This window comes from Oscillospiraceae bacterium (assembly GCA_015065085.1).
Lineage (GTDB): Bacteria > Bacillota > Clostridia > Oscillospirales > SIG627 > SIG627.
The window spans coordinates 57,672-115,342 of record SVQW01000001.1 but is presented as its reverse complement, the minus strand read 5'-3'; the positions used below and the strand labels follow the sequence as shown (position 1 = coordinate 115,342).

Annotated in this window: 56 protein-coding genes and 4 tRNA genes (2 of these 60 cut by a window edge); 19 read left to right on the top strand and 41 right to left on the bottom strand. The window is 43.0% G+C overall.

Features of this window, described 5'->3' with window-relative positions; translation table 11 throughout:
- Positions 1-249: the 3' portion of a hypothetical protein gene (locus E7588_00565; protein MBE6687750.1), read on the top strand. The gene continues 1,356 nt to the left of window position 1, outside the view; the window shows 249 of its 1,605 coding nt (coding positions 1,357-1,605); its start codon lies beyond the left edge, outside the window; the stop codon is at positions 247-249.
- A gap of 50 nt (positions 250-299) precedes the next feature.
- On the opposite strand, the gene E7588_00560 is transcribed toward E7588_00565, so the two are convergent.
- The 5 genes from E7588_00560 to E7588_00540 form a co-directional block, all read right to left on the bottom strand.
- Complete coding sequence (locus E7588_00560; protein MBE6687749.1) at positions 300-1,511, bottom strand: hypothetical protein; 1,212 nt, start codon at positions 1,509-1,511, stop codon at positions 300-302.
- Positions 1,512-1,706: 195 nt separating this feature from the next.
- Complete coding sequence (locus E7588_00555; GenBank protein ID MBE6687748.1) at positions 1,707-2,927, bottom strand: hypothetical protein; 1,221 nt, start codon at positions 2,925-2,927, stop codon at positions 1,707-1,709.
- A 203-nt stretch (positions 2,928-3,130) separates the two neighbouring features.
- On the bottom strand, positions 3,131-3,727 hold the full coding sequence (locus E7588_00550) for a hypothetical protein (protein MBE6687747.1): 597 nt from the start codon (positions 3,725-3,727) through the stop codon (positions 3,131-3,133).
- A 36-nt stretch (positions 3,728-3,763) separates the two neighbouring features.
- Positions 3,764-4,474, bottom strand: a complete 711-nt coding sequence (sigE, locus tag E7588_00545; protein ID MBE6687746.1) for an RNA polymerase sporulation sigma factor SigE — start codon at positions 4,472-4,474, stop codon at positions 3,764-3,766.
- Positions 4,475-4,487: 13 nt separating this feature from the next.
- Positions 4,488-5,276, bottom strand: a complete 789-nt coding sequence (locus tag E7588_00540) for a hypothetical protein (GenBank protein MBE6687745.1) — start codon at positions 5,274-5,276, stop codon at positions 4,488-4,490.
- Between the two features lie 225 nt (positions 5,277-5,501).
- On the opposite strand from E7588_00540, the gene rpe reads away from it, so the two are divergent.
- Entirely contained in the window at positions 5,502-6,149 is a 648-nt protein-coding gene (gene rpe / locus E7588_00535; protein ID MBE6687744.1) for a ribulose-phosphate 3-epimerase, read from the top strand.
- Between the two features lie 31 nt (positions 6,150-6,180).
- On the opposite strand, the gene E7588_00530 is transcribed toward rpe, so the two are convergent.
- Positions 6,181-6,828, bottom strand: a complete 648-nt coding sequence (locus E7588_00530; GenBank protein ID MBE6687743.1) for a hypothetical protein — start codon at positions 6,826-6,828, stop codon at positions 6,181-6,183.
- Positions 6,829-7,029: 201 nt separating this feature from the next.
- Here E7588_00530 and E7588_00525 point away from each other — a divergent pair, with 201 nt between their 5' ends.
- The 5 genes from E7588_00525 to E7588_00505 all read left to right on the top strand — a co-directional run bounded on the left by E7588_00525 (position 7,030) and on the right by E7588_00505 (position 12,442).
- Positions 7,030-7,827, top strand: coding sequence for a sugar phosphate isomerase/epimerase (locus E7588_00525; protein MBE6687742.1), 798 nt, complete (start codon positions 7,030-7,032; stop codon positions 7,825-7,827).
- Between the two features lie 25 nt (positions 7,828-7,852).
- Positions 7,853-9,277 (top strand): sulfatase, encoded by a 1,425-nt coding sequence (locus tag E7588_00520; protein MBE6687741.1) that lies wholly within the window; start codon positions 7,853-7,855, stop codon positions 9,275-9,277.
- Positions 9,278-9,349: 72 nt separating this feature from the next.
- A complete protein-coding gene (locus E7588_00515; protein ID MBE6687740.1) occupies positions 9,350-10,372 on the top strand; it encodes a Gfo/Idh/MocA family oxidoreductase in 1,023 nt (340 codons plus the stop codon).
- Positions 10,373-10,399: 27 nt separating this feature from the next.
- Positions 10,400-11,290, top strand: coding sequence for a helix-turn-helix domain-containing protein (locus E7588_00510; protein MBE6687739.1), 891 nt, complete (start codon positions 10,400-10,402; stop codon positions 11,288-11,290).
- Between the two features lie 33 nt (positions 11,291-11,323).
- Positions 11,324-12,442, top strand: a complete 1,119-nt coding sequence (locus E7588_00505) for a Gfo/Idh/MocA family oxidoreductase (GenBank protein MBE6687738.1) — start codon at positions 11,324-11,326, stop codon at positions 12,440-12,442.
- 54 nt (positions 12,443-12,496) lie between these two features.
- Here E7588_00505 and E7588_00500 read toward each other — a convergent pair whose 3' ends face one another.
- The gene (locus E7588_00500) at positions 12,497-13,675 is read right to left on the bottom strand and encodes a cation transporter (protein ID MBE6687737.1); all 1,179 of its coding nucleotides are present in this window, start codon (positions 13,673-13,675) and stop codon (positions 12,497-12,499) included.
- 175 nt (positions 13,676-13,850) lie between these two features.
- Between E7588_00500 and E7588_00495 the strand changes: the two genes are divergently transcribed.
- The gene (locus E7588_00495) at positions 13,851-14,564 is read left to right on the top strand and encodes a hypothetical protein (GenBank protein MBE6687736.1); all 714 of its coding nucleotides are present in this window, start codon (positions 13,851-13,853) and stop codon (positions 14,562-14,564) included.
- A 330-nt stretch (positions 14,565-14,894) separates the two neighbouring features.
- Here E7588_00495 and E7588_00490 read toward each other — a convergent pair.
- The 4 genes from E7588_00490 to E7588_00475 form a co-directional block, all read right to left on the bottom strand.
- Positions 14,895-14,965, bottom strand: a tRNA-Cys gene (locus tag E7588_00490).
- A gap of 3 nt (positions 14,966-14,968) precedes the next feature.
- Positions 14,969-15,044: transfer RNA gene (locus E7588_00485), tRNA-Gly, on the bottom strand.
- Positions 15,045-15,051: 7 nt separating this feature from the next.
- Positions 15,052-15,124: transfer RNA gene (locus E7588_00480), tRNA-Phe, on the bottom strand.
- A gap of 5 nt (positions 15,125-15,129) precedes the next feature.
- A tRNA-Asp gene (locus tag E7588_00475) sits at positions 15,130-15,206 on the bottom strand.
- 175 nt (positions 15,207-15,381) lie between these two features.
- On the opposite strand from E7588_00475, the gene E7588_00470 reads away from it, so the two are divergent.
- Complete coding sequence (locus E7588_00470; protein ID MBE6687735.1) at positions 15,382-17,079, top strand: beta-galactosidase; 1,698 nt, start codon at positions 15,382-15,384, stop codon at positions 17,077-17,079.
- Between the two features lie 52 nt (positions 17,080-17,131).
- On the opposite strand, the gene E7588_00465 is transcribed toward E7588_00470, so the two are convergent.
- The 7 genes from E7588_00465 to E7588_00435 form a co-directional block, all read right to left on the bottom strand.
- Complete coding sequence (locus E7588_00465; GenBank protein MBE6687734.1) at positions 17,132-18,595, bottom strand: hypothetical protein; 1,464 nt, start codon at positions 18,593-18,595, stop codon at positions 17,132-17,134.
- Between the two features lie 193 nt (positions 18,596-18,788).
- On the bottom strand, positions 18,789-20,222 hold the full coding sequence (locus E7588_00460) for a hypothetical protein (GenBank protein ID MBE6687733.1): 1,434 nt from the start codon (positions 20,220-20,222) through the stop codon (positions 18,789-18,791).
- A gap of 39 nt (positions 20,223-20,261) precedes the next feature.
- On the bottom strand, positions 20,262-21,554 hold the full coding sequence (locus E7588_00455; GenBank protein MBE6687732.1) for a hypothetical protein: 1,293 nt from the start codon (positions 21,552-21,554) through the stop codon (positions 20,262-20,264).
- Positions 21,555-21,568: 14 nt separating this feature from the next.
- A complete protein-coding gene (locus E7588_00450; protein ID MBE6687731.1) occupies positions 21,569-22,117 on the bottom strand; it encodes a hypothetical protein in 549 nt (182 codons plus the stop codon).
- A 32-nt stretch (positions 22,118-22,149) separates the two neighbouring features.
- Entirely contained in the window at positions 22,150-23,322 is a 1,173-nt protein-coding gene (locus E7588_00445) for a Gfo/Idh/MocA family oxidoreductase (GenBank protein ID MBE6687730.1), read from the bottom strand.
- A 143-nt stretch (positions 23,323-23,465) separates the two neighbouring features.
- Positions 23,466-24,455, bottom strand: a complete 990-nt coding sequence (locus tag E7588_00440) for a helix-turn-helix domain-containing protein (protein MBE6687729.1) — start codon at positions 24,453-24,455, stop codon at positions 23,466-23,468.
- Positions 24,346-25,287: a carbon-nitrogen hydrolase family protein gene (locus E7588_00435; protein ID MBE6687728.1), complete on the bottom strand. Its 942-nt coding sequence runs from the start codon at positions 25,285-25,287 to the stop codon at positions 24,346-24,348. Before E7588_00435 ends, E7588_00440 begins: the two co-directional genes overlap by 110 nt.
- 147 nt (positions 25,288-25,434) lie before the next feature.
- Between E7588_00435 and E7588_00430 the strand changes: the two genes are divergently transcribed.
- A complete protein-coding gene (locus tag E7588_00430; GenBank protein ID MBE6687727.1) occupies positions 25,435-26,745 on the top strand; it encodes a hypothetical protein in 1,311 nt (436 codons plus the stop codon).
- Between the two features lie 29 nt (positions 26,746-26,774).
- Complete coding sequence (locus E7588_00425; GenBank protein ID MBE6687726.1) at positions 26,775-27,593, top strand: hypothetical protein; 819 nt, start codon at positions 26,775-26,777, stop codon at positions 27,591-27,593.
- Positions 27,594-27,643: 50 nt separating this feature from the next.
- On the opposite strand, the gene E7588_00420 is transcribed toward E7588_00425, so the two are convergent.
- Genes E7588_00420 through E7588_00405 form a run of 4 tightly spaced genes read right to left on the bottom strand, consistent with a single transcriptional unit; the run spans position 27,644 to position 31,260 of the window.
- Positions 27,644-28,348 carry a hypothetical protein gene (locus E7588_00420; protein ID MBE6687725.1) on the bottom strand — a complete coding sequence of 235 codons (705 nt, stop codon included), beginning with the start codon at positions 28,346-28,348 and terminating at the stop codon, positions 27,644-27,646.
- Positions 28,341-29,180 (bottom strand): hypothetical protein, encoded by an 840-nt coding sequence (locus tag E7588_00415; protein ID MBE6687724.1) that lies wholly within the window; start codon positions 29,178-29,180, stop codon positions 28,341-28,343. Before E7588_00415 ends, E7588_00420 begins: the two co-directional genes overlap by 8 nt.
- Positions 29,119-30,411, bottom strand: coding sequence for an L-alanine-DL-glutamate epimerase (locus E7588_00410; GenBank protein ID MBE6687723.1), 1,293 nt, complete (start codon positions 30,409-30,411; stop codon positions 29,119-29,121). The genes E7588_00415 and E7588_00410 overlap by 62 nt, the downstream gene beginning before the upstream one ends.
- 3 nt (positions 30,412-30,414) lie before the next feature.
- Positions 30,415-31,260, bottom strand: coding sequence for a helix-turn-helix transcriptional regulator (locus E7588_00405; protein MBE6687722.1), 846 nt, complete (start codon positions 31,258-31,260; stop codon positions 30,415-30,417).
- A 173-nt stretch (positions 31,261-31,433) separates the two neighbouring features.
- On the opposite strand from E7588_00405, the gene E7588_00400 reads away from it, so the two are divergent.
- From E7588_00400 to E7588_00375, 6 genes are all read left to right on the top strand, one after another.
- Positions 31,434-32,381 carry a hypothetical protein gene (locus tag E7588_00400; GenBank protein ID MBE6687721.1) on the top strand — a complete coding sequence of 316 codons (948 nt, stop codon included), beginning with the start codon at positions 31,434-31,436 and terminating at the stop codon, positions 32,379-32,381.
- A 10-nt stretch (positions 32,382-32,391) separates the two neighbouring features.
- Positions 32,392-33,384: a hydroxyacid dehydrogenase gene (locus E7588_00395; protein MBE6687720.1), complete on the top strand. Its 993-nt coding sequence runs from the start codon at positions 32,392-32,394 to the stop codon at positions 33,382-33,384.
- Complete coding sequence (locus tag E7588_00390; protein ID MBE6687719.1) at positions 33,384-34,424, top strand: Gfo/Idh/MocA family oxidoreductase; 1,041 nt, start codon at positions 33,384-33,386, stop codon at positions 34,422-34,424. Before E7588_00395 ends, E7588_00390 begins: the two co-directional genes overlap by 1 nt.
- A gap of 115 nt (positions 34,425-34,539) precedes the next feature.
- Entirely contained in the window at positions 34,540-35,337 is a 798-nt protein-coding gene (locus E7588_00385; GenBank protein ID MBE6687718.1) for an AAC(3) family N-acetyltransferase, read from the top strand.
- Positions 35,338-35,475: 138 nt separating this feature from the next.
- Entirely contained in the window at positions 35,476-38,127 is a 2,652-nt protein-coding gene (locus E7588_00380) for a M28 family peptidase (protein MBE6687717.1), read from the top strand.
- An 86-nt stretch (positions 38,128-38,213) separates the two neighbouring features.
- Positions 38,214-38,453 carry a hypothetical protein gene (locus E7588_00375; protein MBE6687716.1) on the top strand — a complete coding sequence of 80 codons (240 nt, stop codon included), beginning with the start codon at positions 38,214-38,216 and terminating at the stop codon, positions 38,451-38,453.
- Between the two features lie 63 nt (positions 38,454-38,516).
- Here the strand turns inward: E7588_00375 and E7588_00370 are convergent, their stop codons facing one another.
- The 4 genes from E7588_00370 to E7588_00355 form a co-directional block, all read right to left on the bottom strand.
- Positions 38,517-39,269: a ZIP family metal transporter gene (locus E7588_00370; GenBank protein ID MBE6687715.1), complete on the bottom strand. Its 753-nt coding sequence runs from the start codon at positions 39,267-39,269 to the stop codon at positions 38,517-38,519.
- Positions 39,270-39,290: 21 nt separating this feature from the next.
- Positions 39,291-41,081, bottom strand: coding sequence for an MBL fold metallo-hydrolase (locus E7588_00365; protein ID MBE6687714.1), 1,791 nt, complete (start codon positions 41,079-41,081; stop codon positions 39,291-39,293).
- A 127-nt stretch (positions 41,082-41,208) separates the two neighbouring features.
- Positions 41,209-41,418, bottom strand: a complete 210-nt coding sequence (locus E7588_00360; GenBank protein ID MBE6687713.1) for a (2Fe-2S)-binding protein — start codon at positions 41,416-41,418, stop codon at positions 41,209-41,211.
- Positions 41,419-41,428: 10 nt separating this feature from the next.
- Complete coding sequence (locus E7588_00355; GenBank protein MBE6687712.1) at positions 41,429-41,587, bottom strand: rubredoxin; 159 nt, start codon at positions 41,585-41,587, stop codon at positions 41,429-41,431.
- A 161-nt stretch (positions 41,588-41,748) separates the two neighbouring features.
- Here E7588_00355 and E7588_00350 point away from each other — a divergent pair, with 161 nt between their 5' ends.
- On the top strand, positions 41,749-42,426 hold the full coding sequence (locus E7588_00350; protein ID MBE6687711.1) for a Crp/Fnr family transcriptional regulator: 678 nt from the start codon (positions 41,749-41,751) through the stop codon (positions 42,424-42,426).
- Here E7588_00350 and trxA read toward each other — a convergent pair whose 3' ends face one another.
- The 7 genes from trxA to E7588_00315 form a co-directional block, all read right to left on the bottom strand.
- Positions 42,427-42,735, bottom strand: a complete 309-nt coding sequence (gene trxA / locus E7588_00345; protein MBE6687710.1) for a thioredoxin — start codon at positions 42,733-42,735, stop codon at positions 42,427-42,429.
- Between the two features lie 141 nt (positions 42,736-42,876).
- Positions 42,877-43,680: a hypothetical protein gene (locus tag E7588_00340; protein MBE6687709.1), complete on the bottom strand. Its 804-nt coding sequence runs from the start codon at positions 43,678-43,680 to the stop codon at positions 42,877-42,879.
- Between the two features lie 82 nt (positions 43,681-43,762).
- Positions 43,763-45,352, bottom strand: a complete 1,590-nt coding sequence (locus tag E7588_00335; protein MBE6687708.1) for an extracellular solute-binding protein — start codon at positions 45,350-45,352, stop codon at positions 43,763-43,765.
- A complete protein-coding gene (locus E7588_00330) occupies positions 45,349-46,224 on the bottom strand; it encodes a carbohydrate ABC transporter permease (protein MBE6687707.1) in 876 nt (291 codons plus the stop codon). Before E7588_00330 ends, E7588_00335 begins: the two co-directional genes overlap by 4 nt.
- A gap of 12 nt (positions 46,225-46,236) precedes the next feature.
- Complete coding sequence (locus tag E7588_00325) at positions 46,237-47,127, bottom strand: sugar ABC transporter permease (GenBank protein MBE6687706.1); 891 nt, start codon at positions 47,125-47,127, stop codon at positions 46,237-46,239.
- Positions 47,128-47,139: 12 nt separating this feature from the next.
- Positions 47,140-48,243: an ABC transporter ATP-binding protein gene (locus E7588_00320; protein ID MBE6687705.1), complete on the bottom strand. Its 1,104-nt coding sequence runs from the start codon at positions 48,241-48,243 to the stop codon at positions 47,140-47,142.
- Between the two features lie 14 nt (positions 48,244-48,257).
- Complete coding sequence (locus E7588_00315) at positions 48,258-49,079, bottom strand: Cof-type HAD-IIB family hydrolase (GenBank protein ID MBE6687704.1); 822 nt, start codon at positions 49,077-49,079, stop codon at positions 48,258-48,260.
- 180 nt (positions 49,080-49,259) lie between these two features.
- On the opposite strand from E7588_00315, the gene E7588_00310 reads away from it, so the two are divergent.
- Positions 49,260-49,625, top strand: a complete 366-nt coding sequence (locus E7588_00310) for a DUF1508 domain-containing protein (GenBank protein MBE6687703.1) — start codon at positions 49,260-49,262, stop codon at positions 49,623-49,625.
- Positions 49,626-49,681: 56 nt separating this feature from the next.
- On the opposite strand, the gene E7588_00305 is transcribed toward E7588_00310, so the two are convergent.
- The 8 genes from E7588_00305 to E7588_00270 all read right to left on the bottom strand — a co-directional run.
- Entirely contained in the window at positions 49,682-50,062 is a 381-nt protein-coding gene (locus E7588_00305) for a desulfoferrodoxin (GenBank protein MBE6687702.1), read from the bottom strand.
- An 86-nt stretch (positions 50,063-50,148) separates the two neighbouring features.
- Positions 50,149-52,338, bottom strand: coding sequence for a hypothetical protein (locus E7588_00300; protein MBE6687701.1), 2,190 nt, complete (start codon positions 52,336-52,338; stop codon positions 50,149-50,151).
- 117 nt (positions 52,339-52,455) lie between these two features.
- Positions 52,456-53,100 carry a hypothetical protein gene (locus tag E7588_00295; GenBank protein ID MBE6687700.1) on the bottom strand — a complete coding sequence of 215 codons (645 nt, stop codon included), beginning with the start codon at positions 53,098-53,100 and terminating at the stop codon, positions 52,456-52,458.
- 104 nt (positions 53,101-53,204) lie between these two features.
- Positions 53,205-53,837 carry a YigZ family protein gene (locus E7588_00290; protein ID MBE6687699.1) on the bottom strand — a complete coding sequence of 211 codons (633 nt, stop codon included), beginning with the start codon at positions 53,835-53,837 and terminating at the stop codon, positions 53,205-53,207.
- Positions 53,827-55,119: a GTPase HflX gene (gene hflX, locus E7588_00285; protein MBE6687698.1), complete on the bottom strand. Its 1,293-nt coding sequence runs from the start codon at positions 55,117-55,119 to the stop codon at positions 53,827-53,829. Before hflX ends, E7588_00290 begins: the two co-directional genes overlap by 11 nt.
- Positions 55,120-55,226: 107 nt before the next feature.
- Complete coding sequence (gene rsfS / locus E7588_00280) at positions 55,227-55,664, bottom strand: ribosome silencing factor (protein MBE6687697.1); 438 nt, start codon at positions 55,662-55,664, stop codon at positions 55,227-55,229.
- 17 nt (positions 55,665-55,681) lie between these two features.
- Positions 55,682-57,577 (bottom strand): hypothetical protein, encoded by a 1,896-nt coding sequence (locus E7588_00275; GenBank protein ID MBE6687696.1) that lies wholly within the window; start codon positions 57,575-57,577, stop codon positions 55,682-55,684.
- A gap of 5 nt (positions 57,578-57,582) precedes the next feature.
- Positions 57,583-57,671: the end of an HD domain-containing protein gene (locus E7588_00270; protein MBE6687695.1), read on the bottom strand. Its footprint extends 553 nt past the window's final position; 89 of the gene's 642 nt are visible here — the last part of the coding sequence; the start codon falls outside the window, past its right edge; the stop codon is at positions 57,583-57,585.

Here is a 57,671-nt window from a genome sequence, read left to right as displayed (position 1 = left end):
AGATGCGGTATAATAGGAAAACGAAGTGTAAACCACAATGTCATAAACATTTTCCCTCAAATCCCCTGCCCTAACGAAAAAGACGGATATTACCACAAAAACATTATCGTCACAAACAATACATTCATAACCGCACATCCTCACGTGCTGAAAGCCGTTTCAACAGAAAATCTGGTTTTCAAGGACAACGAATTTGACATTGCCGATACGGTTTACATGTTGGATGTTGTCAAAGGCGACGTGGAATAACAAAAAGCAAAAACTCGAAAGAGTTTTTGCTTTTTTATGCTTATATTTGATTATTCAACCGTTACAAACAAACCTTCACCAAAAGGTATGTCAAATTCATAATAGCCGTCAACCGGTGCAACAGTGTAAGACATAGTGTCTGCGTACACGGTAACCTTTTTACCGTCAAGCTTAAGCTTTACATGTGCTGTTACACAGTCATCAACAGCCTCCATGTTAACAAGGGTAAATGCATACTTATCCTGTTTTTCAAAGCAACCCACCAACAAACGCTGACCGGATACAATTTCCTCTATCGGCTTGAAGTTCTTCACCTGGTCGGTGAACTGCATATATGCATGTTCATCGTCGCCATTGAGACAAAACGCACCAATATTATCATACTGCAGATAAACATCCTCGATAGCCTTGATAAAGCGGTGCATACGCTGAGAAGGATAATAAAGATCTGACTTGGTGCCCTGTTTGGTGATAAGGCCGGGAGTATGACCCGTAGGGGTAGCAAGGCAGAAGTGGAAAATCGCTTTTGCTCCGAAAGAAAGCATTGTAAAGAACTGCCATCTTAACTCAGCCTCATCAGGCGTATTATCGCAAGCGTACCACATCATGTTCTGTACCATTATCCACAGCTCGCGGTCATATTTGCGGCAACACTTAGCAATTACATTTATGTTTTCCAGATATCCGGGATACATGATACGTTTGTTGTTTTCGTCCACACGACAGGGATATACATCAACGCAGATATATGGTGTATCAAATATCTGACAATATGTGTCAAGATGCTTTTCGTAAAGCTTCGGGTCATTGTCATAATACTCGATAGCCGCCGCGCCTGCGCCGTATTTAAGCTGAGCTGCATTGGCATACATCGGAAGGAGATTTATATATGCTTTTCTTCCGGGAAGAGCGGCGTTGCATTTATCGTAAAGACGGCGTATCTTGGGCATTTCGTCCGTGCCGGGTTCGTCTTTTATCATATGACCCACGAAGCTCGGATGATGAGCATAGCCTTTTGTTATTCCGGCAATATCGGCATCCTCGTTATCATAAATGCGTGAATCCTGAAGAACACATTCAACGCCGTATTTATCGCAATATGTAAGAAGTTCGTCAATTTGTTTTTCATCACCGTGCTCAGAGGACATAATAAAATCAGCGCCCACATCGGCTATCATTTTTATATAGTCGTCGGATATAAGATTCGGGTCGGTAGACCACCAACCACCTATGCGTATTCTTTTTTCTTTGAGAGTTAACATAAAGCACATCCTTTACATTTTTTGTAGCCACATTGTAGCATATTAATTATAAAAAGTAAATACATCCAAAACAATTTGAATGAAAATACGGCAAAAATAAGGAAAACGTTTCCTCAAATGCTCAAAAAGATGTGAATTGCATCTGCAATTCACAAAACGAGCCGAACGCCGAGGCTCGGCTCGTTATAATTCAAACTATTCTACTGTTACAAACGCGCCCTCTCCGCAAGGCAAATCAAATTCATAGTATCCATCAACAGGAGCAATGGTATATGACATAGTATCCGCGTAAACGGTCACCTTCTTGCCCTCTATTTTAAGCTTTGCGCGAGCTGTCTTACGTTCGCTTATCTGTGTCATATTTACTATCGTGAAGGCATAACCTTTGTTGTCCTGCTTTTCAAAGCATCCCACAAGAAGCTGATCGTCGGAAACAACTTCTTTGATAGGGGCAAAATTCTTATACTGCGCACTGAACTTAAGGTACTCATACTCGTCTGTGCAGTTAACGTTAAACGCACCGACAGGATTGTACTGATAGTATACATCCTCGATAGCATGCAGAAAACGATGGCAACGCTGAGCGGGATAATAAAGATCGGACTTGGTTCCCTCGGAGGTAAGAAGACCGGGAGTGTGTCCGGGAGGAGTTGCCAGACAATAGTGGAATATAGCCTTTGCACCAAATGCAAGAACTGTGTAGAACTGCCATCTGAGGTCGATTTCGTCCGGCGGTGTAGCATTTGCATACCAAACAAGCGACTGAACCATTATCCACATTTCACGGTTATACTTACGGCAGGTTTCCGCCATGAGACTTACATTCTCAAGATAACCGTTATAAATAGTACGTGTAACGCCATCCGGAGCATTACGGCAGGGATACACATCAACGCAGAGGTAGGGAGTATCAAAAGCTTCGCAGTAATCCTCAAGGTGTTTTTTGTAAAGATCCGGGTCCTTATCATAGTACTTTATTGCCGCGGCACCTGCGCCGTATTTAAGCTGAGCTGCATTGGCATACATCGGAAGGAGATTTATGTAAGCATCCTTACCGGGAGTCTCTGCTCTGAACTTATCGTAAACTCTGCGCAAATGGGGAAATTCATCCGTACCGGGTTCGTCCTTGACCATATTACCCACGTAGCTCTTATAGCCGCTGTATTCCTTGGTGATGGAAGCAACATCCACGTCTTCGCGGTCATAAAGCCTTTGGTCGTAAACTATACACTCAACTCCGTATTTATCGCAATAGGAAAGCAATTCTTTGATTTTTGCGGTATCGCTCAATTGAGATGTCATTATAAAATCACATCCATTTTCAGCGATAGCTTTCACATACTCATCGGAAATAAGCTTTGGGTCGGTAGACCACCAACCGCCGATACGTATTCTTTTGTCTTTCAAGGGGAACATATTGGTGCACCTCTTTTTCTTTTTCCGCTTTTGCGGTTATTCTCGTGTTGCAAAACACTGCTTACTACCGCATTATAACACACAAAACAAAAAATGTAAAGACTTTTATATAAAAAAACAAAACGTTTTTCTATATTTAATCATTCATTTATATACGTACTTCGCAAATTGATTGTCAACGGAAAAAACTATAAAATTCCGTATTAATTACGGAGCGGAAAAAGCAAAATGCTGACGGCTCCCCTGTCGTGAGGCGCCAGTATGCCGCTGTTATATGTCAGATATATGCCATCCCGTGAAATAACCGCGTTATTTTTCCTTAAATACCTCAGTGCACGCTTATGACAATCAGAGTAATATGCTTTGTCATAAACCATAGTGGAAAGCGCAACTCGGAGATTACCCGTAAGCTCCCGTCTTTTTCTTTTTTCCAACGGAAAAATAAGTGAGGATACCGTGCGGTCGAAATTAAGCGGTATTCTCTTTACGACACTTCGTCCACTGCCCTGCCATACAAAAGCATCCAGATAAAAGCAAAAAAGCTTTTCGTTGTCGAGTGTAACCCTGAACGTGGCAACCAATGAAAACGGCTGTGCAGACTGTAAATTCCCATAAAACTTTTTTGCCCGCTTAACCAGTTTTTTACGCGCAAATTTTTCAAGACCGGATACAATATTTACAATGTATTTATCTATCTTTTCGTCTCCCGAGAGCGGGTATTTTATATTTACATGTACAAGAGGATTCTGTCCGTCGGGCAACAGCAATAACTTATTACCGCTGTTTTTTTGTATATTCATTTCCATCGCTTCTCCCCTTTTGGTACTAATATGTATTTATTGGCTCAGTACCTTTTTCAATGTGTTTATTATTTTCTTTTCAATTCGGGATATATAGCTTTGCGAAATTCCTAAAAGATCAGCTACTTCCTTTTGGGTTTTTTCCTTTTCTCCGCACAGTCCAAAACGCATATATACAATACGTTTGTCTCTTTCACACAGTGTTTCAACCGCTTTCATTATTATGCCGTGCTCCTCCTTGCGCTCAATATCTCTGTAAACCATATCTTCCTCGCTGCTCAGAATATCTCCCAAAAGCAATTCGTTGCCGTCCCAGTCTACATTAAGCGGTTCGTCTATTGATATTTCGTTTTTCTGCGGATTTATTTTTCTCAGATACATAAGTATTTCGTTTTCAACGCAACGTGAGGCATAGGTTGCAAGCTTTATATTTTTATCATTCCGAAAAGTATTTATAGCTTTTACCAGCCCTATTGTACCTATGGAAACAAGGTCCTCGATGCCAATACCCGTATTTTCGAATTTTTTAGCTATATACACCACCAGACGCAAATTATGTTCAATCAGTATGTTACGGCTTTTGATGTCGTCTCCCTGCACTTTTATTTTTTCCAGCAATTCAGATTCACGCTCGGCTTCAAGCGGCGGCGGAAGAGTCTGAGCACCGTTTATGTAATACACTCCGTGCATCGGACGTAAAAACATCCTGTACAGTTTCAATCTTAATTTATCGATTATATCATTCATTTCTTTTCCCCCATTATATCAGTTTGACAGGAACAATACAGTCATATTCCTCGAAATTATTTGCAGAAACCGCGGCTACGGCACAAACCTCCCTTTTACCGACAGTGACGCTGCAAGGTTTAAAGCACATGAGAATATCATTTCCCGCTGCGGTCGATACCTCTGTTTCAAAGCATTCTTTATCTGCAAATGAAAAACCGGCGGTCGGTGAAATTACAATGACGGGTAAACCGCTTCGAGGGTCGATCAACAGATTTCCGCTGTCCGCAAGACCTTTCAGCCGTACTCCGTCGATTTCCACACTTACAGATTTTTTGTGTACATCCGTCATGGTTTTTTCAAAAACAAGCAGCCATATACCGTATATAACGGGGGTAAGGAGCAAAGCTATAATCATTTTTCCGCCTGCAAGACCATACAGCCATCCCGCAACACCTCCGATAAAAACACAGCTTACAAAAAACACAATAATTGTCTTGAAAAGCTGTACAGCACTCGGTAATCCGTATACCGCAATACATCCCGCACACAGAGCAGCCATATGAAAAAAAACTGCCGTCACAGCATTAACACGTAAGAATATGCTTATAAAACCATACATACTGAGTATCACAACACCAATAATCAGCCTGACAGGTCTGATTTTCAGTGAAAGCATTTTACCGCAAGTAAAAAACGCAAGCCAGTTGCAAAAAACATTGATTAATATGTAAACATCGGCATACAATATCATATACAAACCTTCAACGTATAAAATATATAATTTCCAGCAACAGTATAGCCCAAATGCCATAAAAAACATGTCGTTTAAGGTCGGCAAAAATAACAAAAAATGGCAAAGCACTGTCAAACTCTTGACAATGCTTTGCGTTTGGTATATAATATAGCGGTTTGGCGGGAATAATTTTTTGTATTCCTTTGTTTTTTCGTTCCGATTCCCGTCCAAAGCCGCGGGCTTTAGTATATTTTATGGCAACGTAAAATTAATGCTACTGAGCTCAAATTCTAAAAAAGGCAGGTTTTTTGTATGATTAAACTTTCTCCGTCAATTCTGGCGTGCGATTTTTCAAAACTTGGCGAAGAAATAAAAAAAGTTGAAGACGCAGGCTCTCAGTACATCCATCTTGACGTTATGGACGGATTGCTTGTACCCAATATTTCTTTCGGTGTTCCGGTTATCCAGTCCTTACGTCCTATTTCCAAAATGGTTTTTGATACCCATCTTATGATAACCGACCCCGTTCGCTATATTGAAACATTTGCAAAAATAGGTTCCGACATCATAACCTTCCATTACGAAAGCTGTGAAAATCACATGGAGGTTATTGACAAAATACATGCATGCGGTAAAAAAGCGGCTATATCAATTAAACCCAAGACCCCCGCTTTTGTTCTCGAATCCCTTATAAAGCATGTTGAAATGGTACTTGTCATGACTGTCGAGCCGGGATTCGGCGGTCAGGGCTTCATTCCGGAAACAATAGAAAGCATCAAGGCTGTTAAACAAATGGCGCAGGTTCACAATCCGGAGCTTGATATAGAAGTTGACGGCGGTATTACACTGGACAACTTAGGTCTTGTAACCGAGTGCGGTGCAAATGTTATTGTTGCGGGTTCTTCCGTTTTCAAAGCGAAGGATGTTGAAGCCACCGTAAAACAGTTTCTTCAGTATTGAACAACGATAAAAACACAGAGAGCAGTGAAATTCACTGCTCTCTGTACTTTTTTATAAGCGCTTTTATCTGTATGTCGCTGAGTCCGTAATCGGCACTCATATTAATTATATCAACAAGCAATTCTTCATCGCTTTTATAGGGATTTTCCTTTATATAACGCGCAAATCTTCCATCGGGAGCAAGGTAATCAAGGTACATTTCAACAGCATTGTCCAGTATTGCATCACCGAAATATATACGTCGTTTCATTTGCAGAACGTTTCGGTAAATCTCGCGCCATGTGCCAAGATATACGGGCTGAGGCTGTTGTTTTATTTCAAAGCTTTCGTCATCTGTCACCGCCGAATAAACCTTGGCTTTACACCCTGCGTTTTCCATCAGCGCAAGCACGGTTATCATGTTCATCCGGCAAAAGCAGTCAGCTCCAAACCACAAAACAACCTTTTCGTACTGTGACGTATTCCTTATAAAATCCCCGAAAAGTGCCATTTTCTCTTCGTATTCCGACACGGTAACATTGTTTTCAGCCGCACGTATTCTGATAAAGTCATCATCATATATCGGTTCGGGAGCCACACCCGACATCATTGCTTCGTTAAATGGTATTCCGTGTTGATTGTATGTCTTTTCAAAATATTTATTGAACCATTCGCCATTGGTTATATTGATTGTTTTCATACAAGCTCCTTGTGCAATTTGCACCATTATAACACAGTGTAATATTTTTTGCAATAACCTTAATTGCAAAAATTTTTTCGGCTTTTGTTTTTTTTCGTTTTTTATATTACAAATTTTGAAAAAAGGGTTGATATAATTTATTTTTTGTTATATAATTGAGTTGACAAAAATTTTCAGGCATTATGCCGGAAAGGAAAGAATATGATTAAACTCGGCGTAAATTCCGTACTGTTTAAGACAGTTGCTTTCTCCGATGCTTGCCGCTACATAAAAAGAGCCGGCTATGACGGCGTCGAAATTTGTGCCATTGAAGGCATGAATCCACATCTTGATCTCAACAACTGGAAGGAGCAGGCTCAGTATATCAAGGACTGTGTCAAGAGAAACGGTCTTGAAATCCTTTCCTCAGAAGTTGCTTCCCGCGACATTAACAGAATAATTAAAGCCTGCCAGGCTGCAAATGAAATAGGTATTCCGATTCTTAACATCGGTCCCGGCGGTATAATGGATGACGAGCAGTCTGTTCTGGAATCCATCGAAGTTACAAACGTACTTGCTCAAAAGGCAAAGGAATACGGCGTAACACTGTGCTGCAAAGCTCACGTTAACTCTGCTATTTACAACACTCCCACCACTCTGCGTATGATGGAGGGTGTCACCTGCGACGCCTTTGGTGTTGATATGGACCCCAGCCACATCCACCGCGCCGGTGAAAACCCTGCCGAAGCTCTTCCTCAGGTTATTTCCAGAGTTAAGCACGTACACATTCGTGACTGCGTAGGCCCCGGACCTTCTCCCGGAGAACCTATGAACCAGGCTTGCGGCAGAGGCGAAATTGACCTTAAAGGTTATTTCAAGGCTATGGTGGATGTTAACTACGACGGCCCTGTATGTCTCGAAGTAATAGGTCCCGAGCAGGATCCCATTAATGCCATGGCAATAGCAGCTGAAAGCTACGGATACATGAATTCACTTCTCAAAGCACTGGGCGCAAGATAAGCCCTGATAAAAAGGAGATAACAACATGAATAAAAAACCAAATGTTCTGTTCTTCGGTATCGACAGTATGCGTGCAAACCATATGAGTCTTTACGGCTATGACAGACTTACTACCCCCCACATGGATAAATATCTGAAAGACGGCATCGTTTTCGATAACTGTTACAGCCCTTCTATTCCCACTTCCCCCGGATATGCTTCAATGCTCACCGGTAAGGATCTTTTCTCAACAGGTATCGTTGCTCTGCGTCACAAAGGTGACTATGCAGACGGATGTGTGACTCTTGCAGAGATTCTCAAAGAAAACGGATATAACACTACTTGTATCGGTTTTACCGGTCACGTTGCCGCACGCGGTTTTGACAAGTATCTTGCATTCCCCGGCTGGGGTCCTGACCAGGACGACGGCAGAGCTCACAAAGCCGAAGCCTGCAACAGGGTTGCCATACCCGAGCTTGAAAGACTTGCAAGCGAAGATAAGCCCTGGTTCCTGTTCCTGCGTCACATGGATCCTCACAGTCCTTATCTTCCTCCCATGCCTTTTGACAGAGTATTCTACACCAAAGACGAAAAGGACCCTGAGGTCAAAACACTCGTTCCGGTGTACGAATTCAAGCCCTTCAGAGATTACTTCCTGACCTGGTTCCCCGAAGGATGTACCGATGCCGAGTACATAGTTGCCCAGTACGACGGCGCAGTTGCTTACATGGACGCTTGCATCCAGCAGATTCTCGACCGTCTTGACAGCCTTGGACTGGAAGAAGATACTCTGGTGGTATTCACCTCCGACCACGGTGAAACCCTGTACGATCACGACTGCTATTTTGACCATCACGGTCTTTACGATTGCACTCTCACCGTACCTCTTGCGTTCCGTTACAAAGGAAAGCTGGCTAACGGCGAAAGACTGAATGCAAAGAGATTTGTGGATTTCGTTCAGCCTAAGGATATCGTGCCCACAATTCTTGATATTCTCGACATCAATACTGATGTTTCCTTTGACGGTCGCAACCTTATGAACCTCTACCGCGGTGAGGAATTCGTTCAGGAAAGCGAAATGTACATCACCGAAGCTACCTGGATGAGAAAGCACGGCTGGCGTACCCCTGAGTGGAAGCTTATCCGTGCACTTGAGCCCGATTTCCACTTCAAGCCCGCAGTAGAGCTTTACAACCTCATTTCCGACCCCGAGGAATACGACAACGTTGCGGACAAGTACCCCGAAGTTGTTGAATGTCTCACCAAGCGCATGGAAAACCACATTGCAAAGCGCGAAAAGGAAACAGGCAACATAGACCCGATTTACACAAATGTTACCTGGCACGGTGTTGACGGTCTGGACAGAGGCTTCATCAGCAGTGAAGAAGCTTACAACTCCATGCACATCGGTGATCCCGAAGCAGCTAAAAAGCTTACCGAAACCCTTAACAATATGGGTGTAAAAGACTGATAAAATTTCATGAACATCGTTGAAGCGGATCGCCGCTTCAACGGTGCTCATTGCAGCGAGAGGTTAGTTATTATGTTACGTGTATGTGTCATCGGCATGGGCCACATAGGAAATATCCACGCATCGGCTTATTACGAAAACCCCAATACAGAGCTTGTGGGTGTGTGCGACCTCCGTCAGGATCGTGCAGAAGCCGCGGGAAAGAAGTTTGATGTACCTTATTATCTGGATGCAGCAACAATGCTCAAAGAATTAAAGCCTGATATGTGCAGTGTGTCTACCGGCGGTTCTGAATACAGCTCCGACCATTTTGCACCCACCATACAGGCACTTGAAGCGGGATGCCACGTCCTGTGCGAAAAGCCCATTTCCAACGACCTTAACAACGCAAGAAAAATGGTTGAAACCGCTAAGAAGCTTGACAGATGCTTTGCCATTGATATGAACCATCGCTTCACTCAGGCTGCTTACCATGCAAAGCGCTGGCAGAACGAGGGGAAAATCGGCGAGCTTTTATTCTGCAACATGGCTCTGTGGATAGGTAAACCGGATACCAACCTTGATACTGAGTATTATCATCTCAAGGCTCTCAATCCGCACAGCGTTGATATTATGCGTCATTTTATGGGTGATGTTGATGAGGTATCCTGCTTTGCAATGAAGTCATCCGGACGTTTCATCTACTCCACCGCTTCCATCAACATGAAGTTTAAGTGCGGTGCCGTAGGCCATCTTACAAGCTCATACGACATAACACGCGGACACCCGATGGAGCGTTGCGAAGTCGCAGGTATAAACGGACGTTTGATTTTCGAAGATATGTGGCGCGAAGCTACCCTTTATCCTGCCGGAAATCCCGTTAAGGAAGTATTCACCAATCCGGTTTTCGGCGACCATCACCGTGACTTCGGCGACACATTCAGAAACCGCATCTTCGCTTTTATCGAAGAAGTTAAAAACGGTGTGAAGCCTTCCGACATAAACGGTTCGGGTCTGGACGGTCTCAAAGCACAGACTGTTATACATTCCGCCATTGAATCACTGCGTGCCGGCGGTAAGCCCATCAAGGTTGACGAATGTACCTTCATGAAATAATAATTTTATGCTGAATTGCTGTTATTTATGAAAAACGATAAATCCACGGTCAAATACCGCGTCCTGGAAGGCAGTGAGCTGTTCGCCCCCTTCGGAATCAACATACGTATCAATAAGGTGTACCAGACCAAAGGATCTTTTCATACACACGACTTTTTTGAGTTTGTTTATGTAGAAAAGGGGTTTATGGTTCACAATCACAACGGCAGAACACATATTCTCACAGCCGGTGATGTTCTTTGCATCGTTCCGGGGCAGATACATTCCTACACAATGGCATACGAAGCGACAATCTACAATATTTTATTTGACAGAAACGCTTTTGGCCCTGCTATCAACGAAATCTCCTCAATTGATATTCTGAAAGACATTTTATCCTGCAACACAAATGTTTTTCCCGTTGTAAAGCTCAACATTCCTCAGCGTCATGAAATGATGAACATGATCAACAAAATGGTGAATGAGCAAATCCAGACAGCCATCGGATGGAAAACAATGTTGCGCGTACACACTTTGGATTTTCTGATTTTCTTTGCGCGTGCATATGCATCTTCGCAACGCGAAAGGGCATTCGAAAACGCCGAAGGCGTTGTGTATTACGGATACATTTTGAAAACACTTAAGTTTATTGAGGACAATTTCAAAAACGATATAACAAGCTCTGAGATAGCCGAAAACGTAGGAATTTCCTCCGATTATATAACAAAGCAATTTAAAAAAGAACTGGAAATAACTCCTCTTGAATATCTTCGCAAATACAGAATCGCAAAAGCCATTGAGCTTATTAAAACTACGGATATGTCTATTTCCGATATATCCGCCGAGTGCGGATTTAACGATCTGAGTCTGTTTTCCAGAGTTTTCAAACATACGTTCGGTCTTACTCCGCGTGATTTTAAGAAAGAAATTCAGGATTAATACATTAACTGATTTGAAAGGGGCAAAAACACTATGGCAAATTCACCTTTGAAGGTCGGCGTTGTCGGCATGGGCGGAATAGGCAATACTCATTCCAAGGCTTACAAAGCTGACGAACTTGCAGAGCTTGTTTGCGTCTGCGACATCAACAAAGAGAAAGCCGACAAGGCTGCTGCAGAGTACGGTGTAGAGGCATTTTACGACATAAAGGAAATGCTCAACGCACATCCCGAATTGGACATTGTAGACGTTACAACCTCCGGTTTCGAAAACGGTTCATGGCACTATGAGCCCGTTATGATCGCTCTTGATGCAGGCAAAAACGTTTTGGTTGAAAAACCGATCTCCAACGAAATCGTTGAAGCGCGCGAAATGGTTGACTTTGCGACCAAGAAAGGCGTATATCTCGGCTGTAATCTTAACCACTACTTCTCAAAGCCCGCTGAGCGTGCGCGTGAAATCATGAACAACGGCGGTGTCGGCGAGCAGGTTTACTGTATGCACAAGGTCGGATTCAACGGAAGCAGCAACACCTACGGCGGTCTCATGTCCAACCGTTGGCATCGTCCCTATGCTCACGCAAAGGCATTCCTAACTCATCCCTTCAGCGTAATGCGTTACTTCTGCGGCAACATCACTCACGTTCAGGCATTTATGGACAGAACAGGTGTACGCCGTCAAGCTGAGGATATGATGCTCTCAATTCAGAGTGTACATGTTAAATTCGAAAACGGATGTGTCGGTTACCTTCTCTCCCAGAGAGGCGATGCAATGTTTGGTCTGGGTGGCTGGTGGAGCTTTGAGCTGGCAGGCACAAAGGGTACTTTCGTTATTGAAAACTGTGTTGAAAGACTTAAGTACTGGAAAGCTCCTGATAAGGGCGAGCCTGCTCCCGGTTCTATGCCCGATCCCACTGAAATTCTTGATACCGGTGTCAAGAGCTTTGACGCAACTTTCCCCATGCGTATCCACGCATATCTGGAGGACGTTACCAACAAAGTACCTCTTGAGCACCTTCGTTCTTCCGGTCGTGACGCTCTGGCTACCATGGAATACATTTTCGCCGCTATCGAATCCTACGAAAACGGCGGCGAGATTGTTCGTCCCCATGCACTGCCCCCCGTTCACGGTCACCCCTCTATTATTCACTGATATTAGTTTAAAAACAAGAAGTGCACGACTGTGCACTTCTTGTTTTTGTTCGGTTTATTTACATGTTGAAGTATAATTTCTGTCAATGGTAAGAATAGTATTGTAAGACGGGTCTATTTCTTTAATTTTATGTGTAACAAGCTCACGGAGTTCAATGTCATTGATGGCAAATGATGCCGGAATACATATATCAAACAAAAGATTGGAATGCGTCGTTCCGCTGACAAGTCTGAAATCATGCATAGATATCTGATCTGAAATTTCGCACAGAAGCGATTTCACCTTCTCACGTAATTCGTTTGTAAGCGGATTGTCCGTTTCGATAGGATCAAGATGTATTACGACATTCAGATCGTCATTTTTTTTGAAATCAAACTCAATATTATCAATAATATCATGGCTCAGCATTATATCTTGATTGGACGGGACTTCAACGTGAACGGAAGCAAAGCATCTGCCTTCGCCGTAATTATGAACAACAAGATCGTGATAACCCAATACGCCTTCATAGGACATGATTTTTGATGCTATATTTTCCACCAGTTTATTATCGGGGGCAATTCCGAGGATAGGGTCTATTGCCTCTTTCATAAGGCGTACACCCGAAATGATAATAAATATTGCAACCGCAAGACCGAACCATCCATCCAGAACAATGCCGAATGAGAGGCTTATAATTATTCCAAACAGTACCACCGAGGTAGCTATTGCATCACCGACACTGTCAAACGAAGTTGCTATAAGCGCCACAGAGTTTATTTTTTTACCTACCGAACGGTTAAAATAACCCTGCCACAGCTTTAGAAATATCGAAAATACCAGAACAGCAACGGTGAATATATCAAATCCGTTTTTAACCGGATTAAGAATTGCATTAACAGACTCGGTGAAAAACTCAAAGCCGATGAAAATAACAATCAGTGAAACGAAAAGCCCCGACAGATATTCCATACGTGCATGTCCGTAGGGATGCTCGTCATCCGCCGGCTTTTGCGACATTTTAAATCCCACAAGTGTTATAACAGACGACGCGGAGTCCGAAAGATTATTCACCGCATCGGCAGTAATAGCCACACTTTTTGAAAGTATACCGACTGTTATTTTTAGTATGAACAATATTATATTTGTCATTATACCCATTACACCCGCAACAACACCGTATCGTGCGCGAACAGCAGGGTCATCCACATTTTCGTGTTTTTTTACAAAAGCTCTTAACAAAAAATCCGGCATGGTTCACCTCAAAAAATATTACTCTTATATTATATTACAACGGAAGCAACATGTTCATGTAACGCTTTATATTTTAACACAAAAAACTTATTTTGTAAAGTAAAAAACAACACTTGACAACAAAATCGTTATATGGTATACTTATCCCCACCATAAATCTTAAGGAATATGTAATATGTTTGGCATAAAAAGAAAGTTTAACCCGGAAAAATTTTATAAAAGAGCCGGCAAATTCGATGCATTTGAACTGATTAAGTATAACGAAGCCTCTCAGTATTTCCGCGACAACGCCGTAAATGCAGTATATGCAAAACTCGGATTAAAGGTTGTCGCCGTTTCGGATGTTCACGGACACACAGGATTTCATCCCGACAGCTTCAGCGAGTTTATGAGTAACATAGACAAGTATGATGTTTGCATATTACTCGGGGATTTTTATGATTGCGATATACAAAAAATTCTGGACATCATACCAAAAGAAAGAATAATCGCTCTGCGTGGGAATCACGACAGCTTTGATATTTATGAAAAATACGGAATACAGAATATCGACCGGAAATCCGTCACTGTCAACGGAGTACGAATTGCCGGAATCGAAGGCAGCTTCCGTTATAAAAATCGTGATTTCCCCTCTTACACACAATACGAAAGCCTGCGTACCGCACGCGACATGCCACAGGGAGCGGATGTACTCATCACACATGATTGCATGTTTACCGAAGCAAAAAACGATGCTGCCCATGCAGGACTGATAGGTATAACACATTATGTTTTTGCAAACGGTGTCAAATGGCACATTCACGGACATTTACACAAATCCTATTATAAAGAATACCATAACGGAACCAAAGAAAAATGCGTTTACATGTTTGAATACATAGAAATATAAAACCCAAGGTATTCGGTTGACTTGGTACATTTCTTTCATTATGCGTCTACGCAAGTGCTATGCTGACTTGCGCCACCCGGACACCTCTTCGAGGCTATCGGCTGTCCGATTCCGTTCTTTCATTTTGCGCTGACGCGAGTGCTGTGACATTTTGGCGCCACCCGGACGCCTCTTCGAGGCTATCGGCTGTCCGATTCCGTTCTTTCATTTTGCGCTGACGCAAGTGCTGTGACATTTTGGCGCCACCCGGACGCCTCTTCGAGGCTATCGGCTGTCCGATTCCGGATGGCAAAAAAATAAAACCATGCGCTGCATGGTTTTATTCTTTTCAGGCGCCACCCGGAATCGGACCGGGGATAAAGGTTTTGCAGACCTCTGCCTTACCGCTTGGCTATGGCGCCGTATGGAGCGGATTACGGGGCTCGAACCCGCCACCTCCACCTTGGCAAGGTGGCGCTCTACCAAATGAGCTAAATCCGCATAAAAGTGCCTCCGGTCGGAATTGAACCAACGACACGAGGATTTTCAGTCCTCTGCTCTACCAACTGAGCTACAGAGGCATAAATGGCGACCCGAAGGGGACTCGAACCCCTGACCTCTAGCGTGACAGGCTAGCGTTCTAACCAACTGAACTACCGGGCCAGACAATATATGCTTTGTACTTGCGACTTGTATATAATACCACAAAACTTCAGATTTGTCAATACTTATTTTGAAATTTCTTTATTTTTTTTTAAAACAATCAAGCATTGACTTTTCAATCCTTGTATTATATAATATTCGTAAGATAACCATAATTTTCAAGGAGAAAACAAACATGATACCACGTAACGAGCATCCCAATCCCCAATTCAAGCGCCGTGATTATGAGATTTTAAACGGCGTATGGGGATTTGAAATTGATAATTCCGGAAGTGGTGAACAACGCGGTTTGGTTGATAAAAAAACTTTTGACAGTGAGATTATAGTCCCCTTTTGCCCCGAAAGCAAGCTTTCAGGCATAAATAATACTGATTTCATGAATGCGGTCTGGTACAAGCGTGAAATTGATATTCCCGCGGAAAAGTTATCTGGGCGAACCATTCTGCATTTCGGTGCGGTGGATTACACATCAACAATATACATAAACTCAAAAAAAGTTATGACCCACAGCGGAGGGTTTGCCTCCTTTGAAGCGGATATAACCGACTATGTTGTCGCAGGTAAAAACACCCTGGTAGTTCATGTGCAGGATCCCATCAGATACAAAAAACTTCCTTCCGGCAAGCAATCCAAAAACTACGCCTCGCGCGGTTGCCACTACACCCGCACGACCGGCATTTGGCAGACTGTATGGCTGGAGTACAAACCCATACAACACATAAAAGGATTTAAGTATTATACTGATACCGAAAATGGTACGGTCACCGTTGTCACAGATGTACATGGCAACGGCGATCTTGCAACCGAGATAACCTACAACAATAAGCTTATGGCAAAATCATCAGTAAAAGCATCGGGAACAATCACTCAGACATTCACTCTTTGCGAAAAGCATCTCTGGGAACCGGGGCATGGCAGACTTTACGATGTTAAATTCACATTTGGCAATGATGAAGTCACAAGCTATTTTGGGCTAAGAAGCATTGGACTCGACGGTATGAAATTTCTTCTCAACGGCAAGCCGTTTTTCCAGCGCACTGTACTCGACCAGGGCTATTATCCCGACAGCATAATGACAGCTCCGAGCGAACAGGCGCTTATTGACGATATAGAAATGTCCATGGCGCTGGGCTTTAACGGTGCAAGACTGCATCAGAAGGTCTTTGAACCTTTGTTCTTATATCACTGCGACAGACTTGGCTACACGGTGTGGGGAGAATATGCAAGCTGGGGGCTTTCCTATCACGCTGACGGATTCATGCAGGTAATTCCCGAATGGATCGAGGTGCTGGAGCGCGACTTCAACCATCCCTCTATTATCGGATGGTGTCCGCTCAACGAGGTATGGGAAGATTTTGAGGACGAGTTTATAAAGCAGATATGTGTTGCTACAAAGCGTTTTGACCCTACCCGCCCCTGCATCGACGTTTCGGGGGGATTTCACACCGATGCAACTGATATTTACTGTCTGCACGACTATGAACAAAACCCGGAAATCCTGGGCGAAAAATACGCATTCTTTGAAGCGGGAACACATCCTCAGAACAACTGGACACGCGATGGAGATTATCACAGTCAGCCGATATACGTCAGCGAATACGGCGGCATAGCGTGGAAAACGGGTGATGTCCAGGGATGGGGTTACGGCAGTGCTCCCAAAACAAAAAAAGAATATCTCGAACGTTATACAGCTCTTACGAAGATATTACTGAATAACAAGAACATCATGGGCTTCTGTTACACACAGCTTTACGATATAGAACAAGAGATAAACGGAATATACACCTACGGCAGAAAGCCCAAGTTCACAAAGGAAGAAATGGAAATGATAAAAGCCGCAAACACTGCACCTGCGGCTATGGAAGAACAATAATACAACGCCCTCTTGTTTTTTGCGTAAGAGGGCGTTATTACTTTGATAATGCTTATTTCACTGCAAGAGTTTTTGCCATTTCGAGAACGTATTCCAGTTTTTCTCTGAACTGTTCGTTATCCGCATAGCGTCTGATATTCCAGGTACGCTCTGCGAGTGCTGCAAGGTTTTCTCTTACGGGCTGAATATCCTGTTCGTATGTACATTCCCATGCACACAGAAGTCCGCCCTTGACCTGCTTGGTGGGCTGAAGATGTATAGGATTGAGGCGAGCCTCCGACTTCGGCCACCAGTGTTGCCAGTTGTAAACATTCCATGCCATTATCTCCTCGGGAGTCCAGCGACGGTTGGGGACGATATACATAGGAACCCATGAAGCGTTTACAATATTAAAGCCCTCTTCAACAAGATCAGGAGCAAGGTGATAGTAGGATTCCCATGCGATTACAAGGACATCTCTGGATATAGCCTCATTTCCCTCTTTTGGGAAGCCCTCCCAAACGATAGGGGTTCTGCCCAGCCCCAGCACCATATCCGTCATAAGCTTGGTGAAGTGGGTGTAAAGTTCTCTGACTGTGGAAATACCGTGCTCAGCCATATATTTCTTACAGTCGGTGCAGTAGTTCCACTCGTTGATTTCAGCCTCGTCGCCGCCTATATGCAGGTACTTTGAGTATGGGAACATTTCAATTATTTCTTCAACCAACTTTTTGAGATTGTCCATTATACCGGGTTTGCCGACGCAAATAATGTTATTCTTGAAATTGGTTTTAAACGCAGTCGGGTCTGCTTCATCGCCTTTTTTCTCCTCCAAAGTGTTGGCGAACAGCTCGGGGTATGCGTTAACCATTGCCGCCGCATGACCGGGAACCTCAATTTCGGGAATAAGCTCGATATTACGTGCGTGAGCATATTCGTTAAGCTCGGCAATCTGCGCCTTGGTATAGTGACGGTCTTCGGTGGAAACACCGGGGAAAATATCACTGGGAAGAGTGTAGCTCTGGGTATCGATAAAATGCAGGTGTAAATACTTCACTTTATAGAGATAGCAAAGGTCGATATATTCAAAAAGGGTTTCAAAAGGATGCCATTGACGGGCAAGGTCAACCATGAGGGAACGGAACTCGCAGTCCGGCTTATCCGAAATTTTAACAAGCGGAATATCAATGCATTCGCCGTCAACGCACATAAGCTGTAAAACGGTGGAGAGTGCGTTGGTTACACCGTTATCCTCGCATGCGTATATCTTAACGTTATTTTCGTTGCAATCGATGCGGTATTCGCCCTTAGCCAGACCGAGGTCGGTATAAATCTCAATGCCGCCGCACGCGATTTCAAAATCCGCGCCGTGAATTCTGCCCGCGTATTCTGCAAAAGTTTCGGCGTATTTCTTGAACTTTTCGTTATCTGTGTATATTTTGGGTTGAATTTTTGCAATAGCAAAATTGCCGTCATTATCCACACCGCAAACTTCCTTTGGCATGGGAATAACTCTGAGTTTAGTAAATGCTGCCATTGTTATTACCTCGTTTCATAAAATGTAAAAATCCACTTGTATTTTAGCACAAAAAAGCACAAATTGCAAGAGAAAACGCACAAAAAATATAGTAATAATACAAAAAACAGGTGCAGACCCTATGACCGCACCTGATGTATGGATTTTATCTGCACACTGTAATACCCGTCCCCTATCGGAAACGGGTATTTGACTATTTAAGTTCTTTAATTATTTTTTTCACGCCGTTTTCGTATACACCTTGCCACTCGGGTGCAAGCATACATTCTATGGTTTCATATCCGCCGTTGTTATAAATATCGGCAGGTGCTCCGTAGTGCATATATCCGTTGGCGTAACCAATGACAGCAGTTTTATCAAATGGTGAAAAGCTCTTTATATTTTCGCCTATGGCTGTAAGAGGTTCAACAGGTGCAGTTACCATCAACATATCACCTATTCTCACACCTGTGATGTTGACACTAAGGCTTGACGCGCCGTAGGATTTATTATGTATCTCGTGCCATTCCAGCGTTTCAAGAGTTGTTGCAAGCTTGGAAAGCTTCTCCATGGTTTTGAGATTTTCAAGATACTTTTCTATGTTCTTACGGTTGATTTCATCCTGTTCGCAAAAATGATTTGTGCCGAATTTCTTTTCCTTAATATACACATAAGCATCGGCAAGAGGATAATCGGGGCTTATCAGATATTTCATATACAATGGAAGAAATGCTTTGAAGTTAAGAGGACATCCACCGAGTGTTCCGCAAAGTCTGTCGCGTTCGCAGACAATTTTCTTTTTCACGGCATCAAAATCCTGTCTGAGAGGGAAATCCGCCGTTATCGAAGCAAGCGAGACATTTTTATTGTCAGTTTCTATTTCTTTAAGCACTCTGACAACCGCAAGTCCCAATGCAGTGCCTGATTTTTCACAGCTTTTTGGTATGTCGTAATTTTTATACTCATCCTCAGTAACATCCCCTCCGCAAGACTGGAACATCATAGCTTCGGCACCGGTATATTCCTTTACAATGCGTTCGGCGATTCCGGGAAAGTTAGCCGTAACTCCGTTATTTGAATACCCCAACAGCGGATGGCATCCGAAGGTAAACATAACACAAATCGGAGTGCCGTCAGTACATTCTATTTTTATAACATTTACCGTGTCATCTGCAAATTCCACCCGTGCAATATCCTCATCACGCGGGCAGGGATGCGCCTGACGAATCGTACTTGCCGAACCGTCCTTTAAAGTCAGTGTGCGGTTTATAATGAAGCTATTTTCATGTCCTGAGCTGTACCCGATTCTGACGCGCTGCATGTTTCCAAGCGCCTCTTTTACGGCGTTTCCGATACGGGATATAACCTCTTTTTCTTCAAGCGTCATTGCGTATGGAGTATGAGTGTGGGTAGTTCCGCAAATGACAAAATCTATACCGGATTTTTCTGAAAGAGCTTTTATATTCGGAAATATTTCGTCCGAAAAATCCCCTATTCCGCCGCCCAGACAAATGCAATCCATGGAAATAAAGGCAACCCGATTTGTTCCGTTATCCAGCACAAGCACCTTGGCATAAAGTCTGTCATTAACAATTCCCTTATCGGTTGTTATATCGGCTTTCGCAAAGCCTGCTTTGAGTTGTGGCATTTTATTCTCTCCTTTACATTTATGAAAGAAAGGGTTTTGTCATTCTGCCGTAATGAACACACCGTCGCCCTGGGAAAGAGTTACCGTGTATTCACTGTTGACCGCTTCAAGCTGTTTCGGCTCACCGTCATAGTACATTGTTATAATACCGTTTGCCCTGAATCTGACGGTACAGGACTTAGGCATATTGAAATCCTGCATATTTACAAGTGTAAATGCCGTGCCGTTGCCGTCCTTCTTCTCAAAGCATCCCACCAAAAGAGGTGTATCGCAGCATATCTCAGAAATGGTATCAAAACCCGTATAGGGCTGATACATTTCAAGATAAGGAGTAGTTTCCGGTGTAGAATTCAAATTAAACGCTCCGATATTTTTGTACTGAACATAAATATCTGAAAGCTTATGAAGTCCCTCGCACATTCTCTTGGAAGCGAAGAACAGCTTTGTTCTGTCGCCGCGGACGTTGATAAGGGCACCTGTGTGCATGGTGCGGTCAGCAAAGGTGTAATACATCATAGCCTTTGCACCGAACGAAAGCATTGTATACGCCTGCCAACGAAGATCCGCCTCATCCGGTTCGCGCACGCTGTAATGCCAGCTGCAAGTCTGTATACAGGTCCACATCTCCCTGCCGCTTCGACGACAGGCATCAGCGAGAAGTTCAATATTCTTTACATAATCGGCATAGGTTGGTTTTGTATATTCTGCAGGGAACATATCGGGATTATCAGGATCAATGCCTCTTTTACAAGGGTATATATCTGCACTGATAAAATCGGTGGGAACATGTTTTATGTATTCCTCAAGGTATTGGCGGTAATCTGCCGAGGGCTGTTCGTAATACTCAATGGGCGCTTTCCAGGCACCGCCCGAAAGCTGTGCGGAATTTGCATACATTGGCAGAAGGTTCACATACGCTTTTTTATCAGGGAACATTTTATTGAATTTTTCAATTTCCTTGCCGAGCACCTCAAAATGTTCAATACCGGGTTCGTCTACATAGAAGCAGTAGGTGTATGACGGTTCATCCTTGAACCACATTTGGTCCGCCTTGTCAAGGTCAAGCAACGAAGCTCTTTCATAAAACTTCTGCAGATTTTTATCACTTACCGCAGCCTCAATACCGTTATCGGCAAGCCATTTGAAAACATCGTACTTTTTATTCTCTGCCAACTCGCCGGCACGTATGATTGCAAAATCTATACCCGCTTCGGCAAGCTTTTGTATATCTGTTTCCTGTATTTCGTTATAGGTTTTAAGCGGTCCGTATGCTCCGATACGTATTCTGTCCTTTTTGAGAAGTTCTACTGCAGTTTTGTTGTGCGAAGACATTATCTTTTCCTCCGTTACATGAATTCCAGACATGCAAAATGTGATGGTGTATGAAAGCTTGCCGTGTAAGTGGGTGAAAATGCATACAGTGTGCCATTGCCGTTTTTATCTCTGTTTATTCTGTATGCATTAAACAGCCACGGAATATCACCCGGACAAGTAAAGTGTTCAGTTATAAACGAAAACGGTATATGCACCTCGGTTGTATAGTATCCGTCACTTATATTGGTTATATAACGCACAGGGCAGTTGTCCAATGGTAGGACATAAACTTGCGGGTATCCGAGATTGTGTATTCCGGCATTGTAGCTCGCACCGTTAGGAGCAGAGTCAAATTCAAAATAATCCACATTATCGGCACCAGGCGAAATAAACACCTCGGTCGCCTCACCGCGCCACACCGGGTCGTTATATCTTGAATACGGCATAAAAAGCGGCACGCTGTGACAGCATTCAAAGGTAAATACAATTTCTTTTTCATTATAAAACGCACTCAAAAAAGTGTTTATTGTTTCACATTTTTCACCATTGTTCGGCATAAGCGGATATTTTTCGGGGATCACACCACTTGTGTCCTTATATATCTTAAAGCCCTTCATCGTGAAATTACAAAATCGTATTCATCTATGCTTATTTTCACGGGAAGACCGAGTCTTACCGACTCGCGTGCCTTGAGACACATAAGTGTTGCACGGCTTCCCGCCACGGCATCACAGGGAGAGGGAGCATCCAGAAGAATGCAGTCCACAAAGCCGTCAAGCAGATTATAATGTCCCTTATCCACCGTAGGGAAACCAAAGTCGGTGGATTTACCAACATTTTTATTTCTTTCACGCACTTTGTTTATATACAGGTTAGATCCCTCACCCTCTGTTATTTCGGGATACGGATCAATCTTGAAGGGATAGTTTTTCTTGTTTATATCTGTCCTTCCGCCGACGCGAAGCTGGAGATAGTGGTCGAGCTGTAAAGACATTCCGCCCTTATATACCTCGATTAGCTCCTTGGGGTGATCAAAGCTTCCGCAGGACGCATCAAATATGGTACATACAGAAAGATCTTCAAACAGCACTGTTACGGAAGCATTGACTCGTGACCAGCCCTCTGCATATATTTTTATGGGTTCCTTGCCTATCATATAGCACGCAAGATCAAAAAAGTGGCAAAACTCACCTATTATTGTGCCCTGACCGACAAATTCGTCAAAAGCGTATGATTTAAAGGAAGCGCTGTCGTCATTAATGCGGATAAGCATCATGGTTGCTTCTTCCTCGCGGAGCTTTGTCACATCTCCGTAACGCTTGTATCTCCACGGAGTTTCTTCGGCGGTATCCTGGCTGTCAAGAAGTGCCTTCGCATCCTTCACAATAGGAGCGCATCTTCGGTTAAAGCCTACAACCAGTTTAACATTATTCTGCTGAATAATACGCATTATATCATACGATTCTTTGACTGTTGTGCTCATGGGCTTTTCTACAAAAATGTGTTTTCCGTGCTCGGCGGCATCGCGTATTATTCTTTCACGCACATCATGACATGTTAGAATGAGAACGCCGTCTACCTCTTCATCCTCCAGAACATCCATATAATTCTGAGTGAATTTTTCACCCACATAATGCTCCTTTACGTAATCAAGATTCTCCTGCATAAGGTCGGAGCACCATTTTACTCGTATTCTTGGGTTGGTAAAAGCATTTTCGAGGTGAACGTCCTTGGCGATGTGGCCGCACCCGATTATACCTATAACGGCTTTTTTGCTGTCTTTCATATAAATTCTCCTTTATCAAAAACAGACGGGGAATATTCCCCGTCTGTCCAAGATGAATATTCCGTAATTATTTACATGAACATTCTACAACAACATAAGATAAAATTCAATTCACATTTGTCAGCAATACTTGCACATTTGTATCACGGTCTTACACTCAGACTTTGATTGTTACTGCGGTACTCACCGGGATTCTGACCGACATAGTTTTTAAACACTCTGTTAAAATATGACGGGGATGAAAAACCGAGTTTTTCTGAAAGCTCATTTATTTTCATACTGCTTTCGGCAAGGTATATTTTTGCCTCATCTACTCGTTTTTGTAATATATAGTGAATGGGAGAAGTGTCATACACACGGCGGAACTCACGGCAAAGCGTTGAACGGTTCATGCGAGAAATACGAACAAGCTCATTCAGTTCTATTCGCTGGGTATAGTTGGCGTCGATGTAGTTTTTTATGTCCTTTATTCCCGAAATATCGGCATGGAAATCCGAATTATTGGTATAGAACAGCGGTTCACCGGCATCCTGCACTCCAATCGACTCCAACGCAAGCTCATAAATCAGTACGTGCAATGTCGAACGCGCAACAGTGGTATCTCCTTTATTGAGAGCATTAAGTGTTATATCCGCAAGATGGCGGAAAAACGGCATATTCTTTACCTTCACCGTACGCGGCAAAGCCATAAGCGTTTCGTAAAGAGCAGGGTCTGTCACAAAAAACTTGCAGTCAAAGGCACAGTTTATATCGCCGTCAAACCAGTCCCTGTTGTTTGCACGATATGACAATCTGAGGCTATGCTTTTCGGAAGGCTTTATGATAATTATCTCATTTTCGCTGTCTGGAGTCACGGCATTTTCGCCGTCAAACAGCTCCAGGCGGTCATTGTTAAGTATATAAAGCTGAAAAATTTCATTATGCGTGTGCGCCTCATGAACATTCAGACCGCGGTAGCGTGCGGCATACACTATGGAAATACCGGGGTTATCGGTGTACATAAACAGCCTCTTTTTCAGTTTACTAAACAGTATATTTATTTCTGTGATTGATTGATCTTTTAAGATATTCGTCCAGCTCATGAATGTTAAATTCGCGTAGAATATCATGAACAGTTCTGTCATCGCACTCATTGGTAACAAGCACCGCGCCCATATCCGTATAGGGATCGTGTATTGTTACCTTTCCGCCATACTTATCCTTCATCATGGAAAGGGAAACAAGATTATAATCAAGATGGACTACTGCGTAGTCAAGATTAAGAGTTCTTGTTACATGATTATAATAAAGAGTGGACTCAGCAATTCTTTCCCCTACGGGCGAAATTATACCGCCGTTAAGATTTCCGTAGCCTATAGCGCTGACAAGATAACTTCTGGTATCAAAGGCAAAATAATTCTGCAGAAAAGCACCGTGAAAATTACTCATGAAAAGCACCATATCGGGCTTAAGTGCTTTTATTCTAAAGCGCAGGTCATCAAAATTCAAGTCAAAGCAGATAATCGCGGAGACCCTTCCAAAGTCACATTCAAAAACAGCCGCATCTCTGCCGCACATTATATCATAATCAAGCGTTTCGCCTATCATGGGGTAATTCTTTTCGTACACTCCCATAACATTGCCGCTTCGGTCTATCATCTGACAGCAGTTGCGCATTACTCCGCTGATTTCCGCAACACAGGGATACGCAATATAGCAATTATTCTCCTTTGCCTTTTTGCAAAGATAATCAAGAACCCTTGTTCCACGGCTCTTATAGTACTCTTTGCGTTCGTTTACGCCGTAACCCGCAGGGCGGTCGCACACCTCCGGAAGAACTATAAGGTCGGGCTTTTCACAAAGCACCGGATTTATATTTTTTTCCAGATGCGCAATGACAAAATCCACTGCATCGATTTCGGGCGACTTTTCTTTTATGTCGCAGGCGTTAATACTTATTGTACTTACTTTAGCATATTTTGCCATAAGAAATCCCCTTTACAATTAAATCTTTCACTGAGTATAGCATAAATAAAAGCAAAATTCAATACCTCAGCTATTGCTTTTTAATATAATTTATGATAAAATGAACACGGAATTTGTAACACAAGTATTTTGTCACGAGGTAAATTTATGTCGAATTACAAAAATAAATCCGGAACAGCGGAATATACTGTCATCGCAGATACACACGGATATATCACGGGATGTCTTGAGGCTGATTTTGATTTGGGCGACAACACAAACTCAGGTGTTAATATGTATGAGCCCATACAGCACACAAAAGCCTCAAAAATGACCCTTTTAGGCAACCATGACGTTGCGCAGATGATGCACGAATCGGGTATGTACGTTGAAAAAACAGATGCGGAAATAACCGTACCTTATGAAAAAGAGTGGATCGGGGTACAGGAATACGCTGACAATGACAAAAAAATCCTTTTTATAGGTCTTGAAACCGCCAAAAGTTTTCACAGCTATACCGTGCCATCCGTTCAGATTTCACACCTTGCAAAAAGGATGTCTGAGCTTGAGGAGGACTGGGACATAGCAATTCTGACTCATATCCCCCTTTTTCCGCCACGCACAGTAAGCGGGAATTCTTGGGACGACAGAATGGAACGCCGCTGGGACAGAATTGACGATTCACTTAGAAACACTGATGCAGATACACGCTCCAACCATATGAAAACTCCTCGTGAAATCGTAAAGCTTCTGAGCGCTTTTCAGACCAAAAGTACCGTAATATACAACGGTGCAACATATGACTATTCGAAAAAAACCTCAAACAATGTCATAGGCTGTTTTTGCGGTCATGTACATAATTCAATACGGTGTGCCGTGTCATTGTGCGATTTCCCGGGATATACAGAATATACAGATGCCAACCGTAAAAAGATATACATGGAAGCCTTCAGAACAAACGGATCTGCCGAATATGCTCCACAAAGCATGGCAAATGCAGGAATGTATATACCCGAACCGTCTCCCTGCAGAATTATTATAGATTTTGACAATTGTACCGTTAACGGAACAAGCTATATTTCACCTGCTGTTTCCAGTGACTATGCGGTGGAAAACCACAATTCGGGGCATCCGTTTTCGGTGCTTGCCAAGGGACAGTACAAGCTTTCGGAAACCTCCGAGATGTACCCCAAATTTTATGAAGGGCAGTGCATAGGCTGGGGCTTAAAGCCGGAAAGCGGTGCGACACGCTACGGCGACAATATACACAATGTGAACGGAATTCACATAGAAGGTATCGAAGGCGTGGTTGACAAGATACGTTTTTCCGCAAGCGGTCTTTTGAAATACTATATCACCACCGATTCACCAACGCAAAAAACAATTCCCGACTACGATACTGTTACACTGCATTTTACAACAGACAATGGCGTAAAATGGCATTTTCGTGGCGGAAAGCTCGTTGAATGCAAGCAATAGCCGCACAATTACAACAAGGAGATAAAGAAATGTTACCTACAATGAAAATACGTGACCTTGAAATAACAAGGCTTATCGTCGGAAGCAATCCATTTACCGCAAAATCCCACCTCGATGCCGCAACAGACGCAGACATGAAAGAATACTTTACCGAAGAACGGGCATTTGCAATGCTCAAACGATGCGAGGAAGCAGGAATAAATGCCATGCAATCAAGAGGCAGTATGCCCGTAATGGGTCTTTTATGGCGTTACCGTCAGCAGGGCGGTAAGCTTCTGTGGCTTGCACAGTCAGGAAAAAGCCTTATTACCTTTGATGAAGAATTGGATGAAATGATGAAATACGAGCCATCCGCCGTATGCATACATGGTGAATTGGCGGACGATCTTTACATGTCAGGCAATCTTGACAAGCTTGGCGGACTGCTTGACAAAATCAGACAAAAAAATGTGCCCTGCGGCATTTGTGCCCATTTTCCCGAGGTATTGGCATATGCCGAAGAAAAAGGGCTCAAGCCTGACTACTATATGGCATCGCTTTACAATCTTTCTCAACCCGACCGTTCACACGACGTAAATCCTGATGGCGAGCGCTTTGAAGAAAGTGATATTCCAAAAATGTATGAGGTTATACGCAAGCTTTCAGCTCCCACATTTGCACTCAAAATTCTGGGTGCCGGACGCAGATGCTCTACACAGGAGCAAGTTAAAAATGCGTTTATAGAGGCATTTTCCTCTATGAAGAAAGGCGATGGTGTTCTGGTGGGAATGTTTGACAAATACATCGACCAGACTGCACTCAATGCACAGTATACAAAGCAGGCAATAGACATTGCGGAAAAGAAATAAGAATATGTGTAAACTCCCCCGAGCTTAAAAAACTCGGGGGAGTTTTGGTATTACAGCTTTTTGATTTCCTTATTGAAGTAAATTGCGCTTGAAGCTGTACAAATAATCGGAAAGCCTGAGCCAAAAACCGTTCTTTCAAAAAGAGGGTCCGCCTCCTCCCTGCCCGCAAGTGCATTGACTCCGAATCCACAGCTTTCAAAGAGTACATTCGGGTATTCCTTAAGCTCTTTTTCAATAGCAACAGCTTCACCCAGCTTAAAGCAGTTAAGAACCACACGAAGCTCAAGATGTCTTTTGACAAATGCCACGATGTCATTATGCTCAATCAGAGGAGGGAGTATCATATGCGTTATACGTTCATCCATCATTCTGTCGGTGATAAACAGGATAAGCCCGTATTTTTCGGCAATATCCGCAGCCTTATCCGCTATGTCGGAGTTTATATTATATCCGTGATATCCGGGAATAAGGCGTATGCCTTTTATATCGAATTCATTTATACATCTTTCAAGAGTGAGTAGGCTCCCCGGCAAGGTTGGGTTTGCCACAGTCACTTGCTTGTACTGCGTACCTTGCAGTGTTTCGTAAAGTTCTTTTTCCGAATCGTAAACATCGTTATAAAATACGGACTTTACGGAAGAAACATATCCGTCGGTAATTCCATACTCGGAATGAACCGTTTTTAAGTGCTCAAAAGTATATTCACTTAATTTATGAAATGGCCACTCGCCCACAAAGCAGTTATAATCAGTCATTGTTTTCCCCCGGCACAAAGCTTTTATCAAAAAGCTTCAATGTATTGCGGTAAAAAATTTTTTCCTTTGTTTCCTGCGTAACACGTGCTCCCAGCACCTTACCGTAAGGCAGGGCAAAGGAGCTTTCCGAGAGGTCGGTACCGAACAGTACTCTATCCCCTCCCAGCTGTTTCACGGTATATTCCACATCCCCTGCACGCGAACCCGTACCGCTTATATCAACATATACATTTTCCAGGTCGCGGATATTGGGTACACCGTAGTAGCAGTTTCCGTCAATATGCGCCATGATGATTTTGAGCTTTGGGTATCTGAGTGCAAGGTTTCTTATATTCACCGATGTACTTTCTTTCGGTGCTTGCTGATTGGTGGATTTTTTAAAAGCGTGTATAAGAAGCGGAACATTGTATTCCATAATTTTTTCCGCCAAAGGAAAAACACAAGGCTCGTCACATCTTTCGGAAACCCATATTTTAACGCCGGTCATTCCCTGCTGTTCAATTCCTTTTTGCAGGACATACATAGCGTTTTCATGCTCAGGGCTTATATAGACATAGCCCTTTATGTACTGTGGATAATCCTTCATAAAGCTATGGGTTTCAAAATTCATTTTCTCAACGGTTTCCGGGGTGGGAAAATGACTTTCCAGTGTGGACACATACACTTGCGAAACACCGTAGCATTCAATGGTGCGGAGTATTCTCTCTCTGCAAATGCCGGGATTCCACATCCAAAGATGTGCGTGCATGTCTATTATTCTGTCATCCATGTTATCCTCTTTCGTAGTACTCGGAAACGGCAAAAATACCGCCTGAGGTACGATAAAATTCATCGTTCAGATTATAAAGTCCGTTTTTGCAGGAGACAAAATCCGAACCGTACATAGAATGATAGCTTGTAAGTGCATCCCAGTTAACATAGTTCTGCATACCGTTGGATTCAAGTATACCTATTTTCATACCCGGAATAGCATCAATACGTGCAGCTATATTTTTATTGAATTCCAGCAGCATGGGATTGGTTGTCAGGTCTGCGCAGAAGCACGGCACATTATGTCTGTACGCGCACTCCAAAATTTTGAGAGTTTCGGACAGTGTTTTGGCAACAGCTTTAAGAGTAATGGCACCGTAGCCCAACCCGATACGCTTTTTTACATCTTCAAGGCTATGGACCGACTCGTCTGCAGCTATGCGGATATCAATGTCCGAAACATCGGTATTATCATGTGTACTGAACGGCTCCTCCAGAAGAACAATTCTGTCAATCATACCGTTTTCGCGGGCAAAGTCAAGAAGTGCACAAAGGCGCTCCTTGGAGTCGTAGCCGCCGTTGGCATCCAGATAATACAGAATTTTACCGGACTCTGTATAAGGCGTTTCGAAGCTGTCCGCAATTTCATGTATTTCAAGAATACGTGCTTTATCCCACTCCAGCATCTGAGATTTAGTCATTTTTCCGCCGTCATCAAAGCCTATTTTAATTTTGAGAAGCACCGTGCCGTTTTCAAGCAGTGATTTTATTTCTTCCTTTTTTACGCCGTAGGAAATAAGCGGAATATTACACAGTGTTTCATGCTTTTGGGTGAGAGGCGAAAGATATTTTTCCGGGATAAGCTCCATAATATCCTGAGTGCCGTTTAATCTTCCGTAAAGCTGCCAAAGAGCATTGTCAACGCTTACAAGTGCATTTCTCACAAAGGTCTCACTCAGCTTTTCGCCCGTTGGAGAAATACTGCGTGCATATTCCAGAAGCTGAGGATAAATGCCGTCTATGATATCAATGGGGGTCTCCCCTTCTTTTTTGTTTATAAGCTGTATGGCGTGGGAAGTGATGTTATACATCAAAAGATTTCCGTCGTCCTCGCTCATCATTCTGAAAATGTCACCGTCCGACCACAAAACACTCTGCACAGCTACACCGGTGCCGCTGACGTCACCGCATTCCACCCTTGAAATCACCTGCCAAAGCTCCGACAGAAAACCGCCTTTAAAGCCAAAGGGTGATTTTAATTTTTCACGTTCGTATCTTAAAGAAGCATTGGTTATACGCATTTTTACCTCCATAGGTCAGACAGTATTGTTTTTTTGTTTTATGGCCTCACGATGCTTTACCCTGTGCTCGGTAGGTGTTATATTGAAATTTGTGCGAAAAAAATTAGTAAGAGACGCTACGCTTGCAAATCCCGTATCACGCGCTATGGTTTCTATGGAATTGTCTGTGTATTCAAGAAGATTCATGGCGCGGTTAGCACGTATGATATTAAGAAACTGCATAGGGGTACAGTTAAACTCGTTTTTAAATGCTTTTATAAAATAGTTCTTTTCAAAGTGAACTATTCCTGCCATTTCTTCAAGCGAAATGTGCCTTGAATAATTGTCGTACATAAAGGAAATAAGACTTCTGAGAGACTCGTTGTAAAGTGTTATGTAATCCTTGAATTTCAGGCATTTTCCGTCCGCAAGTCCGCCAAGGCGATTGAGTACAAGGAGAAGTTCATAGAATTTTATATAAAACATAGGGTCGTTAAATGAGGAATTTTTATACTCACTGATAAGACGGCTGAGTATATCTCCAACCTGTGAGCCCTGGGTGAGAAGAACGGCAGGAAGCATCCGTGCTATGTCTTCGAGATAAGGGTTATTAAGATGGAACTTCAATTCAATTGTCTTTAGCTTCTGTCTTCCGAAAACGGCATGCTGAACAGATGGCTTTATCAGATAAAGTGCATTTGGTACTATCGGCATAAGCTCATTATCAATGGCAATAACGGCATTGTTGCACTCAGCTACATACAAATACTGATAAAAGCTGTGTGCATGAAGCCTGCACTTTTTGTAATTTTTGGGGGCGACACCATACCCCTCGTAATCCATACGGAAACACTCCAGGATATCTATTCCGAAATTATCCAAAAACCTCACACCCTTTCTGTCTGTTTTATAATTTTATCTTTTTTATGACGCTTTGTCAATAGCCTGTGTTCAATTTGTTTTTTACATAAAAATTAAGACTATTTTACACCTTGAAAAAGCATAGCAATCGTCGTATAATTTAAGAGTGAAACCGTTTACATCAAGAAAGGATTATGATTATGATTAAAATAGGTCTTGTAAGCATTGACGTTTCCCACCCGCTCGGATTTGCAACACAGTTTGAGAAATATTGCATGGACATGAAATACGAATATATGTGCAAGGAAAGTTTCAGAGGCGACGATGAAGCCGAATGGTTTAAAAACAGATTCGGTCTTGCAGGCATAGTTAAAAATATCGGCGATATGGTTGACAAGGTTGATATAGGATTTATTCAGTCCTGCAACTGGGAGAAACATCTTGACCAGGCAATGCCATTTATTGAAAAAGGAAAACCTGTGTTTATCGACAAGCCTATTGTCGGAAGCATGAAGGATATAGAAAGACTTCGCGTACTTGTTAAAAACGGAGCTGTTATCTACGGATCATCTTCCGCAAGATATTGCAGTGAAATCCAGAGCTTTCTCGCAAAGCCCGTGGAAGAAAGAGGCGAAATAGTTTCAATTTATGCCACCTGCGGTGTGGATGAGTTCAACTACGGTATACACGTAATGGAAATTCTTTCCGCTCTGGCTCAGTCCAAGGCAGTAAGAACAAAGCACGTCGGAACCTCCGATACCGAACTCAAGTGCGAGGTTTACAACGTTCAATTTGAAAACGGCATACTGGGCACATACCACATAACCATAGGCAAATGGCAGCCTTTCCACATAAACATAATGACCACCAAAGGCACATTCAGCATTGTGGTTGACAGCAGTCAGCTTTACGTTACAATGCTGCGTGAAATATACAAAAAGTTCAACGGCAAGTCTAACATTATGACAGACGTTGAAACACTTATAAACTGCACTCACGCAATGTTGTGCGGCAAAAAATCCAGGGACACTCTGAACGGTCAATGGGTATCCATCGATATGTTGGATGAAAACGACAAATTTGACGGTTACGAATTCGAAAAGAAATACGGCACAGGTGCCGCAATTACATACAAAGATTAAGGAGTAAAAAATGAAAAAAATAGCTTTATTGGTAAATGAAAAATACCGCAATACCATTTTTTCCGATAAATATTTTGAAAGAATGAGAAAATGCGGTGAGCTTTGCATATACGACAAAGAAGGCTTTGAAAACGAACAGGATTATCTGGACTTTGTTAAAGGCGCGGAAGTAATTGTTACCTCCTGGTCTTCTCCGAAAATTGACCAAAAGATTCTTGATGCATGTCCAAACCTCAAGGCGGTGCTTCATGCCGCAGGAAGCGTAAAACCCGTTGTTTCGGATGAACTGATTGAAAAGAAAATCAGAGTAACCGGCTCCGCTTGCGCTATCGGCGAAGGTGTTGCGGAAACCGCGCTGGGCTTTGCGATTTCCGCCTGCAAGGCGTTCTATCAGCTCAGCCGCGACACCAAAAACAAAATCTGGCGCGAAAACGTCAATGTTGTAACCGACTTTTATGACATAAAAATAGGTGTTATCAGCGGAGGTTACGTAGGCCGTCACATGGTTAAGCTTCTCAAAAATTTCCATGTTGACATCCTTATGTACGACCCTATCCTTTCCGCGGAGCAAATTGCCGAAATCGGTGCTCAGAAGGTTGAACTCGATGAGCTTATGAGAGTCAGCGATGTTGTAACTATCCATGCTCCCTCCATTCCCGCTACAAATGACATGATACATAAGGGCAACCTTGCTCTCATGAAGGACGGTGCAGTTCTTATCAACACAGCACGCGGTGCAATAATCAACGAACAAGACCTTATTGATGAACTTAAAAAAGGCAGAATATTTGCCTGTCTTGACGTTACCAATCCCGAACCGCCCGCAGAAGACAACGAGCTGAGATTTCTTGACAACGTTATTCTCACACCTCATATTGCAGGAACCGCAACAAACGGTCTGAGAAGAATTGCGCTTCACGTATGCGAAGAGCTCGAACGTCTTGACAAGGGTGAAAAGATGGCGGCTGAAGTAAATCTTGCCGACCTGGCTAAGATGGCATAATGTCGGGCGTTATGAATAAAAAATGCGGCTTTGGCATTATTGGTTGCGGACTCATTGCAAACTGGCACGCCGACAGCATTACCGGGATTGATGATGCACAGCTTATCGGTGTTACCGATGTCAATTTACAGAACGCATCAAGATTTGCCGCAAAATACGGTTGCAGAACATTTGATTCGGTTGATGAAATGCTTGCCTGCGATGATATTGAAGCCGTATGTATTTGCACTCCCAGTGGGCTTCATGCCTCTATTGCCGTCAAGGTCGCTCTTGCGGGCAAGCACTTTGCCGTAGAAAAACCATTTGCCATAACAAAGGAACAGATTTCCGAGGTTATTGCCGCTTGCGAGAAAAACAATGTCAAAGGCGCGGTAATTTCCCAGTTTAGATTTTCCGAAGCAATAAATCACGTAAAAAATGCCATTGAATGCGGTGCGTTGGGAGACCTTATACTGGGCGATGTTTATATGAAGTATTATCGTTCATCCGAGTACTACTCATCTTCAAGCTGGAAAGGCACCTGGGCAATGGACGGCGGCGGAGCACTCATGAATCAGGGCATACACGGCATTGACATTCTGCAGTATCTTATGGGCCCCGTAAAATCAGTGTACGGTGTCTGCAAGACACTTGTACGCGATATCGAGGTCGAGGACACGGCAAATCTGGTGCTTGAATACGAAAATGGCGCTATCGGCACAATACAGGGCACTACCTCTGTATCTCCCGGATACCCGCGCAGAATGGAAATCAGCGGAACGAAGGGTACTGTTATACTTACCGAGGCTGTTATCACCACCTGGGACGTTGAGGGATATGAACCGCCGGCTTCCGCAACCATCTGCTCCGGAACCAAGAGCTTTAACGACCCCGCGGCTCTTGCCACGACAAACCATAAAAAACAGCTTGCCGACCTGGTGGAAGCCATTCGCGATGACAGACCTCCGGTTGTGGATATTTATGAGGGTAAAAAGCCGGTAGATATAATTCTTGCAGCATATGAGTCCAGCCGTACAAAAAAAGTTATATATCTGAGTTAAAGCTACAAAGTCAAGGAATTACTTTTTTGCAAAATTATAGTGCAAAATGATTGACGTTTTCATAAGGATATGTTATAATATTCATTGCATAAATTAATGTTATGAGGTTCAATCTATGAATAATTCTTTTAAAACAATCTGCAATGATTTGATTTCTTTGGGTCTTAACAAAGGTGATTCTGTTATTGTACATTCCTCACTGAGTTCTATGGGCTATGTAGAAGGCGGTGCTCAAACTGTAATTGACGCATTGACCGAGGTTGTGGGCGAAGAGGGCACAGTTCTTTTCCCTGCTTTCACTTACAGTACAGCATACGCGGACTCGGAATTTAGTGTAAACGACACCCCCGTGTGTATAGGTAAAATTGCCGAAACGTTCCGCCACAATCCCGGTGTACTCAGAAGCTTTCATCCCACGCACTCGGTTTGCGCAAGGGGAAAGCATGCTGCTGATTTTGTAAAAAATCACGGAGAGGACGACACCCCTATGGGAGTAAATTCGCCTTACCGCAAATTGCCCGCATACAAAGCAAAAATACTGCTTCTCGGATGCAGCACCAAAAGTAACTCTTTTCTCCATGCACTTGAAGAGGTAGCAGATGCATGCTATGCTTTAACGGATAGCATGCAGACCTACAAAATGACCGACGAAAACGGCAATGTTACTATGAAAGGTATCCACCGTCACAATTTTGTGCGTCCTGAGGGTAAAATAGTACAGAGATATGACCGTGCCATTGATGTTCTCAACGAGGGAACAGACTATTTTGTCGGAGAAATTCACGGTGCTGTTTCTTATTTATTCCGTTCGGAGATACTGCAGGAAAAGGCTGTTGCAAAAATGAAAACCGATACTTTTTTCTTTGTGGATGTACCGGAAGAGATAGCAAAATTTTATAATACATGTAAATAAAATATGCTCGGCTTCGATTTTAAGCCGAGCATATTTTTTAATATACAGTATGTATATATTTAAATATGCATTGACTTTTCATTGAAGTTTTTGTATAATTACACGTATGATACTTCTATTGATAATAAGGAGTTTGTTATGACCGACCTTTTAAAGTATATTTACGATTGTTCCGATTCTTCCTGGGTAATGAAGCATACAAAAGAGCTTTATGAGCTGGAATTTCCGCAAACCTTTGAGAGCTATGCAAAATCGGCGAACTATGTGTATAATCTTCTGAAAAGCGAAGGTTTTGATACGCAAATGCTGACCTTTCCCGCAGACGGAAAAACAGTTTATCAGGACAAGCGAACTCCCCTCGCCTGGAAAGCCACAAAGGGAAGGCTGACTGTTATTTCCGAAGTGAAGGAATTAAAGGATCCGGTAATCGCCGACTATGAAAAGATGCCTTTTTCTTTGGTAAAGCATTCTGTCAGCACTCCCGAGGGTGGTATAAGAACAAGAGTTATCACCCAGGCGCAGGCATTTTCGGGAGTTGACTGTAAGGGAACGCTGGTGCTCCTGGAGTCCGAAAAAAAGCCTTCTTCAAGCACTATTTCCGCAATTCTCGATCTGGGTGCTTTGGGATTTATTACAGATTATCTTTCCCCTGCTGAGTACGAACAACATGCTGTCCACTGGTCCAGCGCCGCAACGGATGACGGATATCACTGGCATGTTCAGTGCGAAGACCGTGATTTTATCGCTTTTGCCATCACCCCCGCCAACGGACGTATCCTGCGATATGCAGTAAACGTGGGTGCTGTTGAGGTTTTGGTTGAATCGGACGGCGTAAGATATGAGGGTGAAATCAATGCCGTAACAGCTTTGATTCCCGGAAAAAGCAAAAAGGAAGTCTGGGCTTTTGCTCATCTCTACGAACCGCTTGCAAGTGACAACTCCGTGGGTGTCATGACGCTTATCAACGCACTACGTGATGTGCGAAGACTTTCCGAAAGCAATCAGCTTGAGTACTCTGTACGTGCTGTGTTTGCCATGGAATTGTACGGATTTGCGGCAGTGGCAGACTATTTCGGCGGTGCTCTTCACAACAAAGTATTGGGAGCTATAAATGTAGATGCAATGCCTGTAATGAAGCACGAAGACAAGATTGCACTTCAGCTCACTCCTGCGGCATCGCCCTTTTATGGCAATTACATTCTTCAGCTTATATGCCGTTCATTCGGCGAGCTGTTCGGCAAAGAGCTTATCACCGAAACTCATTACGATTACATGGACGATATGTCTCTCGGCGACAGTACAGTAGGTGTACCTACCGTATGGCCTATCAGAGATGTTACCAACTTGCCCAAATACTGGCACAATTCAGCACAGACTATGGAACTGTTAAGTGAAGAAAAGATAAAACGTATGCAGTCGCTTATTGCGCTGTGGTTATATAAAACAGCCTCGGTAACAAAGGATGACCTCAAATACTATTTGCACGAAGCACAAAAGCTTGCTCAGCAGCGTATCAACAACGAAGCAAAGACCGACAATTCCGAATCCAGAATAAAATTCTTCATGGAAGCGGAAGTACGGCATATAAAGAATTTTGCCAACATAGCAAACTTACCCGAAATCAGCGACGCTGTAAACTCACTGACTATGCCCGAGGTCAAAAAGGACTCTCTGACATCGCCGTGGCTTGAATACGCACGCGGCATAATTCCCACTCGTCTTACAACCGGCTTGCCTTATGACCTTATAAAAGCAAGAAAAGGTAAAAGACTTCTCCCCACAAGTTCACTTTACGGCCCGTTTAGTATAGTTCTTTCCGCAATGGACGGCAAGCGCGACCTTGCTCAGCTTATCACCGGAGCCATATGGGAAAACGGCGCCGAGATGACTGAAAAGGAAATACGAAACATTATCAATGCAACGCTGTACCTTTCCGATTGCGGATACATAAGTATACAAAATAAAAACCCCATCGGTAAGAATGATATAAAAACCGTTCTTGATAAATTCGGCATAAAAAAAGGTGACGTTGTTCTTGTTCATTCCTCGCTTTCGGGATGTGGTCATGTCACGGGCGGCGAAAATACCATAATCGATGCATTTTGCGAAGCAGTAGGAAAAGAGGGTGCTGTACTGTTTCCCACATTCAATTATTCATTTGCAGGCTTTGACGGCACACACAATAAATCCATCAACTTCCGACCCTACTCTCCGCGGAATATTGATTCCGTCTGGACCGGTTCTGTCCCTCAGACAGCATTGAGACGCAACGGCGTGAAAAGAAGCGCTCACTCCACTCACTCATGGTGCGGGTTTGGCGACAAAGCTGATTACTGTCTCTCATCTCAAGGATTATTAGACCCGCCGGCAGACGAAAACAGTCCCATGGCAAAAGCGCTTGAACTTGGCGGAAAGGTTGTTTTCTTCGGATGCTCTCCTGCATCAAACACCTTTATTCATTTTCTTGAAGACCGTGCAAACGGAAAATATCTGCAAAATGCCATTGTGCAAATAGAGCGAGAGGACGGAAATGTATACACCGAGCTGATACACAAGCATCTGCCCGGTTGCCGTGATTTTTACACACCCGACATAACAAAGGTCAAGTTCTACAACCGTGCAGTGGCGCGTGGTCTTGAAATTCAAAAAGAGCCGTTGGTGGCGGGCTATCTGTACCACATGGAGCTGAAACCACTCTACGAAATAGGCATGAAGCTTTTTGAAGAGGATAAAAACGTCACTCTTTGCGACAAGCCGGAATGTGCTTTCTGCAAAAAATACAGAAATTGACAAAATCCGGTTATAGTATTGATTTTTTTCGATTATTATGGTACAATGTTCACGGTACTACATATTATGTTAAAGAGGTGTTAAAAATGGATATGCTTAAAAAGTTTTTTCCGTTTTCCTTTACCGTAAAGAATAACATCACCGCTCTTGTAATCAATCTTATTATTTACGTTGTCGTTGGTGCAGTAATAGGAGCAATTATCGGCATACTTGCTCATTTACCCATTCTCGGCGTTATAATAGGTGCTGTCGGCGGTCTTGTTGAGCTTTATGTGTTTATCGGCATTGTGTTATCTGTGCTGGATTATCTTAAGGTTCTTAAATAATTTGCAAACACATAAAAAGAAGTTCAGGAGCTATGCTTCTGAACTTCTTTTTATTTAATTTGTTTATCCAAGCAATATGTCAAAAACCAGCATCAGGCAGAATCCTGTGAGAAGTGCATAGGTTGCGCCACGTTCGTTGCCATGGGCGTGAGTTTCGGGAATCATTTCGTCGCTTATTACATAAAGCATCGTTCCGCCCGCAAACGCCAGCGCAAAGGGCAACACCGCCGAAGAAAGGCTGACGGCAAAATAACCCAAAAGCGTTCCCACAACCTCAACAAGTCCTGTTACCGCCGCGCATAAAAATGTGCGTACGGGAGGTATTCCTGCGGCAAGCATGGGGCCGATTATAACCATACCCTCGGGGATATTCTGCAATGCAATACCGCCCGCGATAAGCAATGCCTCGGAAGCATTACCCGAACCAAATCCCACGCCTGCGGCGATACCCTCCGGGAGATTATGTATTGCAATAGCCGTAACGAAAAGAAGCACCTTATTTATATTGGCATTATTATGTGCTTCGGTATCAGCTCCCATAAGCTTATGGAGATGGGGAACCAGCTTATCAATAAGATTAAGGCACAAGCCTCCTGCAAAAATCCCGACCACAGTAACTATAAGACCGTATTTACCGCCGTATTCAACAGAAGGTAATACAAGCCCCAGCACAGCTGCGGCAAGCATTACACCCGCCGCAAAAGAGAGAACTATATCTGAAAATTTATGTGAAATTTTTTTGAAAATAAATCCTATCACAGAGCCCACAACAGTGGCTCCGCCGACTCCGAGAGCCGTCAAAAGAACCATTCGCATACCGCTCACCTCTTAAGACACTCAGGCAATAGGTTCAAAATCCGCCGCTCCGTGTTTGCAAAGGGGGCAAACAAAATCGTCCGGCAGATTATCCCCTTCATAGACATATCCGCATATTTTACAAACGTAGCCTTTTTTACCTTCAGTTTCCGGCTTGGGCTTCACATTATTGTAATAGTAGGTGTATGTCATGGTTTCTGCATTGGTTATCACACGGGCTTCCGTAACGGAGCATATAAACATTCCGTGAGTATCAAGATCAACGTACTGTTCTACTTTAAGAGACATGAAGGAATTGATATGTCTGGTGAGGAAAACAAGTCCGTTATCCGAACGGAGTATTTCAACACCATCAAACTTATCTACATTTCTGCCGCTTTGGAACCCAAAGGTTTCAAACACCGAGAAAGGTGCATCGGTGGAAAGGCAGTTAATATTCATTTTTCCGGTCTGCTTTATTATATGGTGGGAGTAATTTTCCTTATTAATGGTTACCGCTATGCGGTTAGGTGTATTCGTAACCTGCGTAACAGTGTTGACAATGAGACCATTATCCTTTTTACCGTCATTGGAAGTTACAACGTAAAGTCCGTAACCGATATTGAAAAGGGCGGTCAGGTCGTTTTTGTTTGCGGTAGAATCCTGCTTTGCAAGATATTCTTTGCAGAGCTCCTCAGCAAGAGCAGAAAGCTGTTTTGAGCTTTCCTCGTTAAGCGCCGACATTATTTTTACCGCATTATCGGCAAAGGTAATGTTTTTAGACTTTTCAAGCATGCTCTTCATCACCTTAGCGGCATTGGGCGCCCAACTTCCGTTTTCAATCAGAGCAACGGTTCTGTTGGAGAAATTACGTTCCGTGAGATGATTGATAAACTCACGCATAAACGGGAATATCTCGGAATTATATGTGGTGGTAGCAAGCACAAGCTTATCGTAGCGGAATGCATCTTCTACTGCTTTGGAAATGTCGCATCTTGCCAAATCATGGACTATCACGCGGGGGCATCCTTTTTCTTCAAGCTTTTCGGCAAGCAGCATAACTGCCTTTTTTGTGTTACCGTAAACAGAGGTATAGGCAATTACAATACCATCGTTTTCCGCCTCGTAGCTCGACCAGATGTTGTAGAGATTTAAATAGTATCCCAAATTTTCGCTGAGCACAGGACCGTGAAGCGGACAAATAATGCTTATATCAAGCCCTGCGGCTTTCTTTAAAAGGCTCTGAACCTGCGAGCCGTACTTTCCGACAATTCCGATATAATATCTGCGTGCCTCATCCGCCCAAGGCTCAGAAACGTCAAGCGCACCGAATTTTCCAAAACCGTCTGCAGAAAAGAGAACTTTATCCGTGCTGTCATAGGTAACTATTACTTCAGGCCAGTGAACCATGGGTGCCGTAACAAAGGTAAGCACATGCTTTCCGAGAGAAAGAGTGTCCCCCTCACCCACAACAATACGTCTGTCCGAAAAATCAGTGCCGAAAAAGCCCTGCATCATATTAAAAGCCTTTGCAGAGGAAACAATTACGGCATCGGGATAAGCTTTCATAAAATTATGGATATTTGCAGAATGGTCCGGCTCCATATGTTGAACTATAAGATAATCCGGCTTTTTTCCGCTCAAGGTATTCTCAATATTATCCAACCATTCATGACCGAATCTGCCGTCAACGGTATCCATAATAGCAATTTTTTCATCCACAATGACGTATGAGTTGTACGACATACCGTTTGGAACCACGTATTGACCCTCAAAAAGATCAACAGCATGGTCATTTACGCCAATATATTTTATATCGTTCGTAATCTTCATTATTGTACTCCTTAAAGTTTCTTGTTTATGTATATATTATAACACATTTTCTGTATAAATAACGCGACAAAGTCACCAAAATTCAAAAAATATCGGCTCGGAGAACACTCTAAGCCGATTTCTTGGGTTACGCTTGTGACGCGCCCATCATTATTTCGGAAATTATATCCAAAACTTTCTGATGGCATCCGCCGCATCCCGTGGAACAATGTGTTATTTTCTGTACGTCCTCAAATGCTTCAAGAACGCCCTCGAATTTTGAATTGCTGTGCAATGCATCGGCAATATCATTATAAGTTACCTTCTTGCAATTGCAGACAGTATAATTCTCTTTCATATTGCACCTCTCACTCTATTTCAGAAAATTCGCTTTTGGGAACACCACACAACGGGCATTCAAAATCGTCCGGCAATTCTTCAAACTTTGTACCGGCTTCTATTCCGTACTCGGAATCGCCCACTTCTTCGTCATATTCCCAACCACATACGTCGCATACATATTTCATAGTATTACCTCCAATGTCAAATCTACACTACTATATTATACATCATTTTTCCAAAATGTCAATATATTTTTCGCAATTGAACATCTTGATTTTTTTGATATTTACTGGTATAATTAAAACAAAAAATCAATTTAAACAACAATACCCAAAAGGAGATAGAAATGGAGAAGGTCTTTGCTCACCAACAGCTTTACAGCGAACATCTTCCCTTCTGGAAAGAGCTTAACGACGCTGACAAGGAAACTCTTTGCAGAAGCTCCGCACCATTCGTTTTTCCAAAAGGAAAAACGATTCACGACGGAAATGAATGCACAGGTGTAATAATCATAAAAAGCGGTTGCCTCAGAATATATATGCTGTCAGACGAAGGGAAAGAAATAACTTTGTACCGTCTTTTTGCAGGCGAAATCTGCATTCTTTCCGCTTCCTGTGTCCTGCAAAGCATCACATTTGACGTTTTTGTCACTGCCGAGGAGGACAGCGAATGCCATGTAATAGGCGGATGTGCCTTTGCCGACATATGCGAGCGTGTACCGTCCGCAAAGATATTTGCATTGGAAAGCGCCGTAAGTGCCTTTTCGGATGCAATGTGGGCGTTTCAGCAAATAATGTTCATGAGTCTTGAAAAAAGGCTTGCTGTTTTTATTGTGGACGAAATCGCAAAAAACAATTCCGATATGATAAAACTGACTCACGAGCAGATTGCCAAATACATGGGCTCCGCCCGTGAGGCAGTATCCAGAATGTTAAAGCAGTTTTCCTCTGACGGTATAGTTGAATTGAGCCGCAAGGGCATTACAGTTGTTGATAAACAAAAGCTGCGTAATCTGGCGGAATAATTATTTCAGAAGCTCAAGTATCTGCTGTTTCGGACGCGCTCCGACAGACTTGTTTACAATTTTTCCGTCCTTCATTACCACCAGCATGGGGATACTCATTACGCCGAATTCCTGTGCAAGTTCAGGCTGTTCATCAACATTTATCTTACCCACAAGTATATCGGTATTTTCGTCGGCTATCTCATCCACTATCGGCGAAACCATACGGCAGGGTCCACACCAGGGTGCCCAAAAATCTATAAGAACCGGCTTGGGACTTGCGATTACTTCTTTATCGAAATTTTCTTTGGTTATATTGAGTACTGACATAATATTTTTCCTTTCATGATTGAATTTTATTTTGTGAGTTTATTATATGCAATTTCACAAATTATTTCCGTGACTTAATCACAAAAAGGCCGTGAAAACCAAATTTTAGTTTTCACAGCCTTTTTTAATTAAAACCTTTTATTACGCAGCAACGGTAACTGCGGTAATGTGGGTGTTAACGCCTTCATACCAGTAAAGGAATCCGTCGATATCAACAACATCGCCTGCATTCAGCGCCTGAACAGCTTTATAAACATCGGTTTCGGTTCCTGTGAGGTAAACCTCTACGCAGAAGCTGTAAGAAGCGCCGTCTTTGGAAACGGTAACATAGATATCGTCACCGGGCTCGCCGTTCTTGTATTCGATAGAATCGATGGTCATACCCTTAAAGGAAACCATCTTATTCTGCTCGTTTACAAGTTCTTCGGTGCCGAGAAGTGCGGTAACGTCAAGAGGCTGTGCAACAAAGCTGCCTTCAAGAATTTCAAAGGTTGCATCTACGATTTCAACCTCACCTGCCCAGATTGCCTTATAACCTGTAACGCGGATTTTTGTTCCGGGAACCAGCTTTGCGGCATCTTCTTCGGAGCATGCCATTTCATAAATGAAATATGCGCCCTCTTCGTTCTGGGTGTAAGCGGTTATTTTGTTATCCCACCAGGACTGGGTAGCCTGAACATAGGTTTCAACAACAACGGGAGCGTCAACAGGTGCCGCTATGTACTCAGCATAACTCATAACAGCAGGTTCATCAGCGGTTTCTCCACCCATAAGAGCGGAAAAATCGGTCTCGTTATCAAGGTTTGCTTCAGCGTTGTTTTCATCGGAAACATTTTCGCCAACAACAGCCTCGTTTCCGTCTTCAACAACATCTGCGGGCTGAGTGCATCCTGCAACAGCAAGTGCAAGTACAACAACAAGAATCAATGCTAAAATTTTCTTCATTTTCATTTACCTCCACTTTAGTGAAATATTTGGTTTACATTAATATTATACACAAAATTAACAATAAGTCAATAGTACGCCGCTATTTTTTGCGACTTTTGAGGATATCGGCAACATAATAAACCGCAATAAACAGCCATGCCGCGCCCAGCAAGAATACAAGAGCAACAGAAGTCACGGGCAGCTTACCTAAATCCGCTTTTCCTGACGGAGCACCTGTTGTATCTATGCGGTCAAGATGATGCAAGGAAATCATATCCTCATAAAGCTTTTCAATGTAATCATCATCAACCGTCTGATTACGTCTGATTGATTTTGTTACATTTTCTATCATTTGGCCTGCCGCATCACGTAATGAAGCAGAACCGTTGAACACCGGAGTTACAAATGTGTTATCGGTGTTATCAAGGAGCAGCTGTGCCGCCTTTATCTTGAGCTCATAGTGTTCATTGTTATCCTGTCCTATCTGCGACAAATACATCTTATATTCATCGGATTTCTGTGCTTTCAACGTCACGGGCACGTATCCCTCGGTACAGGAATATGATATTTGAACGTCATTTGTGAGAAGATATTGAGTGAACAGCCAGGAGGCAAGCACCTCCTGCGGGTCATCCTTGTTGAACACGCACACAGAGGGGCCCTGAGAGATCATGCAGGGATTATCCGGGTCAAATTGAGGTATCATCATAACCTCGGTTTCAAACTGCACAAGATTTTCCTCACTTATATCGCAAAGGGGTGCGTCGCTTCCCATCCAGGTGGCGCCGGCAGTGGAATCTATCGCAAAAATACACTGTCCTGCATTGAGGAAATTAGCGGGATAGCCCGAGATTTTAAAAGTGGAAAAAGCGCCTTTCTTTACATTGAACGCAATAGTTTTCAGAAACATGCTTACGGTGTCGTTAAAAACCAGCACCTCGCCCCTGTCCGTGGAGTACCCTGCATTTTTCTGAGCCAGCATCTGGATCATCATATTGTCGGTGGATTTGTATATGAAGGGCAGCATAACCTTTTGCGAATTAACGGCAAAGTTACCGTTCACGTCCTTTTCAGTCGCCGCGCGGGACACCTCCCACACAAAATCCCAGGTAAGTGTCTCGGGGAGAATGTAGCCCAACTTTTCCACATAAGTTTTATTTACGTAGCACGCCTCCGTAGAGCGCATGAACGGCAAAGCATAAAGATTTCCGTCAAAAGAACACTCATTGAGAAATTTAGAGACAATTTCATCTTTTGCAGGAGAATCAAATTTCACCTCACTTCCGCCCAGCCCATACTTATCGTGCACCAAAAGCGTATCAAGCGGAACAACCACATTGTCTCCCGTAAGGTAGGTTGCAATATGGTCCGGATAGGTTATACATACATTAGGCGTAGTGCCTGTGGACATATTGGTTATAACATCATTATATATTCTTCCGTAGTCGGTGTAAAGGCGGAGATTTACTTTAATATTTGGGTAGAGTGCTTCAAAATCGGAAATTGCCTTTTCGTAAATTCTGACCTGATTTATATTAGTGTCATTCTTTGCCCAAAAGGTAATTTCGTAATTCTTTGCGCTGTCAAATTCCTGTGGGATTTCAAATTCATTTTGCTCACGCGAGCCGTGACATCCCTGCATTGCAAGCGCAACAAGCACAACGACAAGTGTGAAAAAGAGTTTTTTCATCCTTTGGTGCCCCCTCTCGCTACGCCCTCCATTATTTTCCTGCGGAATATAAGAAACAGTATTATAAGCGGTACGGATATTACCACCACTGCCGCCATCATAGCAGGAATATTTTCACGTCCGAAGCCATTTTCCCGTATTTCCTGTATACCGTTGGAAACAAGATAGTAATCAGGATTATCGGTTATAAGTCTCGGCCACACATATGAGTTCCAGCACTCTATTACTTTCAGAATAGTGACGGTAACAATGGTAGGTCGGCAGATGGGCATCATGACCCTTAAAAGATATTTCATATCCGAAGTGCCGTCCACCTTGGCAGCGTAATACAGTTCATCGGGGATCTGTGCGAAGTTTTCTTTCAGAAGATAAATGTAGAAAACAGATGTCACGGACGGAAGGATAAGTCCTGTAAAAGTATTTCTGAGTTCGAGGTTGGTTATAGTAACAAAATTTGTTATGACGACAAGCTCATTCGGTATCATCATCAGCGACAGGAACAATGTGAATACAAGATTTTTTCCTCTGAACTGAAGTCTGGCAAAGGCGAAAGCGGCAGGTATTATCACTACCAGCATGATAGTCGTGGTAAGTACCGTGAAAACAAGGGTGTTGACAAAATATTTTGCCAACGGTACCGCGCCGAATGCCTGATAATAATTTTCGAGTGTAGGAGAAAGAGTGAAAAACTGCGGAATATATTCCGAGTTATATGCTCCATAGCCCTTCACCGAAGTAAGCACCATCCAGTAAAACGGAAAAAGCACCAACATTGCCCATATGCTCAGAAGCGTATATACAACTATATTAAAAGCCGTTTTTCTCAGATTTGTGGTTTTTTGTATAGAATTGTAATTCATATTATTATGCATACACTTTCCCTCTCAATAGTGAACGTGCTTTTTGCTGACTATGAGATTTATGCAGGTGATTGTCAGAACAATAGCAAAAAGTATTATCGCCGCCGCAGAAGCATATGAAGGATAACCGCCGCTGTCACCGTAAAGCATATCATATACATAGCCAACTATGGTGTTCATTTGCGATGCATTGAGATCGGTACCAAAAAGCGCAACCGCATCGCTGTACGCCTTGAATGCTCCGATAAAGCCTGTAATAATAAGATAAAACAGCATTGGTGAAATCATTGGCAGTGTGATTTTTGTAAATATTCTGATTTTCGGTGTTCCGTCCACACGTGCAGCGCTGTAATAGTCTTTGTTAACGGAAGCGAGAGCACTTGTAAGAATGAGAATTTTAAACGGCAATACCACCCAGACAGTGTAAAAGCACAGAACAAACATTTTTGCCCAGTATGGTCCGTCAATAAAGTCAATGGGATTTGTACCCAAGAATTTCAGTATAAGGTTTACAAGTCCGTCGGTGTAGGGCGTTTTTTTGAAAAGTATCATAAAAACCAAGCCTACCGCCAGTGTATTGGTCACATACGGAAGAAAATAGACTGTCTGAAAAAGATTCCTGAGCGGCTTGATTGAACTCAGCCCAACAGAAATAAGAAGTGCAAGAGCGGTGGAAACGGGAACGGTTATTATAACCAGTATTATGGTATTCTGCACCGCCTGCAAAAAATACGGGTCACGCAACACATAAGAATAGTTATACGTACCTACTCCGAAAAACGTCTGGGAAGCGGAATTGTAGCCCTCTTCAAAGGAGTATACAAACACGTCTATAAGCGGATATACCATGAATGCGGCAAGAAACAGAACCGCGGGTATAAGATACAGCCAGGCTTTTAAATTCTTATTTTCCATAATCCGCCCCCGCTATACATTTTCAACACGTATTCTGCGTCCTGTAATCTTGTCAAACAGAAAAATCTTGGACGGTTTTATATCAAAGCATACATTTTCGCCCACCAGCTCAGAAATATTGTCCGAAGCAATTATAGAGCGTATAACCTCATTATGGCAGGACGGATGGCAGGAAACCACACTTATATCACGTCCCATAACCTCAACCTTGCGAAGCTTGCATTTCATTGCACCATCGTTTTTGAGAATATAGCCTTCAGGCCGTATTCCGACATTAACGTCACAATCCGGAAGATTACCTGCATCCATTACCGCATCATCACCGATATACAGTTTTTTATTTCTGACCGCACCATCAAAAATACTGATTGGCGGAGTGCCCAGGAACTGCGCTACGAAAAGATTTACAGGATTATCATAAACCTCCTGCGGTGCTCCTATCTGCTGAACAACTCCCTCTTTCATAACAACAATCATATCGGAAATACTCATTGCTTCTTCCTGGTCGTGCGTTACGAAAATTGTTGTTATGCCCGTTTCTTTTTGTATTCTGCTTATTTCCTCTCGTGTCCGGAGTCTGAGACGGGCGTCCAGATTTGAGAGCGGTTCATCCAAAAGAAGCACACGTGGCATTTTTATCAGTGCACGTGCTATCGCAACGCGCTGTTGCTGACCGCCGGAAAGCTGAGACGGCTTGCGTTCCAAAAGCTCATCTATTTGCACAAGCTTTGCAATTCTATGTGCCTTTTCCAGCATCTGCGCTTTGGTGAGCTTTTCTTTTCCTTTTAGATTGCCCAGCGGAAAGGTAATGTTCTGCAAAACGCTCATGTGAGGATAAAGAGCGTAATTTTGAAAAACCATACCCACTCCCCTGTTTTCCGGTTCAAGCGATGTAACATCGTCATCACCGAAAAAGATTTTACCCGATGTCGGCTTGAGGAGTCCGCATATAAGATTCAGAGTTGTGCTCTTCCCGCAACCTGACGGTCCCAAAAGCCCAACAAGCTTGCCATCGGGAATTTCAAAATTGAAATTATTCACCGCAACAACCACGGACTTATCCTTTTTATTGCGTGAGGGAAAGCTTTTTGTAAGGTTATGTAGCGATACTTTCATACTGTCTCCTTATCTCATGCATAATGCTTCAGCACATATTCTACCACGTGTTCATCGTTAGAACAGATAATTTCATCAGCGATTATTTTGAGTTCTTCACAACTGTTGGAAACCGCAAGCCCCAATCCCGCCGCTTTTATAATACTGCTGTCATTATCACTGTCTCCGATACTTATTATACGCTCACACGGCACGCCGGTCATTTCCGAAAGAATACCCAAAGCATTCCCCTTGCCTGCATCGGTATTTATTATTTCAAGATTATATTCGCTTACTTCAACCGCTTTGAGCGCACTGTTTTTCTCTATAAGTTCTCTGCATTTTATTTTGTCTTGATAGCTGTGAAAAAATGCAGAAATGACTTCGATATCATCTGCGTTTTGGCTGATATTTTCAAAGTCATCGGAGTATTCCGCAAAATTGCGCACCACAACCCGATGTGCCTCACAAACATTATAGTATTCAAAATCGGCATCATTCTGAAACCTTGAATCCACATAGCATTGGCCATCTGTGCGGAACGAAACATGAGCTTCGAAGGATTTGAGAATATCAAAAATATATCTCCCGTCCTTATCGCTTATGCAATTAAGAACTCTGTTGCCTGTTGTACGATCCAAAACTGCCGCTCCGTTGGCATAAATAAAATAACGAATGCAAGAAAGATTTTTTATATCAGACGGAATTTCCGAAAGGGTTCGTCCCGTAGAGGGCACAAAGAAAATGCCTTTTTGGCAGAGCTTGTTTATGGCATCTATATTTTCTTTGGTTATTTCGGATTTACTATTCAGCAATGTCCCGTCAAGGTCACTTGCAACAATTTTATATTCTGACATTTTCACTGCTCCTGTCGCTAGAATTCCATATATAGTAATTATAGCATAATTTTGTTGCTTTATCAAGTGCAAAACCCGACAAACTCAAACTTAAATTTATCAATTTCTCTATTTTTTTTAATTCTCTGTTAATATCTTTCGTTTATTATTATAAAAAGTATATTTTAGGAGGATTTTATCATGGGTAAATTTGTTATCAAAAATACCGCCACCGGATTCAAATTCGATCTCAAATCCGGCAACGGCGAAACCATTGCCACTTCCGAGGTGTACACTACCGAAGCGGCTTGTATCAACGGTGTTAAAAGTGTTAAAAACAACTGTGTTGGCGAAATTGAGGATCAGACCGTTGAAAACTTTGAAAAAGTAAAGCATCCCAAGTTTGAAGTTTACGCTGACAAAGCAGGAGAATTCAGATTCCGTCTGAAAGCTAAGAACGGCGAAGTAATTGCCACTTCCGAAGGCTACACTTCCAAAGCCGGATGTCTCAACGGAATTGAAAGTGTCAAAAAGAATGCTCCCGAAGCTGAAATAGTTAACGACTGATTTTTATTGAAAAATGAGCTGTAAAAACAAAACCGTTTTTTACAGCTCATTTTGTTTTATATTTCCTTCATCCACATACCGTGATTGTTGCAGTAAGCGTATACAGCCTCGGGCTTTTCTTCGCTCAGAACAAACCGGACACGCGGCTCATCACCTGCATACAGACATTTTCTGTGACCACCGCGGTCGGTTTGCAGATACACCCACTCAATGCTATGGTCGTTTTCCATTGGATGGGCAATGCTTCCGACATCCACCGCAACGGTATCACCGGAAATGTTCACAACAGGCATATGCTTTTCTTTGCCGCTCTCGTTTTTTGAAGCTTCAAGCTGTTCCATCGGCTCTCCACAACACTCAACAGCCACACCCGAATCTTCGATGAGGCCCATTATATTACCGCAATGACGGCAAATATAAAATCTGTTTTCGCACATAATAAAACCTCTCTTTCTGTTTGGGAATATTTTATGCCAATAACAAAAAAATATGCCTTGCATGACAGCAAAGCATATTTTAAATTTTATTCGTATTTGTTTATTATGTAGTCGCAATTAAGTATTTTTTCCAACAGGGTATTTTTGGTGAAGAAATAGTGGTTTGAAGATTCATAGCCAACAGTCGGGTCTTCGGACATATGAACGAGCATTTCTGCAGCAAGGCGCATTTCGTCTTTTGCAATTCCGATATCTATTTCTCCGCAGTCACGCTTATCCACAAACACACTCTGATTGTAAACCGAGCGATAGTGGCAGTCTATTACCTTTGTACAACGCACAAGGGAAATAAGCACTTTATCATTTGTACCCTCTGCCGCTTTTTCCAGCAGCAACGTTCCCTCATGCCATCCGTCGGAAAGCTTTTTGAACTGGGAAATAAACACATCGCGAGGGTAAACGGAACGCCATTTATCAAGGTCGTCATACGGATAGCCTACCATTGTAGCGGGGTATCCGGTTTTTTCGGTATAAAGGAGATTTGAACTGCCGTAAAGCTGAGGAGCGTTATATATAACATCCACATGGAACGGGAATTCGTCAAACGCCTCACTAAGAACATGGAAAGCCTCTGAAAGCGCGGGGATATCCGCCCCCGGGAACATCTTTGTGTAAAGCTCATCAAGTGTCGGAGGGGTGTCGCTCTTTTCAAAGAATCCCTGTGCAAGCTTTAACGCGGGCGAAGGAAATCCTCCGAGGGTCCAACCCAGGAGTGCACCGTCTATACTGCACTCGGCGGTCAGGCGACAAAGATGTCTGTAAATTTTTTCAAAAGCGGGAATGCACATGGCGGTTGCCATTTCCCATGTATCGCCAAGCTGAAGCTTGGCATACGCCTTATGTCCCGTGGTATGTGCTTTATCCCATACGGCACGCGCATATCTTCCGGGACCTTCGACAGAAATGGAATAGTCGCGCACAAAAACATCCACACCGCCGACAGTCTTCTCTACTCTTTCCTCGCTTACCGACATGGGAATTATACCCTCGGGCAGTTTTTCGATAGTATCAAAGCACTCCTGCTCGCTGTATTTATGCCATGCCCAATTCCAAGCGATAAATGTGAAGTCAGGGTCAACGGATTTTGCGCCCTCATAAAGGAATCTGTTTGTATCCGCTATAACCTCACTGGGACTGCGCTTTGAGCAGCGGGGGCAATTGCATCCGCTGTCATAGCCGTGGCTGTAACAGTTTGTCTGGTTTTCACTGGCGGTTATGGTGAAAATACCGCCCAAGCCGGGAACATTACTGCACAAAAATCTGGAAGCGTTATACAGGTATTCCTGAACCGGTTTGGTTGATACGCAAAGGCTGGCATATCCGGTTTCTTCATTCACATGACCCTTTAAATCGGGATATTTTTCGAAGAACGAAAGAGGCATTGCGCGAGGCTCATTAAGATACAAAAACAGCTTTATGTCATATTTTTTAAGCTTATCTACAAGATAACGCATGTATTTAAGACGTGTCTCATATCCCTCGGACATCTTTTCGTCAAACGGATACGGTGTAAGCGTGTAAAGCACCGCCTGAGTCCACACACCGTTTATGCCAAGTGCCTTATATGCCATGAGAAGTTCATCGGGAAAAGAGGCGTCAAGAAGCTCTTTATCCGCAAAGGTATCGCCGTAAAGAGCACAGTAAGAATACACAATACGGTCATTGAACTGCGCGTTTTTGATTTTTGCAGGCTCACCTGCCTGCTCTGCTGCTTCGATAAAACGCGGGATAAAATCAAAGGGCTTGGCAGCATCGTGAGGGATGTTCCTTCTTGCGTTTTCGACTATTGTGCGTATATGTGCAGTCTGCTTCTTCTGCTGTTCGGTAAGAGGCTCGTAACGAAGTTCGGGAAGTTGAGGCTTGGTGTAGCCTATTTTTACATACAAAAAGTCATCCTCACGCAAGATATATGCCAGCTTTTCGGTAGTCCAGCCGAGCATATATGCAAGCTGTTCGTGAGAACAAAGATGCCAGTTGGCACGGATAATGGTTATGTATCCCTTGGTAAGCCATTCTTTTTCAACCTTAGGCGGTACGGCAAGCCCCATTTCTTCTGCAAGTGCCAAAACAGTTTTTTCATCGCATCCCAGCACCTCACCAATCACCTTGGGAGAAATTATTTCCCAGTTGCGGAAAATAAAGCACTGCATGCGTGTAGGAAAATGGTCGATGGGTATTATTCCGGAATTTACAATTTCGGGAAGTTTATGTGCCATGTTATATACTCCAAATTTCATTAAGTTTATTTTGTATTAATTTGATTATACACCAAATCATACAAATTGTCAAGAAAAAGATGTAAAGAACCACTATGAATTCTTTACATCTTTTTATCATTCATAAATATCAAACTCAGTCCATCGCCATCCCGCGGGAGTTTTTTCGTAAACGTAATCATACACCTTCATACCCACAGTCTCCAGTGTTTCAAGGTCAAGCTCCTCCACGTGGGCGGAATATACCACCTTATTGTCACCTTTTTTTTGCAAGGTAAATATAACGTTGCCCACAGAAATATCGGTTCCGCGCTGTGCATCCACCGCCCAAAGCTCTCCTTCTACATCGATGTACTTTTCTTTACCCTCTTCCATCAGGCGGGCTGTAATTTCGTCGGAAAAAATACTTTTGAGGTAGCTTTCCAAATCGGACAGACTCTTTATGGTATCATGTCCGACCTTATAATAATAAAGGCCGTCAATTTCCTTTATACTGTTTATATCTACTCCATGCTCTGCGGGAGGAAGGCTATTCACCTCAAACCAAAAATATGCTTCTTTTGCAATAGCATACTTCTCCTGTATAAAAGCTTTTATATCTTCTGCATTATAAGGATTCGTAGGGTCGTTATCGGTTTTATTGTCCTGGGATTCCACATTATCATCAGGCTTTACGGGTACAGGGTCCTGAATCGGCCTTTCGCAGGAAAAAAGAAAAAGCAAAAGCAGTGACAAAACAGCCGTAAGTACACGTTTTTTCATTTTGAACCTCCTAATATCCAATAATATCCGAACCAATATCGGAATATGTCATTGTCTACATTGTAACATTCGAAAATGTACCGCCGATTACCAAAATTTAAACTTTACATTTCCTCATTGTCGTATACGGTCGTTATATCTGTTATCTCCTGCTTACCACCCGAAATATCCTTTAAGTATTCCTTGTACGAATCAAAACGGTCAGAACGTACAAGCAGTGTGAGAGTTATGTTACTGTCAAAAACAGAATCGGTGCATCGCACACGGTATTTTTCAAAATCATGCATGAGCTTATTGTACATAGTATAATCAATAGATATTTTAAAACAGGTAAAAGGACAAAATGTAGTTATTCCCGCCGCGTCAACGGCAATTTTTGCTGCTTTGGAATATGCGCGAACCAAACCGCCCGCGCCCAGAAGAATGCCTCCGAAAAATCGGGTGACCACTATGACTATACCGCAAAGTTCTTCACGCTTTATAACTTCCAATATTGGCATGCCCGCCGTCCCCTGAGGCTCACCGTTGTCGCTGAAACGAACCACATTACCCTCTTTATTCACATATGCGTAGCAATTATGCGCCGCACCCTTATAAAACTCGTTGAGCTCACGGATATATTCGAGTGCCTGGTCTTCGGTTTCAATAGGCTTTGCATGACCTATAAAAACCGACTTTTTTTCGGTAAATTCATCCTTGGCTTCTTTAGCCACGGTACGGTAACTTTCAATTATCATACTTAATAAAATCCTTATACTTGCCTGTTATTTTATCATCGGCAATGACTTTCATTATAATGCCTTCTGCCGTATATTCCACATCGGTAACGGTACAAGAACGGCGTACAGTTGCTTCGTTTCCGGCCATAGAATGAGGGAAGAACAGTGTCAGCGGTCTTTTCACCGAAGAGAGTATACTTTCTATTTTTTCGATCAAGTCATCGCATCCCTCACCCGTTTTTGCGGAAATATATACACTGTCCGCAACCGGAGCATCAAATGGCTCAAGCGTGCCGGGAACCACCTTGTCGCATTTATTGAATACATATATTATGGGCTTTGAAGGTTCACCGCGTTCGGACAGCAACGAATCAATAAGTCTGCGGCACACATCCAGTTTCATATCAACCTCGGGATCGGAGGCATCGCTTACCAGGAGAATTATATCGGCATATGCCACCTCATCAAGCGTAGATTTAAAAGCTTTCACAAGATGGTGAGGAAGATTATTTATAAAACCTACGGTATCAGTAATGAGGACCTCACCTGCAGTTGGAAGTACATATTTTCTGGTGGTGGGATCAAGTGTTGCAAAAAGTTTATCTTCAGCAAGGATACCCGCGCCTGTGATATAATTCATAAGTGTAGACTTTCCCGCATTGGTATATCCCGCAACGGCAATAGAGGTAATTCCGCTCTTTTTGCGTTTTGAATGCTGAGTAATTCTGTTCTTTTCAAGCTCTCTGAGTTCTTCTTCAAGTGTGGTTATCCGGCGTTTTATATGGCGTCTGTCTGTTTCAAGCTTTGATTCGCCCGGTCCGCGTGTACCAATTCCGCCGCCCAATCTTGAAAGTTCTTTACCTTTACCGACAAGTCTTGGAGCGGTGTATTTCAGATGTGCTATCTCAACCTGCAAAATTCCCTCGCGCGTTACGGCGTGAGAGGCGAATATATCAAGTATCAGCATAGTTCTGTCAATCACGCTGACATTATGGAGAGCATTTTCTATATTTCTTATCTGTGACGGTGCAAGCTCTGCATCAAAAACCACAAGATTTATTTCATTATTACAGCAAAGCTCGTCCAACTCACTAAGCTTTCCGCTTCCGATATAGGTATCCGGCTCGGGCTTATCCTTAAGCTGGATCATGCGTGCAAAGGTCTCACCGCCTGCGGTTTTCAAAAGCTCCTCCAGTTCATCCAGAGATTTATCACATTCGACGTGAGAGTCACCTGCAAGAATTACGCTTACAAGCACTGCCTTTGGAGCAATACTGTCACTTTTATTTATACTTTCCATAAAATCCATCTCTTTTCAAAACGCATTAATACACATTAGGTAAAAATATCCGCAGAAAACACTGCCGCGGCTCATGTTTTCACACTCCGCCGCAGGCAACACTTTGATTATTCACTTTTGAGATTGAGCTCAAGTTCCACCTTATCTGCATCTGCCCAGAGCTTTTCCAGCTTAAAATAATCACGGGTATCTTTCTGAAAAACATGCACTATTATGGAGCCGAAATCAAGCAGTATCCAGCTCGCACTGTCATATCCCTCAGTACGCAGACATTCAATGCCCTCTAGACCCAACTGATAAACGACCTCATCGCTGAGAGCCTTTACCTGTGTGTTGGATGTACCATGTGCAATAACAAAATAGTCAGCCAGAACAGTTTGTCGGTTCACGCATAAAAGCTGTATATCGTGCGCCTTTTTGCTGTAAAGAATCTGTGCTATTTTACGCGCTGTGGCTTCCACCTCGGCGGGAGAAATATCGTTTTCATCAGTGGTAGACGCAATTTCCACTACTTCTTCTTCGTTAATGTTTATGTTTTCGGTCATATGAATACTCCTTATTACTATTGTTCATCTGTTTCGGGAATTTTTTCAACGTCATCTTCACCGTCAGTTTCTTGGTTTTCATCGGAAATATCACTTGCTTCCGGAGTTTCGGTTACAGAAGTTTTATCTTCATTTTGATTTTCTTCGGTATCGTCAGACTCGACACTGCCGTCATTCTTAGTGGCTGTATCTTCTGAGGCTTCTGTTTTTTGGTCATCATCCGGAACAGTTTCAGATGTCTCGTTTTTTTCTTCAGTATTATCAGAAGAATCTGCCGTCTTGTCATCGGGTTCTTCATCGTATTTTTCGTCCGCGGAATTTTCTTCTGAAACAGTCACATCAATCAAAGATGAGTCGTCCGCATCACTTCCTGACGCTTCGTCCGATTTGTTCTCAAGTTGGGAATCGGCGTCGTTTTGTTCATTTTCACCATCGTCCTCATTCTCGCCGATAGCGGGTGAGGATTCGGCATTATCGTCGGTTTCGTCATCTTTCACCTCAGCCGAAACCTCTACGCTGTCATTGTCATCCTCTTCACGCTTAACAGGTGTACTTACTCCCGACGAATCACCCGAGCCGGGCACGGGGTTATAGGTAACATCAGATTTTGTAAGATTAAGCTCGGAATTCTCTATTTCCTCAGCACTTATTCCCTGGTTATTGTAGCTGATGTTATAGTTCTTTACCACCTGTCTGAGAGTAATATCCTCAGCAGTTACAATTCGGTCGTAATCGTTGAAATGGTCATTTATAATTTGAATATTTTCGTCGGTATAAAGGCTGTAATACCATGCTCCGGAAGAGGTCTGGTATGCTTCGCCCGGTGCTGTATAAAACTTGATATTTGACAAATCCATACCAAGAAGAATTTTTGCATAACCGATAATATCAGTGGTAGTCAGATTTGTTGTGGTGTACTCAAAGCAGGTTTCCACAAGAGGCTGTATCTTGGTAATCGTCGAGAAGGACATAACTTTTTTTGCAAGCGCGGAAAGGAATATTTTTTGTGCGTTAACTCGACCTATATCTCCGTCAACATAACCATAGCGGTAGCGGACAAAGCCCTCTGCCTTTTTTCCGTCAAGAAGCTGTACACCCTTATTAAGGTGGATATGGAGATTCTGTTCATCATCATCATAGTGCATGTTCTGCGGCACATCGACTTCAACTCCGCCCAGTACGTCCACTATTTCTCTGAAACCGGCGACATCAACCATCACATATCCGTCGATAGCAATGCAGAAGGTTCTTTTGAGGGTTTCTTTCAAGTATTCCAGTGCCATTTTTCCGCGAAGTTCATCGTTGAACTTACGGTTTTCGGCAGTTTTGTTATCTTTCATGGAAGAAAGATACATTGGAGCGACCTTCGCCATTGCGATGTCGTCGTATTCTTTCTGTGGATTTACGGCAACAGATTTCAGTGCACTGAGAGCATATGCGTAAATTGCATTTACACGCTTGCCATGATTCTCGTTCACACCGCAGTCCACAGTTGAATCGCGCGGTATCTGGAGGACACTGATGTCATTTTTTGCAGTGTTGACCGAAACTATCATTATAACGTCGGTTGAACCTGACCAATAGTCTTTACCGACTACCATCAGATTATACATTTCCTGTTTTCTTCCGTCCGCAGATACCTGTTTTTCGGAATTTTTATCGTCTTCCGCGGCATTCGGGTTAACAACCGGTGAAGGATTATCAAATGGATTTTCATCATCTAAGCTGGGCGTGCTGCTTGCATACAAAGCACCTATTGCCACGGTTACCGCCAAAAGAAACGTCAGAACACCAAGTATGATGTAAAGCGGAAGTCTGTTCTTACTGCCCTTTTTCACCGCTGTGTTTTTTACAGAAGCACTGACATCGGACGTTTTTTTTGCTCTTGATGTTTTTTTGCTGTTTTTCATCATACTGTTCAATCCTTTTTCTGATAATTATTCTTTTCGGGGTAAAGCATCAGACACAAACGATTCCTTGCCTTGAATGTATTTTCGTTTATGTACA

Coding starts and splice junctions, on each gene's coding strand:
- E7588_00560 (MBE6687749.1), bottom strand. CDS start 1,511: ATGTTAACTCTCAAAGAAAAAAGAATACGCATAGGTGGTTGGTGGTCT.
- E7588_00555 (MBE6687748.1), bottom strand. CDS start 2,927: ATGTTCCCCTTGAAAGACAAAAGAATACGTATCGGCGGTTGGTGGTCT.
- E7588_00550 (MBE6687747.1), bottom strand. CDS start 3,727: ATGAATATACAAAAAAACAGCGGTAATAAGTTATTGCTGTTGCCCGAC.
- sigE (MBE6687746.1), bottom strand. CDS start 4,474: ATGAATGATATAATCGATAAATTAAGATTGAAACTGTACAGGATGTTT.
- E7588_00540 (MBE6687745.1), bottom strand. CDS start 5,276: ATGTTTTTTATGGCATTTGGGCTATACTGTTGCTGGAAATTATATATT.
- rpe (MBE6687744.1), top strand. CDS start 5,502: ATGATTAAACTTTCTCCGTCAATTCTGGCGTGCGATTTTTCAAAACTT.
- E7588_00530 (MBE6687743.1), bottom strand. CDS start 6,828: ATGAAAACAATCAATATAACCAATGGCGAATGGTTCAATAAATATTTT.
- E7588_00525 (MBE6687742.1), top strand. CDS start 7,030: ATGATTAAACTCGGCGTAAATTCCGTACTGTTTAAGACAGTTGCTTTC.
- E7588_00520 (MBE6687741.1), top strand. CDS start 7,853: ATGAATAAAAAACCAAATGTTCTGTTCTTCGGTATCGACAGTATGCGT.
- E7588_00515 (MBE6687740.1), top strand. CDS start 9,350: ATGTTACGTGTATGTGTCATCGGCATGGGCCACATAGGAAATATCCAC.
- E7588_00510 (MBE6687739.1), top strand. CDS start 10,400: ATGAAAAACGATAAATCCACGGTCAAATACCGCGTCCTGGAAGGCAGT.
- E7588_00505 (MBE6687738.1), top strand. CDS start 11,324: ATGGCAAATTCACCTTTGAAGGTCGGCGTTGTCGGCATGGGCGGAATA.
- E7588_00500 (MBE6687737.1), bottom strand. CDS start 13,675: ATGCCGGATTTTTTGTTAAGAGCTTTTGTAAAAAAACACGAAAATGTG.
- E7588_00495 (MBE6687736.1), top strand. CDS start 13,851: ATGTTTGGCATAAAAAGAAAGTTTAACCCGGAAAAATTTTATAAAAGA.
- E7588_00470 (MBE6687735.1), top strand. CDS start 15,382: ATGATACCACGTAACGAGCATCCCAATCCCCAATTCAAGCGCCGTGAT.
- E7588_00465 (MBE6687734.1), bottom strand. CDS start 18,595: ATGGCAGCATTTACTAAACTCAGAGTTATTCCCATGCCAAAGGAAGTT.
- E7588_00460 (MBE6687733.1), bottom strand. CDS start 20,222: ATGCCACAACTCAAAGCAGGCTTTGCGAAAGCCGATATAACAACCGAT.
- E7588_00455 (MBE6687732.1), bottom strand. CDS start 21,554: ATGTCTTCGCACAACAAAACTGCAGTAGAACTTCTCAAAAAGGACAGA.
- E7588_00445 (MBE6687730.1), bottom strand. CDS start 23,322: ATGAAAGACAGCAAAAAAGCCGTTATAGGTATAATCGGGTGCGGCCAC.
- E7588_00440 (MBE6687729.1), bottom strand. CDS start 24,455: ATGAGTGCGATGACAGAACTGTTCATGATATTCTACGCGAATTTAACA.
- E7588_00435 (MBE6687728.1), bottom strand. CDS start 25,287: ATGGCAAAATATGCTAAAGTAAGTACAATAAGTATTAACGCCTGCGAC.
- E7588_00430 (MBE6687727.1), top strand. CDS start 25,435: ATGTCGAATTACAAAAATAAATCCGGAACAGCGGAATATACTGTCATC.
- E7588_00425 (MBE6687726.1), top strand. CDS start 26,775: ATGTTACCTACAATGAAAATACGTGACCTTGAAATAACAAGGCTTATC.
- E7588_00420 (MBE6687725.1), bottom strand. CDS start 28,348: ATGACTGATTATAACTGCTTTGTGGGCGAGTGGCCATTTCATAAATTA.
- E7588_00415 (MBE6687724.1), bottom strand. CDS start 29,180: ATGAATTTTATCGTACCTCAGGCGGTATTTTTGCCGTTTCCGAGTACT.
- E7588_00410 (MBE6687723.1), bottom strand. CDS start 30,411: ATGGAGGTAAAAATGCGTATAACCAATGCTTCTTTAAGATACGAACGT.
- E7588_00400 (MBE6687721.1), top strand. CDS start 31,434: ATGATTATGATTAAAATAGGTCTTGTAAGCATTGACGTTTCCCACCCG.
- E7588_00395 (MBE6687720.1), top strand. CDS start 32,392: ATGAAAAAAATAGCTTTATTGGTAAATGAAAAATACCGCAATACCATT.
- E7588_00390 (MBE6687719.1), top strand. CDS start 33,384: ATGTCGGGCGTTATGAATAAAAAATGCGGCTTTGGCATTATTGGTTGC.
- E7588_00385 (MBE6687718.1), top strand. CDS start 34,540: ATGAATAATTCTTTTAAAACAATCTGCAATGATTTGATTTCTTTGGGT.
- E7588_00380 (MBE6687717.1), top strand. CDS start 35,476: ATGACCGACCTTTTAAAGTATATTTACGATTGTTCCGATTCTTCCTGG.
- E7588_00375 (MBE6687716.1), top strand. CDS start 38,214: ATGGATATGCTTAAAAAGTTTTTTCCGTTTTCCTTTACCGTAAAGAAT.
- E7588_00370 (MBE6687715.1), bottom strand. CDS start 39,269: ATGCGAATGGTTCTTTTGACGGCTCTCGGAGTCGGCGGAGCCACTGTT.
- E7588_00365 (MBE6687714.1), bottom strand. CDS start 41,081: ATGAAGATTACGAACGATATAAAATATATTGGCGTAAATGACCATGCT.
- E7588_00360 (MBE6687713.1), bottom strand. CDS start 41,418: ATGAAAGAGAATTATACTGTCTGCAATTGCAAGAAGGTAACTTATAAT.
- E7588_00355 (MBE6687712.1), bottom strand. CDS start 41,587: ATGAAATATGTATGCGACGTATGTGGTTGGGAATATGACGAAGAAGTG.
- E7588_00350 (MBE6687711.1), top strand. CDS start 41,749: ATGGAGAAGGTCTTTGCTCACCAACAGCTTTACAGCGAACATCTTCCC.
- trxA (MBE6687710.1), bottom strand. CDS start 42,735: ATGTCAGTACTCAATATAACCAAAGAAAATTTCGATAAAGAAGTAATC.
- E7588_00340 (MBE6687709.1), bottom strand. CDS start 43,680: ATGAAGAAAATTTTAGCATTGATTCTTGTTGTTGTACTTGCACTTGCT.
- E7588_00335 (MBE6687708.1), bottom strand. CDS start 45,352: ATGAAAAAACTCTTTTTCACACTTGTCGTTGTGCTTGTTGCGCTTGCA.
- E7588_00330 (MBE6687707.1), bottom strand. CDS start 46,224: ATGCATAATAATATGAATTACAATTCTATACAAAAAACCACAAATCTG.
- E7588_00325 (MBE6687706.1), bottom strand. CDS start 47,127: ATGGAAAATAAGAATTTAAAAGCCTGGCTGTATCTTATACCCGCGGTT.
- E7588_00320 (MBE6687705.1), bottom strand. CDS start 48,243: ATGAAAGTATCGCTACATAACCTTACAAAAAGCTTTCCCTCACGCAAT.
- E7588_00315 (MBE6687704.1), bottom strand. CDS start 49,079: ATGTCAGAATATAAAATTGTTGCAAGTGACCTTGACGGGACATTGCTG.
- E7588_00310 (MBE6687703.1), top strand. CDS start 49,260: ATGGGTAAATTTGTTATCAAAAATACCGCCACCGGATTCAAATTCGAT.
- E7588_00305 (MBE6687702.1), bottom strand. CDS start 50,062: ATGTGCGAAAACAGATTTTATATTTGCCGTCATTGCGGTAATATAATG.
- E7588_00300 (MBE6687701.1), bottom strand. CDS start 52,338: ATGGCACATAAACTTCCCGAAATTGTAAATTCCGGAATAATACCCATC.
- E7588_00295 (MBE6687700.1), bottom strand. CDS start 53,100: ATGAAAAAACGTGTACTTACGGCTGTTTTGTCACTGCTTTTGCTTTTT.
- E7588_00290 (MBE6687699.1), bottom strand. CDS start 53,837: ATGATAATTGAAAGTTACCGTACCGTGGCTAAAGAAGCCAAGGATGAA.
- hflX (MBE6687698.1), bottom strand. CDS start 55,119: ATGGAAAGTATAAATAAAAGTGACAGTATTGCTCCAAAGGCAGTGCTT.
- rsfS (MBE6687697.1), bottom strand. CDS start 55,664: ATGACCGAAAACATAAACATTAACGAAGAAGAAGTAGTGGAAATTGCG.
- E7588_00275 (MBE6687696.1), bottom strand. CDS start 57,577: ATGATGAAAAACAGCAAAAAAACATCAAGAGCAAAAAAAACGTCCGAT.